This window comes from Actinophytocola xinjiangensis (genome assembly GCF_001921215.1).
Lineage (GTDB): Bacteria > Actinomycetota > Actinomycetes > Mycobacteriales > Pseudonocardiaceae > Actinophytocola > Actinophytocola xinjiangensis.
The window spans coordinates 1-57671 of record NZ_MSIF01000020.1; the positions used below are offsets into that span (position 1 = coordinate 1).

Here is a 57671-nt window from a genome sequence, read left to right on the forward strand (position 1 = left end):
CGCCCGGTGGCGACGGCGGCGTCGAGCAGGGCCAGCCCGTCGGCGGCGGTCAGCGGCACGAGGCCGCCCCGGGCGAGGCGGGTGCGGTCGGCGCGCCCGGTCAGCCTGCTCTCCCGCTCCCACAGGCCCCAGGCGATGGCGGTGGCCGAGCGGCCGGCGGCGACCCGGCGCCGGGCGAGGGCGTCGAGGTAGGCGTTGGCGGCGGCGTAGTTGGCCTGGCCGGGCGACCCGAGCACGGCGGCGGCCGAGGAGAACAGCACGAACGTGCCGGCGTCGGCGGCGAGCTCGTCGAGGTGGGCGGCGGCGTCGACCTTGGGGGCGAGGACGGTGTCGAGCCGGTCGGGGGTCAGCGAAGCGAGCAGCCCGTCGTCGAGCACCCCGGCGGCGTGGAAGACGGCGGTCACGTCGATCCCGGCCAGCAGGGCGGCGAGGTCGTCCCGGTCGGCGACGTCGCAGGCGGCGACGGTGACGGTGGCGCCAAGGGCGGTCAGCTCGGCGCGCAGGTCCTCGGCACCGCCGCGTCGGCTGACCAGCAGCAGCCGCCGCACTCCGTGCGCGGTGACCAGGTGGCGGGCGACGAGCCCACCGAGGGTGCCGGTGGCGCCGGTGACCAGGACGGTGCCGTCCCCGAACGCGGGCGCCGTTCCATGGGCGTCCACCTTTACGAGGGTCGGCACGTGGACGGTGCCGGCGCGGACGGCGAGCTGTGGTTGCCCGGTGGCCAGGGCGGCGGGCAGCGCGGCGACCGACGCGGGGTCCTCGTCCAGGTCGACCAGCACGTAGCGGTCGGGGTTCTCGGACTGGGCGGAGCGCAGCAGACCCCAGACGGCGGCGGCGGCGAGGTCGGTGGCGTCGACGGCTCCCCGGGTGACCACGACCAGTGTCGGCCACGAGTCGTCGAGCCAGGTGTGGGCCAGGTCGAGGGCCTGGCGGAGGGCGGCGCGCACGGCGGCCGGCGAGCTGTCGGTGGGGGCGAGGCCGAGCAGGACGGCCTGCGGGTTGTGGCCGGTGTCCAGTTGGGCGTCGAGGCCGAGCGCGTCGGCGTCGTCGACGGCCAGGCGGAGGGGTTCGCCGGTGGCGGGGTGTTCGGTCCAGCGGGGTTCGAGCAGCGGCGGCCGGCGGTCGGGGAACGCGGCCCGCAGCTGCTCGGTGGTGACCGGGCGGCCGGTGAGGGCGCCGATGGTGGCGACCGGGTGGCCGGCGGTGTCGGTGAGGTCGACGCGGGCGGTGTCGCCGGTGGTGGTGAGCCGCACGCGCAGCGCGGTGGCGGCGGTGGCGTGCGGGGTGACGTCGCGCCAGGAGAACGGCAGGCGCGGGTCGCCGGACCGGCCGGCGAGACCGGCGTGCAGGGCGGCGTCGAGCAGGGCCGGGTGCAGGGTGAACCGGTCGGCGTCGGTGGGGTCGGGGAGGTGGACGGTGGCGTAGGTGTGCTCGCCGTGGCGCCAGGCGGCCCGCAGGCCCTGGAACAGCGGGCCGTAGTGGTAGCCGGCGGCGGCGAGCCGGTCGTAGAGGTCGTCGACGGGGATGGGTTCGGCGTCGGGCGGCGGGGTGGTGTCGGCGGTGGGGGTGGCGGCGGTGTCGGTGAGGGTGCCGGTGGCGTGCCGGGTCCACGGCTGGTCGTCGCCGGCGCGGGAGTGGACGCGCAGCGCGCGGCGGCCGGTGTCGTCGGGTTGGTCGACGGTGACGTGCAGGTCGAGCGGGGTGTGGTCGGGCAGGACCAGCGGGGCTTCGAGGGTGAGTTCCTCGACGGTGCGACAGCCGACCCGGTCCCCGGCGTGCAGGGCGAGTTCCAGCAGGGCCGTGCCGGGGGCGAGGACGGTGTCCAGGACGGTGTGGTCGGCCAGCCACGGGTGGCTGTCGAGCCCGATCCTGCCGGTGATCAGCAGGCTTCCGGTGTCGGGCACGGTGGCGTCGGCGCCGAGGAACGGGTGCCCCGACCGGGTGGTGGGCGTGAGCCAGTACCGGTCTCGCTGGAACGGGTAGGTGGGCAGCGTTGTCGGGTGCCCGTCGATGCCCCACCGCACGGGGATCCCGTTGACGTACGCCTCCCCGAGGGAGGCCAGCAGTCGCCGCAACCCGCCCTCGTCACGCCGCAGCGTGCCGATACCGGTGGCGTCGATCGCGGGTACGAGCACGGGGTGCGGGCTGATCTCGATGAACACCGAATGCCCGTCCGCCACCAGCTTGTCCACCGTGGGCGCGAACTCGACGGTGTTGCGCAGGTTCCGGAACCAGTAGTCGGCGTCCGGTCGTCCACCACCGGGAACGGTGGAGTGGAACGGGATCCCACCTTCCAGCGGCGTCACCGGGGCGAGCAGCCGCAGCACCTCGTCGCGGATCGAGTCCACCTGGGACGAGTGGGAGGCGTAGTCGACCGGGATCTTCTTCGCCCGCTCACACCGGGACATCAACACGTCCAACGCAGCCACGTCACCGGACACCACTGTCGCGGCCGGCCCGTTCACCGCCGCGATCGACAGACCCTCGGTCAGCAGCTCCCGAACCTCGCTCTCGGGCATGGGAACCGACACCATGCCACCGCGACCGGCCAGCGCACGGATCGCCTGGGAGCGCAACGCCACCACCCGCGCGCCGTCTTCAAGGGACAGAGCACCCGAGACGCACGCGGCGGCGATCTCACCCTGCGAATGGCCGACCACCCCAGCGGGCTCGACACCGTAGGACCGCCACACGGCGGCCAGCGACACCATCACGGCCCACAACACCGGCTGGACGACGTCCACCCGGTCCAGGTCGTCCAGCACGTCGAACAGCGACCAGTCGACGTGCGGAGCCAGTGCCTTCGCGCACTCCTCCATGCGGGCCGCGAACACCGGGGACGACTCCAGCAGTTCGGCCGCCATGCCAACCCACTGGGAACCCTGGCCGGGGAACACGAACACCGGAGACGTCACCGGACCAGAACCGGTGACGACCTCAGCCGACCGCAGCTCGTCGAGCGTCGAACCCACCACGACCGCGCGGTGCTCGAACAGGGAACGGTTCGTGAGGGTGAACGCCACATCCGCCGGGTCCAGGTCCACCGCACGGACCCGGGACACCAACTCCCCCAACGCCTCCGGGGTCCGCGCCGAGAACGTCCACGGGACCACGCCGCCGGACGGGGACGACGGCTCGGCCGCCACCCCCTCCAGGATGACGTGGGCGTTCGTTCCGCTGACGCCGAAGGACGACACGCCGGCCCGGCGCGGCAGGTCCCAGGCGCTCGGCTCGGTGGCGAGGGACACCGAGCCGGCCGACCAGTCGACGTGCGGGGACGGCTCGCCGGCGTGCAGGGTCGCCGGTATCACGCCGTGCCGCAGCGCCTGGACCATCTTGATCACTCCGGCCACCCCGGCGGCGGCCTGGGCGTGGCCGATGTTCGACTTCACCGAACCCAACCACACCGGGCGGCCGACCTGACCGTAGGTGGCCAGCAGGGCCCGCGCCTCGATCGGATCACCGAGGCTGGTGCCGGTGCCGTGCGCCTCGATGACCCCGATGTCCGAGGTGGACAGTCCGGCGCTGGCGAGGGCCTGGCGGATGACCCGTTCCTGGGAGGGGCCGTTGGGGGCGGTCAGGCCGCTGGACGCGCCGTCGGAGTTCACCGCCGAGCCGCGCACCACCGCCAGCACCCGGTGGCCGTTGGCGCGGGCGTCGGACAGACGTTCCAGGACCAGCACGCCGGCGCCCTCGGCGAGCCCGAAACCGTTGGCCGACGCGGAGAACGCGCGGCAGCGGCCGTCCGGGGACAGCGCGCCCTGCCGGCCGAACTCGACGAACAGGCCCGGCGCCGACATGACGGCCACCCCGCCGGCCAGCGCCAGCGTCACCTCGCCCTGGCGCAGCGCCTGGCACGCCAGGTGCAGCGCCACCAGCGACGACGAGCACGCCGTGTCGACGGTGAACGTCGTGCCCTCCAGGCCGAGGGCGTAGGCGATCCGCCCGGACACGACGCTGGTCGCGATGCCGGTGACCAGGTAGCCGCCGACCTCGCCGGAGGCCTCGTGCATGCGCGGCCCGTACTCGGCGGCGACCGAGCCGACGAACACGCCGGTCCGGGTGCCGCGCAGGCTCTCGGCGCGCAGGCCGGCGGACTCCAGGGCCTCCCAGGACACCTCCAGGGCGAGCCGCTGCTGGGGGTCCATGGCCAGCGCCTCACGCGGGGAGATGCCGAAGAACCCGGCGTCGAAGTCCCCGACGCCGTCGACGAAACCGCCGTGGCGCACGCCGGTGGTGAACAGGCCCTGGTCCCAGCCCCGGTCGGTGGGGACCTCGCCGATGACGTCGCGGCCGGCGGCGACGACGTCCCACAGGTCATCGGGTGAGGTGACGCCGCCGGGGAAGCGGCAGCCCATGCCGACGATCGCGATCGGTTCGGCGCGGCGGTCCTCGACCTCGCGCAGGCGCTGGCGGGTCTCGCGCAGTTCGGCGGTGGCCCGCTTGAGGTAGTCGAGGTAGCGCTGGTCGTCGGTCACGTCCTCACCTGCCCAGTTCGTCGTCGAGCAGCGCGAACAGTTCGCTGGCCGTCGCCGATTCGAGGTCGTCGTGGGCCTGGTGGGTGTCCCAGGTCGCGAGCAGTTGGCGCAGGGTCGCGGCCACCCCGGACGCTTCGGCGACGTCGGCCGGCAGGTCGCGCAGGACGACGGCGAGCCGGTCGAGGTCGGCGGCCACGGCGGCGGCCGGGTCGGCGGGGCCGACCCCCAGCGCGGTGTGCAGGTGGGTGGCGACGGCGCTGGCGTTGGGGTGGTCGAACACCAGGGTGGTGGGCAGCCGCAGCCCGGTGGCGGCGGCGAGCCGGTTGCGCAGTTCGACGGCGGTCAGCGAGTCCAGGCCGAGGTCGAGGAACCCTCGCTCGGGCGGGACGGACGCGGCGCCGGCGTGGCCGAGGACGGCGGCGAGGTGGGTGCGGACCAGGTCGAGCAGCGCGGCCCGCTGGTCGGGTTCGGACAGGCCGGCGAGCCGGGTGGTCAGCGCGGCGCTGTCGGTGGCGGCCGGGCGGCGTGACCGGCCTCTGGCGAGGTCGCGCAGCAGGTCGGGCAGGGCGGGGGCGCCCAGGTCGAACCGGGCGGCGACGACGGCGGTGGCACCGGTGGCCTGGTCGAACAGGGCGAGCGCGTCGGCGGTGGGCAGCGGCCGGACGCCGGTGCGGTCCAGGCGGGCGCGGCTGGCGGTGTCCAGGTGGGTGGTGAGCCCGCTGTCCTGCTCCCACAGCCCCCAGGCGATCGACGTGGCGCCGCTGTGGACGGCGAACGCGTCGAGGAAGGCGTTGGCGGCGGCATAACTGGCCTGCCCGGGACTGCCGAGCACGCCGGCCAGCGAGGAGAACAGTACGAACGCCGACAGATCGGGCAACAGCTCACGCAGGTTCACCGCCGCGTCGACCTTGCAGGCCAACACGTTCGCGATCCGTTCCGGGGTGAGCGACTCCACCGGCCCGTCGTCCAGGACCCCGGCCGCGTGCACCACCGCGTCAACGTCCACACCGGACAACACGTGGGCCAACGCGGACCGGTCGGCCGCGTCACAGGCCACGACGGACACCGCCGCGCCCAGAGCCGTCAACTCATCGCACAACGCCGGCGCCGAACCGGTACGGCTCAGCAGGACCAGGTCGCGGACACCGTGGACGGTGACGAGATGACGGGCCACCAGCGAACCCAGGGTGCCGGTGCCGCCGGTGACCAGGACCGTCCAGTCGGGATCGATGGGGGTGGGGTCGGCGGTGGCTCTGGTGAGGCGGGGCACGTGGACGCGGCCCTCGCGCAGCACGAGCTGGGGTTCGCCGGTGGCCAGGGCGGCGGGCAGGTACTGCCAGGACGCGTCGTCGACGTCGGCCAGGACGAACCGGCCGGGGTGCTCGGACTGGGCGGAGCGCAGCAGGCCCCAGACGGTGGCGGCGGCCGGGTCGGTGATGTCGTCGCCGGCCGCGCCGGTGGTGACGACCACGAGCCGGGACGCGGCCAGTCGCTCGTCGGCGAGCCAGGACAGCACCAGGTCCAGGGCGGCGCCGGCCAGCTCGTGCGCGCGGCCGGCGATCGTGTCCGACGTGGACACGCAGCGGGCGAGGACGACCTCCGGGGCCGGCGCGTCCCAGGGAAGTGCCGCGAGGAACGCCTCGTTGTCCACGAAGGACTCACCGGGCAGGTCCGGGCCGATGGCCACGAGACCGCCGGGATCGGCCGGGGTGACCGGCGGCAGCGGGGTCCAGGCGAGGGTGTGCAGGGGGCCGCCGGGGCGGCGGAGCTGGTCGGCGGACACCGGCCGGGACGCCAGGGCCTCGACGGTGGCGACGGGCCGGCCGGTGGGGTCGGTGAGGTGCAGCCGGCCGTCGCGGACGTGCGCGTGCACGGTGGTGGCGCCGGTGGCGTGCAGGGTGACGCCGGCCCAGGAGAACGGCAGCAGCAGCGGCCCGTCGGGGTCGATCAGGGCGTGCAGGGCGGCGTCGAGCAGGGCGGGGTGCAGGCCGTAGCCGGTGGGGTCGACCGTGTCGGGCAGGGTGACCTCGGCGTACACGTCGTCGCCGTGGCGCCGGGCGGCGCGCAGCCCCTGGAAGGCGGGGCCGTAGTCGTAGCCGGCGGCGGCGAGCCGGTCGTAGTCGACGGTGACCGGTTCGGCCCCGGCCGGTGGTCGGGTGGCGGGGCCGGGGGGTTGGCCGGCGGGGGCGAGGGCGCCGGTGGCGTGCCGGGTCCAGGTGTCGTCGGTGCGCGAGTGGACGGTGACGGGCCGGTGACCGTCCTGTCCGGCCTCGCCGACGGCGACCTGGACGGTCACGCCGCGGTGGACCTGGTCGTCGGGCAGGACCAGCGGGGCTTCGAGGGTGAGCTCGTCGAGCAGGTCGCAGCCGGTGAGCCGGCCGGCGTGCAGGGCGAGTTCGACCAGGGCGGCGCCGGGGGCGAGGACGGTGTCCAGGACGGTGTGGTCGGCCAGCCACGGGTGACTGTCGAGCCCGATCCGTCCGGTGAGGACACAGCCCCCGTCGGCCAGTGCCACCGCGGTGTCGACCAGGGGGTGGTTCCCGTCGGACGCGGGGCGCCGGCGCTGCCAGTACAGTTCCCGCTGGAACGGGTAGGTCGGCAGCTGAACCACCCGACCGGCGTCCCACCGGACGGGGACCCCGTTGACGAACGCCTCCCCGAGCGAGGCCAGCAACCGCCGCAACCCGCCTTCGTCACGCCGCAGGGTGCCGACGGCGGTGGCGTCGATCGCGGGGATCAGCACGGGGTGCGGGCTGATCTCGATGAACACCGAATGCCCGTCCGCCACCAGCTTCTCGACCGTGGGTGCGAACTCGACGGTGTTGCGCAGGTTCCGGAACCAGTACTCGGCGTCCAGCCGACCGCCACCGGGAACGGTGGAGTGGAACGGGATCTCCCCCTCCCGGGGCTCCACGGGAGCGAGCAGCCGCAGAACCTCGTCCCGGATCGCGTCCACCTGCGACGAATGCGAGGCGTAGTCCACCGGGATCCGCTTCGCCCCCTCACAGGACCCCAGCAGCGCCTCAAGCTCCGCGACATCACCCGACACCACGGTGGCCGCCGGCCCGTTCACCGCCGCGATCGACAGACCCTCGGTCAGCAGCTCCCGAACCTCGCTCTCGGGCAACGGAACCGAAACCATGCCACCCCGACCAGCCAACGCACGGATCGCCTGCGACCGCAGCGCCACCACCCGCGCGCCATCCTCAAGAGACAGAGCGCCCGACACACACGCAGCGGCGATCTCACCCTGTGAATGGCCGACCACCCCAGCGGGCTCGACACCGTAGGACCGCCACACAGCGGCCAACGACACCATCACCGCCCACAACACCGGCTGAACCACATCGACCCGGTCCAGGTCGTCCAGCACCTCCAGCAGCGACCAGTCGACGTGCGGGGACAGTGCCTTCGCGCACTCCTCCATCCGGGCCGCGAACACCGGAGACGACTCCAACAACTCCGCCGCCATACCGACCCACTGCGAACCCTGACCCGGGAACACGAACACCGGAGACGTCACCGGACCCGAACCCGTGACGACCTCCGCCGACCGCAGCTCGTCAAGGGTCGACCCCACCACGACCGCGCGGTGCTCCATCACCGACCGGGTCGCGAGCGTGAACGCCACATCCGCCGGATCCAGATCCACGGCACGGACTCGGGACACCAACTCCCCCAACGCCTCCGGGGTCCGCGCCGAGAACAACCACGGGACAACGCCCCCGACCGGGGACGACGGCTCGGACTCGACCTGTTCGAGGATGACGTGGGCATTCGTTCCGCTGACACCGAAGGACGACACGGCCGCCCGGCGGGGCGCGTCCCACGGGTGCTGTTCGGTGGCCAGGGAGACCGAGCCGGCCGACCAGTCGACGTGCGGGGACGGCTCGTCCGCGTGCAGGGTCGCCGGCACGATCCCGTGCCGCATCGCGAGGATCGTCTTGATCACGCCGGCCACCCCGGCGGCGGCCTGGGCGTGGCCGATGTTCGACTTCACCGAACCCAACCACACCGGACGACCGGCCCGGCCGTAGGTGGCCAGCAGGGCCTGCGCCTCGATCGGGTCGCCGAGACTGGTACCGGTGCCGTGCGCCTCGATGACGTCGATGTCGGCGGGGGTGAGGCGGGCGTCGCGCAGGGCGGCCAGGATGACGCGTTCCTGGGCGGGGCCGTTCGGGGCGGTCAGGCCGTTGGACGCGCCGTCGGAGTTGACGGCCGAGCCGCGGACCACGGCCAGGACCTCGTGGCCGTTGGCGCGGGCGTCGGACAGGCGTTCCAGGACCAGCATGCCGACGCCCTCGCCGAGGCCGAAACCGTTGGCGGCGGCGGAGAACGCGCGGCAGCGGCCGTCCGGGGACAGCGCGCCCTGGCGGGTGAACTCGGTGACCAGCGCCGGGGTCGCCATGACCGTCACCCCACCGGCCAGGGCCAGTGAGCAGTCGCCGTCGCGCAGGGCGCGCGCCGCGAGGTGCACGGTCACCAGGGACGACGAGCAGGCCGTGTCGACGGTGACGGCCGGGCCCTCCAGGCCGAACGCGTACGCGACCCGGCCGGACACGACGCTGCCGGCCGAGCCGAGGCCGGTGTCGCCGTAGTCGGTGGTCATCACACCGGCGAACACGCCGGTTCCGGTGCCGCGCAGGCTGTCGGCGGCGATCCCGGCGGACTCGACGGCCTCCCAGGTCACCTCCAGCAGCAGGCGCTGCTGCGGGTCGGTGGTCAGCGCCTCACGCGGGGAGATGCCGAAGAAGCCGGCGTCGAAGTCGCCGGCGGCGTCCAGGAAACCGCCGGGGTGCTGGTCGGGCCAGCCCCGGTCGGCCGGCACCTGGCCGATGGCGTCGCGGCCGGCGGCGACCAGGTCCCACAGCTGCTCGGGGGAGGTGACGCCGCCGGGGAAGCGGCAGCCCATCCCGACGACGGCGATCGGCTCGACCCGCTCGTCCTCCACCTGCCGCAGCCGGGCGCGGGTCTGGTGCAGTTCGGCGCTGACCTTCTTCAGGTAGTCGAGGTACTTCTCTTCGTTCGTCATCTGGGTCACCCGTCAGGAGATTCCGAGTTCGTTCTCGATGAAGTCGAAGACCTCGTCGGAGCTGGTCGCCGCCAGGACGTCCGCGTCGCCGTGCTGGCGGGCGGTGGTCCACTTCCGCAGGATGTCCTGGAGGCGTTCGGTGACGCCGGCCCCGGCGGTGGGCGCCAGAGCGGCGAGGGTCTGGTCGAGCCGGTCGAGTTCGTCCAGGACGGTGGGTTCGGCCGCACCGGCCGGGGCGAGCCGGGCGAGCAGCAGGTCGGTGACCGCCTCCGGGGTGGGGTGGTCGAAGACCAGCGTGGCGGGCATCCGCACGGTGGTGGCGGCGCTGAGCCGGTTGCGCAGTTCCAGGGCGGTGATCGAGTCGAGGCCCAGGGCGGTGAACTCCTGGCGCGGGTCGACGGTGTCCGGGCCGGGGTGGCCGAGGACGGCGGCGACCTCGCGGCGGACGGCGTCCAGGACCAGCCGGCGGCGCTGGTCGGCCGGTTGGCCGGCGAGCCGGGCGGTCAGGGTGGCGCCGGCGGGCCGGGCGGGTGCCCTGACCAGGCCGCGCAGCAGGTCGGGGACGGTGCCGGCGGCGGCCATCGTCCGCAGGGCGGCCCGGTCGAACCGGGCGGCGACGACCGGCCGGCCCGCGCCGAGGGTGGCGTCGAACAGTCCGAGTCCCTCGTCGTGGCCCAGGGCCCGCACGCCGTGGCGGGCGACCCGGGAGCGGCCGGCGTCGCCGAGGTGCGCGGTCAGCCCGCTGTCCTGCTCCCACAGCCCCCAGGCGATCGATGTGACGCCCCGCTGAGCGGCGAACGCGTCGAGGAAGGCGTTGGCGGCGGCATAACTGGCCTGCCCCGGACTGCCCATGACCCCGGCCAGCGAGGAGAACAGCACGAACGCCGACAGATCGGGCAGCAACTCACGCAGGTTCACCACGGCGTCGACCTTGCTCGCCAGGACGGCCGAGAGCCGTTCGGGCGTCAGCGAGTCGACCGGCCCGTCGTCCAGGACCCCGGCGGCGTGGACGACCGCGTCAACGTCCACACCGGACAGTGCCTGGGCCAACGCGGACCGGTCGGCAGCGTCACAGGCCACGACGGACACCGACGCGCCCAGAGCCGTCAGCTCATCGCACAACGCGGGAGCTTCGCCGGTACGGCTCAACAGGACCAGGTCGCGGACACCGTGGACGGTGACGAGATGACGGGCCACCAGCGAACCCAGGGTGCCGGTGCCGCCGGTGATCAGGACCGTCCAGTGCGGATCCAGGGTGGCCGGGGTGGCGGTGGCGCGGACCAGGCGGGGCACGTGGACCTGGCCGGCGCGTACGGCGAGGTGGGGTTCGTCGGCGGGGAGGGTCGGGGTGTCGGTGTCGGTGTCGAGCAGGACGAACTGGTTCGGGTGCTCGGCCTGGGCGGCGCGCACCAGTCCCCGGGCGGCGGCGACCGCCGGGTCGCCGGGGTCCCGGGCGACCAGGACGAGCCGGGCGGTGGGCGGGTGGTCCCCGGCGAGCCAGTCCTGGAGGGTGCGCAGGACGTGGGCGGTGACCTGGTGGGTGCGGGTGACGAGGTCGCCGTCGCCGGGTCCCAGGTGGACGAACGTGGGGTCGAGGTGGTGTGGGGTCGGGGTGTGGGGCACCCAGTCCAGGTGGAACAGTGCGTCGGCGCCGGTGACCAGGTCGTCGGGGGCGACCGGCCGGGAGGCCAGGGAGCCGACGGTGGCGACCGGGGCGCCGGTGTCGTCGGTGATGACGGCCGACGCGGCGCCCTCCCCGGTGCGGGTCAGCCGGACCCGCAGCGCGGCGGCGCCGGGCGAGTGCAGGCGCACCCCGGCGAAGGCGAACGGCAGGCGCACCGGGGCACGCTCGGCGAAGAACCCGTCGGCCCGGGTGGCGTGGAAGGCGGCGTCCAGCAGTGCCGGGTGCAGGCCGAACCGTCCCGGTGGGACGTCGTCGGGCAGGCTGACCTCGGCGAACAGTTCGTCGTCGCGCCGCCAGGCCGCGCGCAGACCCTGGAACAGCTGGCCGTAGTCCAGGCCGGCGTCCGCCGCGTCCGCGTACAGGGCGGCCACGTCGACGGGTTGCGCGCCGGCCGGCGGCCACGGGAACGGTTCGGGCACGGGTGTGTCGGCTGTCGACAGGCGCCCGGTGGCGTGGCAGGTCCAGGTGTCGTCGGCGTCCCGGGTGTGGATCCGCAGGTCGCGGTGGCCGTGCTCGTCCGGCGCCCCAGCGATGGCCTGGACGGTCAGCGGGCCACGGACGACGACGGGGGCTTCGAGGGTGAGTTCGTCGAGCAGGTCGCAGCCGGTGTGCCGGCCGGCGTGCAGCGCCAGGTCGACCAGCGCGGTGCCGGGCAGCAGCGGCGTCGCGCCGAGGGTGTGGTCGGTCAGCCACGGGTGGGTGTCGACGGCGATCCGTCCGGTGAGGACACAGCCGCCGTCGGCCAGCGTCACGACGGTGTCGACCAGTGGGTGGTCGCCGCCGGCGGATGGCCGGTGGTGCAGCCAGTACCGTTCCCGCTGGAACGGGTAGGTCGGCAGCGGAACCAGGCTCCCGCCGACGTCCCACCGGACGGGGACCCCGTTGGCGAACGCCTCCCCGAGCGCGGTCAGCATTCGCCGCGACCCGCCTTCGTCGCGTCGCAGGGTGCCGATGGCGGTGGCGTCGATGCCTGGAGCCAACACCGGGTGCGGACTGATCTCGATGAACACCGAATGCCCGTCCGCCACCAACTTGTCCACCGTGGGTGCGAACTCGACGGTGTTGCGCAGGTTCCGGAACCAGTACTCGGCGTCCGGTCGCCCACCACCGGGAACGGTGGAGTGGAACGGGATCCCACCTTCCAACGGCGTCACCGGAGCGAGCAGCCGCAGCACCTCGTCCCGGATCGCGTCCACCTGCGACGAATGCGAGGCGTAGTCCACCGGGATCCGCTTCGCCCCCTCACAGGAGGCGAGCAGCGCCTCAAGCTCCGCGACATCACCCGACACCACGGTGGCCGCCGGCCCGTTCACCGCCGCGATCGACAAACCCTCGGTCAGAAGTTCCCGAACCTCGTTCTCGGGCAACGGAACCGACACCATCCCACCGCGACCGGCCAGCGCCCGGATCGCCTGTGACCGCAACGCCACCACCCGCGCGCCATCCTCAAGGGACAGTGCACCCGAGACACACGCGGCGGCGATCTCACCCTGGGAATGCCCGATCACCCCAGCGGGTTCGACACCGTAGGACCGCCACACAGCGGCCAGCGAGACCATCACGGCCCACAACACCGGCTGAACAACGTCCACCCGGTCAAGGTCATCGAGGACGTCGAGCAGTGACCAGTCGACGTGCGGGGCGAGCGCGGCGGAACAGTCCGCCATCCGGGCAGCGAACACCGGGGACGACTCCAACAACTCCGCCGCCATACCAACCCACTGCGAACCCTGACCCGGGAACACGAACACCGGAGACGTCACCGGACCAGAACCCGTGACGACCTCCGCCGACCGCAGCTCATCGAGCGTCGAACCCACCACGACCGCGCGGTGCTCCATCACCGACCGGGTCGCGAGCGTGAACGCCACATCCGCCGGATCCAGATCCACCGCACGAACCCGGGACACCAACTCCCCCAACGCCTCCGGGGTCCGCGCCGACAGCACCCACGGCACAACACCCCCGGACGGGGGCGACGGCTCGGACTCGACCTGTTCGAGGATGACGTGGGCATTCGTTCCGCTGACACCGAAGGACGACACGGCGGCGCGGCGCGGCCGGCCGGACGACGGCCAGGCGGTCGGTTCCGTCACCAGCCGCACCGCGCCCGACGACCACTCGACGTGCGGGGACGGCTCGTCGACGTGCAGGGTCGCCGGGACGAGCCCGCGACGCATCCCGTGCACCATCTTGATCACCCCGGCGACCCCGGCGGCGGCCTGGGTGTGGCCGATGTTCGACTTCACCGACCCCAGCAGCAGCGGCACCTCCCGGCCCTGACCGTAGGTCGCCAGCAGCGCCCCGGCCTCGATCGGGTCACCCAGCTTGGTTCCGGTGCCGTGCGCCTCCACCACGTCGACGTCCGCCGTGGACAGTCCGGCGACCGACAACGCCTGGTGGATCACGCGTTCCTGGGACGGGCCGTTCGGGGCGGTCAGGCCGTTGGACGCGCCGTCGGAGTTCACCGCCGAACCGCGCACGACCGCCAGCACCTCGTGCCCGTGGCGGCGCGCGTCCGACAGGCGCTCCAGGACCAGGACGCCGACGCCCTCGGACCACGCGACCCCGTCGGCCGAGGCGGCGAACGAACGGCACCGGCCGTCCGGGGACAGGCCGCGCTGGCGGCTGAACTCGACGAACGTCTGCGGTGTCGACATCACCGTCGCCCCGCCGGCCAGCGCCAGCGCGCACTCCCCCTGCCGCAGGGCCTGGCTGGCCAGGTGCAGGGCCACCAGCGACGACGAGCACGCCGTGTCGACGGTGACCGCCGGGCCCTCGAACCCGAACACGTAGGACACCCGCCCGGAGGCGACGCTGCCGGCGCTGCCGTTGCCCAGGTAGCCCTCGAACGCCGCCACCGACTCGGGCGAGTGCAGGAACCGGGCGCCGTAGTCGTGGTACATCACGCCGGTGAACACGCCCGTGCGGCTGCCGCGTACCGCGTCGGCGGGGATCCCGGCCGACTCCAGCGCCTCCCACGACACCTCCAGCAGCAGCCGCTGCTGCGGGTCCATGGCGGCGGCCTCACGCGGCGAGATCCCGAAGAACGCGGCGTCGAAGTCCCCGGCGCCGTCGAGGAAACCACCGTGGCGCACCGACGACTTCCCCGGCGCGTCCGGGTCCGGGTCGTACAGGTTCGCCAGGTCCCAGCCCCGGTCGGTGGGGAACTCGGTGATCGCGTCACCGCCGCCGGCGACCAGGTCCCACAGCAGCTCCGGGCTGGTCGCCCCGCCGGGGTAGCGGCAGGCCATGCCGACGATCACCACCGGGTCGTCGTCCACATCGTCCACCTCGGACCGGACGGGAGCGGCGGGCACGGCGGCGCGGGTGCCGGACACCAGGTACTCGGCGAGCGCCGCCGGGGTGGGGTGGTCGAACACGACGGTCGCCGGCAGGCGCAGGCCGGTGGCGGTGTTGAGCCGGTTGCGCAGTTCCACGGCGGTCAGCGAGTCGAACCCCAGCTCGCGGAACGCCCGCGCGTCCGGCACGGCCGAGGGGTTCGCGTGCCCGAGGACCCGCGCGGTCTCGGCCAGCACCAGGTCCAGCGCCGCGCGCGGCGAGGTCAGCTCAGCCGTGCGCGGCGAGGTCAGTGCCGCCGCGCCGGACGGGGACGGGCGCAGGGCCGGGGCGGCGAGGTCGAGCCGGGCGGGGACCAGCGCGGGCCGGTCTCCGTTGACGGCGGCGTCCATCATCGCCAGGGCCTCGCCGGCCGACAGCGGCAGGACGCCGGTGGTGCGGGCCAGCCGGGCGCGGGCGTCGGTGTCCAGGGCGCCGGCCATGCCGGTGTCGGTGTCCCACAGGCCCCACGCCAGCGACGTCGCCGGCAGGTCCCGGGCGCGCCGGTGGTGGGCGAGCGCGTCGAGGGCGGCGTTGGCGGCCGCGTAGGCGGCCTGGCCGGGGCCGCCGAGCACCCCGGACGCCGAGGAGAACAGCACGAACGCCGACAGGTCGCCGGCCAGCTCGTGCAGGTTCAGCGCGGCGGTCACCTTCGGTGCCAGCACCGCGTCGAGCTGCTCGGGGGTCACCGATTCCACCACCGCGTCGGCCAGCACCCCGGCGGCGTGCACGACCGCGCCGACCGGATGCCCGGCCAGCAACGCGGCCAGGGCCTCCCGGTCGGCGACGTCACAGGCCGCGGCCGTCACCGAGGCACCGAGCCCGGTCAGCTCGGCGCACAGGTCCTCGCCGGGGGCGCGCCGGCCCACCAGCAGCAGCTCGCGCACCCCGTGCGCGGTGACCAGGTGCCGCGCCACGAGCCGGCCCAGGGCGCCGCCGGCACCGGTGACCAGCACGGTTCCGGACCCGAACGGGGAGGGCTCGCCGCCGCCGGGGACGCGGCGCAGCCGGGGCGCGAACAGCTGCCCCGCGCGGATCGCGACCTGCCGCTCACCAGCGGACACCGCGGCGGACACCGCGCCGGCCGACGCCGGGTCGTCGTCCAGGTCCAGCAACACGAACCGGTCCGGGTGCTCGGCCTGGGCGGAGCGCACCAGCCCCCACACGGCCGCGCCGGCCAGGTCGGGGACGTCCGTGTGGACCGCGCCCCTGGTCAGCACGACCAGCCGGGACGTGGGCGGCTCGTCCCGCAGCCACGCCTGGACCAGGGCCAGCGCGCGGTGGGTGGCCGCGCGCACCGAGGCCGCGTCCGGCGCGGCCGGCCCGAACTCGGCGAACTCCACCGGGCCGGCGCTGCCCGCCCCAGGGTCGATGCCGACCCAGTCGAGCGCGTACAGGGTCCGGGCGCCGGTGTGTGGCCGCAGGGTCACGGCGTCGACGGTCGCCACCGGCGCGCCGGTGTCGTCGGCGAGGGTGAGGGCGACGGTGTCCTGGCGGGTGCGGGTGAGCCGGACCCGCAGGGCGGTCGCGCCGGGGACCGGGGCGGTGACGCCGCGCCAGGTGAACGGCAGGCCGACGCTGCCGTCCAGGGCCAGTGGGTGCAGGGCGGCGTCCAGCAGCGCCGGGTGCGGGCCGAACCGGCCGGCCGGGACGCCGTCGGGCAGGCGTACCTCGGCGAACAGCTCGCCGTCGCGTTCCCAGACCGCGCGGACGCCCCGGAACGCCGGGCCGTACTCCAGGCCCTGGGTGGCGAGCCGGTCGTAGAGGCCGGTGACGTCCACCGGGGTCGCGCCCGTCGGCGGCCAGGCGAGCGTGGCCGGGGGCGCGGGCGCCTGGTCGGTCAGGGTGGCGGTGGCGTGTTCGGTCCACCGGTCGCCGTCGGCCGGTCGCGAGTGGATGGTCGCGGTGTCGCCGGTGACGACCAGCTGGACGACGACGTCGGTGTCCACCCGCAGCGGCTCGTGCAGCACCAGTTCCTCAAGGTGGGAGCCGGTGGCGGTGAGCAGTTCGACGAACGCGGTGGCGGGCAGCAGCGCGGTGCCGGCGATGACGTGGTCGGCCAGCCACGGGTGGGTGGCGGTGGACAGGCGGCCTGTGTACAGGGCGCCGTCGGGCAGGCTGGTCCAGCTGTCCAGCAGCGGGTGGCCGGACGGGGTGAGGGTGGCGCCGGCGGTGGTGGCCGGCAGCCAGTAGCGCTCGCGCTGGAACGGGTAGGTCGGCAGCGGGGCCCGGCGGGCGCCCAGGCCGTCGAAGGTCGCCGCCCAGTCGACGGGGACGCCGTCCGTCCACAGTGTACCGAGAGCGGCGAGCAGGGTTTCCGGCTCGTCGCGGTCGCGGCGCAGGGCCGGGACGGCCAGCACCGGGTCCGGAGCGCACTCGCCGACCATGGCGGTGAGCACCGCGTCCGGACCCAGTTCCAGGAACCGGGTGACCCCGGCGGCCAGCAGCGTACCGACGCCGTCGGCGAACCGGACCGGGTCGCGCGCCTGGCGCACCCAGTGATCCGCCGTGTCCGATGTGGACAACTGGCCGGTGAGGGCGGAGACGACCGGCAGGGACGGTGGCGCGTAGGCCAGGTCGGCGGCGACGGCGGCGAACTCGTCGAGCATCGGGTCCATCAGCGGCGAGTGGAACGCGTGGCTGACGCGCAGCCAGGTGGTCTCGGTGAACGCCCCGGCGACCTCGGCCAGCGCCGCGCGGTCACCGGCGAGCACGACCGCGCGCGGCCCGTTGACCGCCGCGAGCGCGACCCGCGCGGACAGCAGCGGCGCCACCTCGTCCTCGGTGGCCCGCACGGCGAGCATCCCGCCGCCGGCCGGCAGGGCCTGCATCAACCGGCCGCGCGCGACCACCAGCCGGCACGCGTCGGCCAGCGACAGCACCCCGGCGACGTGCGCGGCGGCGATCTCACCGACCGAGTGCCCCAGCACGAGGTCGGGCCGCACGCCCCAGGACTCGACCAGCCGGAACAGCGCGACCTCCAGCGCGAACAGCGCCGGCTGGGCGTGCTCGGTACGGTCGAGGTCGCCGTCGGGGGCGGCGCCCAGGGCGGCCAGCACCTCGTCGTGGGCGTTCCGGAACACCGGGAACCGCGCGGCCAGCGCGCGGCCCATCCCGACGCGCTGCGAACCCTGGCCGGAGAACAGGACCGCCGTGCGTCCGGCGCCGGCCGCCACCCCGGACACCCGCTGCCCGGCGACCAGTACCGCCCGGTGCTCGTGCACGGCCCTGGTGGTGGCCAACGAGAACCCGACGTCCACCGGATGCTCCACAGTGGACTCGACGGCGGTGGTCAGTGCGTGCAGCGCCGCCGGTGACCTGGCCGACAGCGGCCACGCCACCACCGCGCCGGCCGGCTCCCCCGCCGGCTGGACCGGCGGCGGGGCCTGTTCGAGGATCGCGTGCGCGTTGGTGCCGCTGATCCCGAACGAGGACACCGCCGCGCGGCGCGGGCGGCCGGTGTCCGGCCACGGCCGCGCCTCGGTCAGCAGGGCGGCGGCGCCGGCCGACCAGTCGACGTGCGGGGTCGGCTCGTCGACGTGCAGGGTGCGCGGCGCGAGGCCGTGGCGCAGCGCCTGCACCAGCTTGATCACGCCACCGACCCCGGCCGCGGCCTGCGCGTGCCCCAGGTTGGACTTCAGCGAGCCGATCAGCAGCGGGACGTCCCGGTCCTGGCCGTAGGTCGCCAGCAGAGCCTGCGCCTCGATCGGGTCGCCGAGCGTGGTGCCGGTGCCGTGCGCCTCCACCACGTCGACGTCCTGTGTGGACAGCCGGGCATTGGCCAGTGCCTGGCGGATGACCCGTTGCTGGGACGGGCCGTTGGGCGCGGTCAGGCCGTTGGACGCGCCGTCGGAGTTGATGGCGCTGCCGCGCACCACCGCCAGCACCTGGTGACCGTCGCGCAGCGCGTCGGACAGCCGGGCCAGCAGCAGGACACCGACGCCCTCGGCGAAGCCGGTGCCGTTCGCGCCGGCCGCGAACGCCTTGCATCGCCCGTCGGGCGCCAGCCCGCGCTGGCGGCTGAACTCGACGAACAGGCCGGGGGTCGGCATGACGGCCGCGCCGCCGGCCAGCGCCAGCGTGCTCTCCCCCTGCCGCAGCGACTGGCAGGCCAGGTGCAACGCCACCAGCGACGACGAGCACGCCGTGTCGACGGTGACCGCCGGGCCCTCCAGGCCGAGCACGTGCGCGACCCGGCCGGACACGACGCTGGTGGTGCGGCCGGTGACCAGGTAGCCGCCGGTGTGCTCGGTGCCCTCGTGCATGCGCTGGCCGTAGTCGTCGGCGACCGCGCCGACGAACACGCCGGTCGTGCTGCCGCGCAACGACTCCGGCCGGATCCCGGCGCGTTCCAACGCCTCCCAGGACACCTCCAGCGACAGCCGCTGCTGCGGGTCCATGGCCAGCGCCTCCCTCGGCGAGATGCCGAAGAACGCGGCGTCGAAGTCGGCGACCCCGTCCAGGAAACCGCCTTCCCTGGCGGTCGACGTGCCGGGGGCGTCCCGGTCGGTGCCGGCCAGGCCGGCGAGGTCCCAGCCCCGGTCGGTGGGGAACGGCCCGACCGCGTCGACCTCGCCGGCCACCAGGTCCCACAGCGCCTCGGGGGTGGCGACGCCGCCGGGGAAGCGGCAGGCCATGCCGATGATCGCGATCGGTTCGGCGGCGGCGTCGGTCAGCGCGCGGTTGTGCTGGCGCAGCCGCTCGTTCTCCTTGAGCGAGGTCCGCAGCGCGGCGACGACCTTGTCCCTGGCGGTCATCCCTGCGCTCCCATGACCGCGCGCACGAGGGCGTCCTCGTCCATGTCGTCGATCGACTCGCCCGGATCGGACCGGGCATCGCCACCGGCGGCCAGGTCGAGCAGGCCCGGCAGCAGACCGGACTCGCGCAGCCGGTCGAGCGGGATGGCCGCGATGGCCGCCCGCAGTTCGGCGTCGGCGTCGTGTTCGACGGGCGGGAACAGGTCTGCGCGCAGGTGTTCGGCCAGTCGCGCTGGCGTGGGGTGGTCGAAGATCAGCGTCGGCGCAAGCCGCAGACCGGTGGCCCGGCCGAGCCGGTTGCGCAGCTCCACGGCGGTCAGCGAGTCGAACCCGAACTCCTTGAACGCCCGCGAGGCGTCCAGGTCGGCGGCCGAACCCCGACCGAGGATGGCCGCCGCGTGCCCGCGCACCAGGTCCAGCAGGGCGGCGTCGCGCTCGGGCTCGGCCAGCCCGGCGAGCCGGTCGGCGAACGAGCCGGCGTCGGCGGCCGGCTGGGCGGCGGCCACCCGGCGCGCCGGCGCCCGCACCAGCCCCCGGAACAGCGGCGGCACGTCACCGGCCAGGCCGGCCAGGTCCAGGCGGGCCGGCACCAGCTCGGCGCGTCCGAGCAGCAGGGCGGTGTCGAACAGGGCCAGGCCCTCGCCGGTGGGCATCGGGGCGATGCCGGCGCGGCGCATCCGCAGCCGGTCGGTGTCGCCGAGGTGACCGGTGAGTCCGCTGCGCTGGTCCCACAGCCCCCACGCCAGTGAGGTCGCCGGCAGGCCGGCGGCGCGGCGGTGGCGGGCCAGGCCGTCGAGGTAGGCGTTGGCGGCGGCGTAGTTGGCCTGCCCGCCGGTGCCGATGGTGGCCGCGACCGAGCCGAACAGCACGAACGCGGCCAGGTCGTGGCCGGCGGTCAGCTCGTGCAGGTGCCAGGCCGCGTCGGCCTTGGGCGCGAGGACGCGGTCGAGGTGGTCGGGGGTGAGCGCGGTGAGCACCGCGTCGTCGAGCGTCCCGGCGGCGTGCACGACGGCGGTCAGCGGGTGGTGCGCCGGGACGGCGGCGAGCAACGCGGCGAGCGCGTCGCGGTCGGCGACGTCGCAGGCCGGCAGGTCGACGGTGGCGCCGTGCGCGGCGAGTTCGGCCGCCAGCTCCGCCGCGCCGGGGGCTGCGGCACCGCGCCGGCCGGCCAGCACCAGGTGACGCACGCCGTGGGTGGTGACCAGGTGGCGGGCCAGTTCGGCGCCGAGGGTGCCGGTGCCGCCGGTGACCAGGACCGTGCCGTTCGGGTCGAGGCCGCCGGGGACGGTGAGCACGACCTTGCCGACGTGCCTGGCCTGGCTGACGAACCGGAACGCCTCCCTGGCCCGCCGCAGGTCGTAGGTGGTGACGGGGACGAACTCCAGCGCGTCCCGCTCGAACAGGTCGAGCAGCGCGCCGAGGATCTGGCCGACGCGCTCGGGGTCGACGACCGCCAGGTCGATCTCCCGGTAGTCCACGCCGGGGTGCGCGGCGGCGACCTCGGCCGGGTCCCGCAGGTCGGTCTTGCCCATCTCGACGAACCGGCCGCCCCGGGGCAGCAGCCGCAGCGACGCGTCGACGAACTCACCGGCCAGCGAGTTGAGCACGACGTCGACGCCGGCGCCGCCGGTGGTGTCGCGGACCCGGCCCTCGAAGTCGAGGGTGCGTGAGGAGCCGAGGTGCGCGGTGTCCAGACCCAACCGCACCAGGGTGTCCCACTTGCCCTCGCTGGCCGTGCCGAACACCTCGGCGCCGAGGTGGCGGGCCAGGTGCACGGCGGCGATGCCCACGCCCCCGGCGGCGGCGTGCACCAGCAGCGACTCGCCGGCGCGCAGCCCGGCCAGGTCGACCAGGGCGTGGTAGGCGGTGAGGTACACGGCCGGCACGGACGCGGCCTGGGTGAACGTCCAGTGCGCCGGCATCGGCGCGATCATCCGCCGGTCGGCGACCGCGACCGGCGCGAACGAGCCGGGCACGAGCCCGAAGACCCGATCGCCGGCCGCCAGCCCGGTCACGCCGGGCCCGACCTCCAGCACCACCCCGGCGCACTCCCGACCCAGCGGCCCGGCCTCGCCGGGGTAGAGGCCAAGGGCGTTGAGCACGTCGCGGAAGTTGAGTCCGGCGGCGCGGACGCCGACCCGGACCTGCCCGTCGGAAAGCGGCGCGCCCGCCTCGGGGCAGGGCAGCACGGCGAGGTTGTCGATGGAGCCCTTGGTGGTGATGCCGACGCGCCACGGGCCGGGGATCGGGGCGAGGTCGCCGTCGTCGCGGACCCGGGTGAGCCGGGGCGCGGTCAGCCGCCCGGCCCGCACGGCGACCTGTGGTTCGCCGCAGGCCGCGGCGGCCGGCAGGGCGGGCGGGGAGTCGTCGTGGTCGTCGAGGTCGACCAGCACGAACCGGCCGGGGTTCTCCGACTGGGCGGAGCGCACCAGCCCCCACACGGCGGCGGCGCCCAGGTCGGGTCGTGGTGCGGTGGCGCCCTGGGTGAGCACGACCAGCGGCGGCCCGTCCCCGGCGAGGGTGTCCTGGAGCAGGGCGAGGGTGTCGACGGTGAGGGCGCGGATCGCGGCGGGGTCGCCGGGTCCGCGCAGGACGCGGGTGAACCGGTGGCCGGGGGTGGTGGGGGCGGGGGTGTCGACGGGGACCCAGGTCAGCTCGTGGAGCGCGTCGGTGGGGGTGGCGCGCAGCTGGCCGGGGTCGACCGGGCGGGTGGCCAGGGCGCTGACGGTGGCGACGGGCTGGCCGGTGGTGTCGGTCAGGTGCAGGGTGTCGCCGGTGACGTGGACGCGCAGCGCGGTGGCTCCGGTGGCGTACAGGGTGACGCCGCTCCACGCGAAGGGCAGGGCGAGCGGGTCGCCGGGGGTGATGGTGGCGTGCAGGGCGGCGTCGAGCAGGGCAGGGTGCAGGCCGAACCCGCCCGCCGGCAGGCCGTCGGGGAGGCGGACCTCGGCGTAGGTGGCGGTGTCGCCGGCCCACAGCGCGCGTAGGCCCTGGAAGGCGGGGCCGTACTCGTAGCCGGTGGCGGCCAGGTCGGCGTAGCGGTGCTCGACCGGAACGGGTCGGGCGCCGGGCGGTGGCCACGGTGTCAGGCCGGGCGGCGGGACGGCGGTGGCGGTGAGCGCGCCGGTGGCGTGCCGGGTCCAGGGCTGGTCGTCGCCGGTGCGGGAGTGGAGGCGCAGGAGGCGGCGGCCGGTGTCGTCGGGCGCCTCGACGGTGACGGTGACGGTGGTGTCGGTGTTCTCGGGCAGGGTCAGCGGGGCTTCGAGGGTGAGTTCGTCGACGGTGGGGCAGCCGGCCTGGTCTCCGGCGTGCAGGGCGAGGTCGAGCAGCGCGGCGCCGGGCAGCAGGACGGTGCCGGTGACGGCGTGGTCGGCCAGCCACGGGTGGGTGCGCGGCGAGATGGTGCCGGTGAGCACGAGGCCGCCGGTGTCGGGCAGGGCGGCGACCCCGGTGAGGAACGGGTGTCCGGCGGTGGCGGTCTGGGGGGCCGGCCGCAGCCAGAAGTGCTCGCGCTGGAAGGGATACGTGGGCAGCGGGACCGTCCGGGCCCCGTCGAACGCCGTGTCCCACCGGACGGGGACGCCGTTGACGAACGCCTCCCCGAGGGAGGCCAGCAGTCGCCGCAGCCCGCCCTCGTCACGCCGCAGCGTACCGATACCGATGGCGTCGATCGCGGGCACGAGCACCGGGTGCGGGCTGATCTCGATGAACACCGAATGCCCGTCCGCCACCAGTTTCTCGACCGTCGGCGCGAACTCGACGGTGTTACGCAGATTCCGGAACCAGTACTCGGCATCCTGCCGCCCACCCCCGGGAACCGTGGAGTGGAAAGGAATCTCGCCCTTCAACGGCGTCACCGGGGCGAGTAGCCGCAGCACCTCATCGCGGATCGCATCCACCTGAGACGAATGAGAGGCGTAGTCCACCGGGATCTTCTTCGCCCGCTCACACCGGGACATCAACACGTCCAAGGCAGCCACGTCACCGGACACCACCGTCGCCGCCGGACCATTCACCGCCGCGACCGACAAACCCTCGGTCAGCAGCCCCCGAACCTCACTCTCCGGCAACGGAACCGACACCATGCCACCGCGACCGGCCAACGCCCGGATCGCCTGCGACCTCAGCGCCACCACCCGCGCACCATCCTCAAGAGACAAAGCACCAGCGACACACGCAGCGGCGATCTCACCCTGCGAATGCCCGACCACACCAGCGGGTTCCACACCGTAGGACCGCCACACAGCGGCCAACGACACCATCACCGCCCACAACACCGGCTGAACCACATCGACCCGGTCCAGATCGTCCAGCACGTCGAACAGCCACCAGTCGACATGCGGCGCCAACGCCGCCGCACAGTCGGCCATCCGGGCCGCGAACACCGGGGACGACTCCAACAACTCCGCCGCCATACCAACCCACTGCGAACCCTGACCCGGGAACACGAACACCGGAGACGTCACCGGACCCGAACCCGTGACGACCTCCGCCGACCGCAGCTCGTCGAGCGTCGAACCCACCACGACCGCGCGGTGCTCGAACACCGAACGCGTGGTCGCCAGCGAGAAACCGACGTCGGCCGGATCCTCCACAGTGGACATGACGCGGTCGGTCAGTGCGCGCAGGGCGGGCTCCGAGCGGGCCGACAGCACCCACGGCACCACCGGTGCGCCCGTCGACCGTTCGGCCGGCTCGGCGGCCGGCGGCTGCTCCAGGATGACGTGCGCGTTCGTCCCGGAGACCCCGAAACCGGAGACGCCGGCCCGTCGGGGGCGGCCCAGCTCCGGCCACGGCACGGTCTCGGTCGCCACCCGGACCGCGCCGGCCGACCAGTCGACGTGCGGCGACGGCTCGTCCACGTGCAGGGTCATCGGCACCACGCCGTGACGCAGGCCGTACACCATCTTGATCACCCCGGCGACCCCGGCGGCGGCCTGCGCGTGCCCGATGTTCGACTTCACCGACCCCAGCAGCAGCGGCACCTCCCGGCCCTGGCCGTAGGTCGCCAGCAACGCGCCGGCCTCGATCGGGTCACCCAGCTTGGTTCCGGTGCCGTGCGCCTCCACCACGTCGACGTCCGCCGTGGACAGTCCGGCGACCGACAACGCCTGGCGGACGACCTTCTCCTGGGACGGGCCGTGCGGTGCGGTCAGCCAGGAGCTCGGGCCGTCCTGGTTCACCGCCGAGCCCCGCACCAGCGCCAGCACCTCGTGCCCGTGGCGGCGCGCGTCCGACAGCCGCTCCAGGGTCAGCACGCCGACGCCCTCGCCGATGCCGAAACCGTTGGCGTCGGCCGAGAACGCCTTGCACCGGCCGTCCGGCGCGAGCCCGCGCAGCCGACTGAACTCGACGAACATGCCCAGGCTCGCCAGCACGGTCGCCCCGCCGGCCAGCGCCAGCGAGCACTCGCCCTGCCGCAGCGCCTGCACCGCCAGGTGCAGCGCCACCAGCGACGACGAGCACGCCGTGTCGACGGTGACCGCCGGCCCGTCGAACCCGAAGGTGAACGACACCCGCCCGGCCGCGACGCTGCCGGTGCTGCCGGTGAACAGGTAGCCCTCGTACTCGGCCGGCCCGCCGTCGATCCCCGGGCCGTAGTCCTGGGTCATCAGTCCCAGGTAGACACCGGTTTCGCTGCCGCGCACCGCGTCGGCCGGGATCCCGGCCGACTCCAGCGCCTCCCACGACACCTCCAGCAGCAGCCGCTGCTGCGGGTCCATGGCGGCGGCCTCACGCGGCGAGATCCCGAAGAACGCGGCGTCGAACGCGGTCGCGCCGGTCAGCAGCCCGGCCTCCCGCTGGTAGTAGTGGCCGGCCTGGTCGACGTCGGGGTGGTAGCGGCCCTCGACGTCCCAGCCCCGGTCGGTGGGGAACGCGCCGACCACGTCCCGCCCGGCCGCCACCACCTCCCACAGCTGGTCGGGGGTCTCCACCCCGCCGGGGAACCGGCAGGCCATGCCGACGATCGCCACCGGGTCCTGTTCCGCCGGGCGGGCGGTCACCTCGGCCCTGGCCACCCGCCGGCCGCCGGCGAGCGCGTCGAGCACGGCGGCCAGGTCGGCCGGGGACGGGGAGTCGAAGATCGCCGTGACCGGCACCCGCAGGCCGGTCGCCGCCGCCAGCCGCTCCCGCAGCTCGACCACCAGCAGCGAGGTGAGGCCCAGGTCGCGGAACAGTCCCTTCGGCGTGACCTGGCCGAGCGGGCGGCCGAGCACGGCGGCGACCTGCTCGCGCACCACCCCCAGCAGCGACTCGGCCGGCCGGCCGCCGAGGATCTCCGGCCAGCGCACCGGCACCCCGCGCACGTGCAGTTCGGCGGCCACGGTCACACACCGGTCGAGGCCGCCGTCGTCGCGGCGCAGGGTGCCGGTGACGAACACGTCCGCGCCGGCCGCCTCGGCGGTCTCCCCGATGCCCAGGGTGAGCACCGGGTTCAGGCTGACCTCCAGGAACGTGCCGTGGCCGGCGTCGAGCGCGGCCGCGACGGCGGCGTCGAACCGCATCGGGTCGCGCAGGGTCGACACCCAGAACGCCGGGTCGAGCCCGGTGGTGTCCAGCCGCCCGCCGGTGGCCGTCGAGTAGTAGGGCACGGTCGACGCGCGCGGGCGGACCGGCGCGAAGTCGGCGAGCATCCGCTCCCGCAGGGCGTCGATCCGGTGGGAGTGGGCGGGCAGCGGCACGGCGATCACCTGCGCCCAGCCGCCGCCGGCCCGCACCGAGGCGACCACCTCGGCCACCGCGCCCGGGTCGCCGGAGACCACGGTCTGGGCCGGCGCGAGCGTACCGGCGACCTCGACCCCGAACCGGCCGGCGACCTCCTCGGCGCGCGGGCCGGACAGGGCGAGCACCGCCATCGAGCCCGGGGCGAACACCGCGCACTCGGCCTGGCTCATCGTGGCCATCACCCTGGCGGCGTCGGACAGGGACAGCGCGCCGGCCACACAGGCGGCGGAGATCTCGCCGATGCTGTGCCCGACGACGGCCGCCGGGGTCACCCCCCAGGACTCCCACAGCGCCGCCAGCGACACCTGCAGGGCGAACATCACCGGCTGCACCACGTCCAGGCGGTCCAGCCAGGACTCGTCGTCGCCGGCGACGACCTCGGTCAGCGACCAGTCGGTGAACGGCGCCAGCGCGCTGGCGCACGCGTCCATCCTGGCGCGGAACACCGGCGAGGAGGCGAGCAGCTCGCGGCCCATGCCGGCCCACTGCGTGCCGTGGCCGGCGAAGACGAACACCGGGCCGTGCTCCGGCGTGGCGGCCCCGGTCCGCACCTGCTGGCTGAACTCGCCGCCGGCCAGCGACGCGAGCCCGGCGGCCAGCCCGTCGCGGTCACCGGCCAGCACGGCCGCCCGGTGCGCGCCGCCGGCCCCGGCGACCAGGTCCGCCGGTGCCAGGTCGTCCACGATGGACAGCAGGTGGGCGGCGCGGGCGCGTAGTTCGGCGTCCGTGCCGGCCGACAGCAACCAGGGCACGATCGACTCGGTCATCTTCAACCCTCTCCACCGAGCAGCCCGGCGACGCCGGCGACGGTCGTGGTCTCGAACAGGGTCGTCACCGGGACGGTCACGCCGAACTCCTCGTCCAGGCGCACACACAGCCGGGCCACGCCCAGCGAGTTGCCGCCGAGGGCGAAGAAGGACGCGGCGCGCGGCACCTCGGGCAGGCCGAGCAGCTCGGCGAAGATCCCGGCGACGCGTTTCTCGGTCACGGTGCGCGGCAGGTCGGCCCGCCCCGCCAGGTCCCCGGCGACCAGCGCCGCCAGCTCCCGCCGGTCGACCTTGCGGTCCTCGGCCACCGGCAGCCGGTCCAGGCGGCGGACGTGGTCGGGCACCAGGTGGCCGGGCAGCCGCCGCTCCAGCTCGGCGCGCAGCCCGTCGGGGTCGGCGCCGCCGGGCAGGCTCACGTAGAACAGGCACAGCGCCTCGCACGCGCCGTCGTCCTCGCCGACCGGGACCACGGCCGCGCTGCCGACCCCCGCGACCTCCTGGGCGGCGCGCTCGATCTCCTCCGGCTCGACGCGGTACCCGCGCACCTTCACCTGCCGGTCGAGCCGGCCGTCGAAGTGCAGCAGGCCGTCGGCCGACCAGTGGCCGGCGTCGCCGGTGCGGTAGACCACCGTCGGCTCACCGTCCACGGTGACCGTCACGAACCGGCGGGCGGTCAGCTCCGCGTCGCCGAGGTAGCCCAGCGCCAGGCCCGCGCCGGACAGGCAGATCTCCCCGGTCTCGGCCACCGCGCACGGCCGCTCGCCGTCGAGCACGTGCACCCCGGTGTCGGGCAGCGGCCGGCCGATCGGCACCCCCGCCCGGCCGGTGCTGTCGGCGGGGCGCACCACGTGGTCGGTGGCCGCGATCGTCGACTCCACCGGGCCGTACATGTTGACCAGCGGCAGCTCCGGGTGGCGGGCCAGGAACAGGTCGGCGTGCCGGGGTGAGAGCCGCTCACCGCCGGTGCCCACGACCCGCAGGCCGGCGAACGCGTCCAGGTCGGTCTCCACCACCAGTTGGAAAACCGCGGTGGGCAGGAACACCGTGTTCACGCCCTCGGCGACCAGCTCCCGCAGCCGCGAGGCCAGCTCCAGGGTGCCGCCGTCGAGCAGGACCACGGTCCCGCCGCCGAGCAGCACACCCCACGAGTCCAGCCCGAACGCGTCCCAGCTGGCCGCCAGTGACTGCGGCATCACGGTGCCCGACCCGACCGGCGCGAACGCCCAGTCGTCGAACAGCCGCACGGTGCCCCGGTGCGCGCACACCACCGCCTTGGGCCGCCCGGAGGACCCCGAGGTGAAGAACACCGCGCTCGGGTCGTCGCCGCTGACCGGGACGTGGGTGGGGACGCGGCGGTCGCCCCGGGGGTTGGTCGGGCGCCACACCGGGCGCGGCGAGCCGGTGTCCGAGGTGGTGACCACCACCGGGGCGGGCAGCGCGTCGACCATGTCGTGCAGCCGGGCCGCCGGCCAGCGCAGGTCCAGCGCGGCGTAGGCGGCGCCGCGCTTGAGCACGGCCAGCAGCACGGCCAGGAACTCCGGGGAGCGCGCCAGCAGCACCGGCACGACGTGCCCCGGGCCGACGCCCAGCGCCTCCAGCTCGGCGGCGTAGGCGTCGGACATCGCGTCCAGCTCGGCGTAGTCGACGTCGCGGCCGTTGTGCCGCACCGCGATCGCCGACGGCCAGCGGTCGACGCACCAGCGGAACAGGCCGTGCACGGTGTTGGCCCGGCGGCCGGTCTGCCGGGGGGCCATCACGCGCCCCGCAGGTGGGCGGCCAGCGCACGCGGCGTCGGGTGGGCGAAGAACTCGGCGAGGGTGAGCGGCACGCCGGTGGCGCCCTCGGCGAGCTGGGCGAGTTTGGCGGCCAGCAGCGAGTGGCCGCCGCTGTCGAAGAAGTTGGCGTCCGGCCCGAGGTCGGTGCGGCCAAGCACCTCGTGCCACAGCCCGACGAGCCGCTCGACCAGCGCCTCGTCGACCGGGCCGCTCCCGGCGACGGCCACGGCCGGGGCCGCCGGGGCGACCGTCCCCCAGGACGGCAGGTCGCCGATCGGCAGGTCGGGGTCGGTGTCGACGGCCAGCAGCAGGTGCTCGTAGCGCTCCAGCAGGGCCACGACGTCGGCCTCGTCGTGCACCTCGGTGGCGTACACCGCGCGCAGCGCCAGCCGCTCGGGGGAGGCGAGCAGGAAGAACTCCAGGTCGAACTTGCTGTAGGCGGCGTCCAGCTGGACCACTTCGGCCGGGGCGCCGCCGAACTCGAACGTGGTCGCCGCGCCGACCGGGACGTAGTTGAACACGTGCCGGAACACCGGGTTGCGCCACACCGCCGGCCGATCGGCCGGGACCTCGACCTGCTCGGCGCGGTGCTCCAGCCCCGCCAGGAACACCTCCCGCACCCGGCGGGTCAGGTCGCGGAAGCTCGCCCGCTCGTCGACCGACACCCGCAGCGGCGCGACGTTGACGTGGAAGCCGACCGCCTTCGCCGTTGACTCGTCGCGGGTGGTGAACGGGGCGCCGACGACCAGGTCAGGGCCGGCGCCGTGGCGGGCCAGCAGCAGGTAGTAGGCGGCGAGCAGCAGCACCCCGTCGGGGGCGCGCAGCGACTTGCGCAGCCGGGTGATGACGTTGGCGATCTCCGGGGTCAGCTCGTGGGTGACCTGCGCGCCGGCCAGCGTCCAGGTGGTGGCCTCGCGGGTCGCGATGCCCAGTGCCAGTCCGGCCGGGTCGAACCCGTCGAGGTGCCGGCGCCAGAACTCGCCACCCGAGGCGGCCGTCCTGGCCGGCGCCGGCGCGGGCGCGGGCAGCGGGGTGCCGGCGAGGACCGCGTCGTAGGCGGCGGCCAGGTCCGCGCCGAACAGGAACGCCGACAGGGCGTCGAACACCAGGTGGTGGGCCACCACGCACACCAGCTCGCCGGCGACACCGACCCGCAGCAACGACCCACCGTCCACGGTGAACGGGCGGGTGGCGAACTCGGTGACCTCGCCGGTGATGTCCTCCAGGTCGACCGTGTCCGGCTGGCCGGCCGAGATGACCAGCCGGGCGTCCTCGACCAGGAAACGCCTGCGCAGCACCGGATGCCGATCGAGGACGTGGCCCAGTGCCGTCGCCAGGACGTCACGGCGCAGGCCGCCGGCGACGCGGAACGCGAAGGGGACGTTGTTGACCCCCGTCCCGGGAACGCATCTTTCCAGCAGCCACAGGGATTGTTCGTTGTTCGTGGCCAGGTTGTCGTGTTCCACGGCGGTCTCCTTCGCCGGACGGTGCCCTCAGCCGTTGGGCACCGGGCTGAGTAAGCCGGACAGGACGCCGGCCACGGCGTCGGCCCGCAACAGGTCGACGTGCTCGACGTCGACACGCAGCTCCCGGCCACCGAGGTCGGTGCCGCCCCTGGTCGCCGAGCCGACCACGGTCGCCCGCGCCCACGCCGGGGTGGGGTCGAGCTGGTCGGCCGCCACGACCCAGTTCACGAACGAGGTGAACGTGGCCGACAGCTCGGCGCGCCGCACCGGGTCGAGCCCGACCCGTTCGAACGCGGTGTCACCGGCCGACACGTACAGCTCGCTGAGCGCGGGCCCGAAGACCTGCACGTCGTCGTTGGCGTGCAACAGTTCCTGTCCCCGGCGCAACACGTCGGCGACCTCCTGCGGGGAGAGCACCGAGCCGAACAGCTCGGCGCCCCGGTGGTACTGGGCGTACAGCGCGCCGGCGGTCGGGCGTTCCGGGTCGAACAGCACCAGCTCGGGGGCGTCGGCCTGCCACCGGGCGACCCGGTCGGCGACGGCGGCCGCGAACACACTCCCGGCACAGAACCCGAGCACCGCGCTGATCCGTGCTCCCGTCGCCGGCAGCCCGTCCAGCCACCCGGCCAGGTAGTCCCGCGCGGACCAGCCGCGTTCGGCGCCGGCCGGGGGTGGCAGCGCCTCCCACACCGTACGGGCCGGACGCAGCCGCGAGGCGAGGTCGGCGAACGTGGCCTCGGGTCGGATGGGCGTGGGGAAGTCGCATGCCAGTACAACCTCTTCCTGGTCTCCGGTGCTCAGAACCCGCCAGGACCCGGGCGCGGCCGGGGCGCTCACCTCGGCCGCCGGGGGGTCACGACGATCAGGCTGCCCTTGGCCGGGATCTGGGTGACGTGCCGCGAGGTCGGCCGCTCCGGGGCCGGCCGGGTGACGTGGATGTCGTAGCGGCGCAACGCCTCGCCGAGCACCACCGCCGACTCCTGCAACGAGAACCCCGCGCCGATGCAGCGGTGCACCCCGCCGCCGAACGGGATCCAGGTACTGGCCGCCGGGTTGCGTCCGACGAACCGCTCCGGGCGGAACTCCTCCGGGTCGTCGTGCACGCCGGGATTGCGGTGCACCTCGGAGATGATCGGCGCGACGATCGTGCCGGCGGGCAGCTGGTAGCCGGCGACGTCGGCGTCGCGCTGCAACCGGCGGCCCACGTTCTGCACCACCGGCCGCAGCCGCATGACCTCCTTGTGCACGCCCAGCAGGTACTCCTCGTCGCCGCTGTCGGCGGCGTGCTGGGCGGCGCGCTGGACGTCGGGGCGGCGCGCCAGCTCGTGGAAGGTCCAGGCCAGCGCGGTGGAGGTGGTGTCGTGGCCGGCGATCAACAGGGTGATCATGTGGTCGCGCAGCTCAACGTCGGACACCTCGGTCTCGTCCGAGTCGATCAGCCGGGACAGCACGTCACCCCGGCCGGACAGGTCCGTGGCCGCCCGCCGCTCGGCGATCTCGGCGTAGAGCAGCCGGTCGGCGGCCAGCAGGTTCTCCCGGTTGCGCTTCCACGGCCAGTAGCGCTCCAGGTTCGGGTAGGCCCAGCCGAGGAAGGTCAGCGGGCCGACGTTGGAGATCTTGGCGATCAGGTCCCGCAGCTGGGTCAGCCGGGCGCCGTCGACCATGCCGAACACGACCTTGAGGATGACCTCCAGGGTCACCGCCGCCAGCCGGCGGTGCACCGGGAACGTCGTGCCGATCGGCCAGCTCGCCACCTCGGCGACGGCCAATTCGGTCATCATGTCGCCGTAGCCGCGCAGCGCGGCGCCGTTGAACGCCGGCATGAGCTGCTTGCGGGCCCTCAGGTGCGGGTCGCCGTCGAGCAGCAGCAGCGAGTTCTCGCCGGCCACCGAGAGCAGGATCTTGTTGGCGTCGCTGGCGTGGAACACGTCCGACGGCCCGGTGAACACCTCCCGGATGTGCTCGGGCCTGGTGACCGCGACGACGTTGCGCCCGCCGGTGATCCGCATGGTGAAGGTGTCGCCGTAGCGGCGCTGGAGGTTGGCGTAGAAGGTGCTGCGGGCCACCGTGTACAGGAACGTCTGGACGACTCTCGACGTCGTCGGCCCCGGGGGGAGGGAGCCGGCCGTGGCGGCCGGGTTCACGTCAAGCGTTGCCATGATGCACTGCCTCCTACCAGGCGGGGAACCAGTCCACCGCGGGCTCGGTGCGCTTGGGCTGCCAGCCGGTCAGGTCGCTGAACCTGGCCGAGCTCAGCCGCTGGGACCTGGCCAGGATCGCCAGGAAGCCCCTGGTGAGCACGCCGGGCAGGGTCCGGGCCTTGGCGGCCCCGGCGACCTCGGCGATCACCGCGCCGAACTCGCGCTTGCGGATCGGGGTGGCGCCGAGGTTGTAGACGCCGCTGGGCGCGGTGAGCGCGGCGACGATCCCGGACGCGGCGTCGGCGGGGTGGATGGCGGTGAGCCAGCCGTCCGGGTCGCCGAAGTAGGCGGGGCCACGGCCCTTGGCGCCGTTGATCATCCAGCGGCTGATCGGGTCGTCGCCGTGCACGGTGGCGATCCGCAGCCGGACGGCGGATCGGCCCTCGCCGGCGAAGGTCTCGGCGTTGACGTGCGCGGCGACCGACGCGCGGGTCGGGCCGACCGGGTCCAGCGGCGCGCGCTCGTCGAGCACGGTGTCCCCGCCCTCGGCGTAGGCCAGCGACACGCCCTCCTGGACGAGCACGCCGACGCCGGCGGCCAGCGCGGCGCGGGCGAGCGCGCGGCTGCCCTCGGCGCGGAGCCGGTCGTTGTCGGCCCAGTTGCGGTTGCGCATCAGCCGCCGGCCGACCGGGACCCTGGTCGCCACGTTGACGACCGCGTCGTACTCGCGCAACACCGGCACCAGCGAGTCGGCGTCGAACACGTCGGCGGCCACCGGGTCGATGCCCAGGGCACCGATCGCCGGTAGCCGGTGACGGCCGCTGGCCATTCCGCCCACGTGGTGGCCGTCGGCCAGCAGCGCGGGTACCACCTCGCGGCCGAGTACCCCGGTCGCTCCGATCACCAGCACACGCACGGACCTCACCCTTTCTCGTCTACAGTGGACGGCCTCAGGCCGCGGGGCGGCGAGCACCGCCGGCGGCCAGGCGGCCGTGGTCGAGCACGCCGACCCGGTCGCACACCGCCCGCACGTCCTCGGCGGCGCGGCCGGCGTAGAGCACCGACCGGCCCTGGGCGCCGATCCGGCGCACGATGCCCAGCAGCCGCTCGGCGTCGGGCCGGTCGACCCCGGCGGTCAGCTCGTCGACCACCAGCAGCCGGGGGTCGGCCAGCAGTGCGACGGCCAGGCCCAGCGCGCGGCGCACGCCCAGCGGGGCGCGGTCGACCGGCGCGTCGGCGTTGTCGATCAGCCCGGTGACCGCCAGGGCCTCACCGGCCAGCTCGCTGCCGTGGATCCTGGCCCAGAACTCCAGGTTCTCCAGTACGGTCGCGCAGGGCAGCACGGCCGCCTCCTGCAACGTGTGTCCCACCAGGCCGGTGCGCACCGGCGACATCACCGAGTCGAGCCGGTGCCCGTCGAGCAGCACCATGCCGGCGTCAGTGGGCAGCAACCCGCACACGGCGTGCAGCACAGTGCTCTTGCCGCTGCCCTCGGCACCGGTCAGACCGAAGATCTCCCCCGCCCGCACCTCGAACCAGACGTCGTCGACCAGAACCGTGCCGTCGACCGACACCCGCATTCCCTGGCAGGAGAGCAGGACGGCCGTCTCGCGGGGGTCCGGTCGGGACCTCGCCGCCGTCGCGGCCACATCGACCACCGCGTGTGGTGTCATCCGGACACCTCCCGTGTTCCGCGCTGTCAGTGTCTGTGCTGTCGAAACCCTTTGCTGCGCACAGAATCACAGGTCGGCGAAGGCCAAACCAGGGAACAGGACACGGTCGGCGATGTGAAATCCTCATGCGGTGACGGCGGCCAGCAGCAACCCGTCGCCGGCCAGCCAGCGACCGGTGAAACCACCCGGTCCGCCGGGCGCGCGCACCACCGCGCGGAAAGCGCCGGTGGAGTCGAACTCCACCGTGGCGTCACGGAAACCCAACCAGGTTCCGGTAATCGGGAACCATGCCTTGTAGACAGCTTCCTTGGCACAGAACAACAACCGGTCCCAGTGCACGCCCGGGGCGAGCGCGGCCAGCGCCGCGCGCTCACCGGGCGAGGTCACCAACCCGAGAACGCCGTCGGGCAACGGAATCGCCGGCTCGGCGTCGATCCCGAGCACGCGCACCCGCTCGCACCGCGCGACGACAGCGGCACGATAGCCGGCGCAGTGAGTGAGGCTGCCCAGCACCCCCGGCGGCCAGGCCGGCGCGCCACCCGGCCCGCGCAACAGCGGTGCCGGCGCGATTCCCAGCTCCCCCAACGCATCGCGCGCACAGCGGCGCGCGGTCGCGAACTCCCCCCGGCGTTTGGCCTTCGCCCCGGTCAGCAGCCGCTCCTCCGCCGGGAACAACGGCGCCGGCACCGCGTCGTCGAACGCCTCGGCGTACCGCACCCCGACCGGCAGGATGCTGGCGATCAGTGCGGTCACCGTGGCCCTCCTACACCGCGCCGTAGGCGATCAGCGCCCAGCACAGGGCACCGAACGCGCCGACGTGCAACCAGCCGCGGACGTTGTTCAGCCGCGTCCACGGGCGTTCGTACCGCTGACGCGCCACCGCCGGGTCGGTGGCCGCGCCGGCCTCGTCGAGCTGCCGGTTGAGCGGCACGTTGCCGCCGCCGGTGACCATGAACGCCACCAGGTTGAGCCCGAAACCGATCGCGGCCGGCAGCAGCACCGAACCCCGGTCGCCGCCGAACATCAGCACCATCGCCGCCGCGCTGAACACCACCGAGCCCAGGAACGACAGGAAGAACTTCGGGTTCTGGATCACCCGGTTGATCCGCTGGTTGACGTCCACATAGGTCCGGTCGTCGACCTCGCGCAGCGCGATCAGTACCGATACCTGAAACCCGTAGAACACTCCTGTCACCAGTCCTGTGGTGACAGTCGCCGCGACCAGCGCGGCGATCCGCACGATGTCCATTCCCACTCCCCTGACCGATGCGTTGACCATCCCAAGTGGAGACCTCCGCCGAGGATCGGCGGAGGTCTCCTTACCCACTGGGTGCCTGACAGCCTGCCATGAGGCGGCATCGGTGACCGGGCGTGCCGTGGCGGCTACCCGGTGACGAGGCTGGCGATGGCCTTGGCGACGGCGTCGGGGGCCTCCAGCGGGAGCATGTGGCCCTTGTCGGCCAGCTGCTCGTACCGGGCGTTGGGCAGCTCGGCGGCCACCACCCTGCCCAGCTCGGGGTCGATCACGGTGTCGGCGGTACCGGCCAGCACGACCGCCGGCACCTCGACCGAACGCAGACCCTCCCGCAGGTCCATCCCGCGCGAGGACCGGAAGCAGTCCGCGCGCACCTGGCGGGGGGTGGCCGCGAACAGCCGGCGGTTGGCCTCCAGCGCGGCGGGCTCCGGCTTGGGGCCCATCGTCTGGCCCAGCATCCGGCGCCCGAGCGGGCCCCGGGCCACCGCCCAGCTGAAGACCGGGTTGCCCATCAGGCGGACCTCGCCGTCCGGGGTGTCCTGGTCGTGCGCGGCCGTGGCGACCAGGGCCAGCGCGCCGAGCCGCGTCGCCGCGTCCGCCGCGTGGTTGATCGCGTAGGACATCGCCGCGAAGCCCCCGCCGGAGTGCCCGGCGACGACCGCGTCCCGTGCGTCCACCGCGGCCAGCACGGTGGCCAGGTCGTCACCGAGCCGCTCGATGGAGATCGGCTCGCTGCCCAGGGTGGAGTCGCCGTGGCCGCGCTGGTCGTAGGCGTAGACGGTGACGCCCTGGCCGGCCAGCCGCCCGGCGACCCCCAGCCACGCCTTGCGCCCGGCCGCCCAGCCGTGCGACAGCACGACCGTCCCGGTGCCCTCGCCGGCCGGCGGACCGAACACCGACACCGCGAGCTGGGCTCCGTCGCTGGTCCGCACGGTGCGCACGGCACCGTCCTCGCCGACCGGGTCACCGGCGCCGACGAGCTGGTTGAGCCGGATGAACGCCGCCCTGGTGGCCTGCGAGTGCTCCAGGCCGACGTCGGCGACCTTGCCCAGGACCTTCGCTATGCCCTTGGGCTCGGCCTTGAAGTGCATGGACAGCCGGGTGCGGCGGCCACCGGCGGCGGGTTCCAGCAGGAACTCGCAGGTGCCGAGGAACGCGCCGGACACGTAGTCCGCCTTGAGCCGCCGGCCCGGCTCGACCTCGGTGGTGCGGGCCAGGAAGCGCAGCTTCGGGCCGCCCGTTCCCACACCCCGGGGGTGCACCGTGACCAGCGTCTCCCCGCCGACCTCGTCGGGGGAGACCGGTCCGGGTTCGAAGGTGTTCTTCGGGACCCACCAGCCGGCGCCGCCGCTCAGCTCGGCGACCAGTTCCTTCCACACGACGTCCGGCGAGGTGTCGACGAACGCGGTGTCGATGATGTCGAAGCCACTCAATCTGGCCACTCCTCTCAAGGTCGAGCTAGCCGAAGAAACCCTGGCCGGGGGTGAGCACGTGGTCGGGGTCGTAGGCGCGCTTGGCGGCGACCAGCCGGAACCAGTCACCTCCGAAGTGCCCGCGCCACTCGCGGGGTGTCATGTCGGGGATGGCCCCGATCAGGTACCGCGTGCCGCCCAGGGAGACCGCCAGGTCGTAGAACCGGCGGTTCTGGGCGAGCATGCCGGCCACTCCCGGGTCGTCCGGGAAGGGCAGCCGCAGCAGGTCGAACAGGTAGACCACCGGCTCGTCGGGCACCTTGAACAGCGGCTTGGTCAGCTTCGAGGTCAGGAACGGGTACAGGAACGAGAACCCGACCCCCAGGTCGGCCGAGGTCAGCTCGGCCATCACCTGCCGGGTGAACTCGGCGACCGTCGAGCGGGGCAGCACCAGCGACAGCCACGGGTGCGGCTGGTCCCAGAACCCGCCCTCCTTGGCGGCCTGCTCGATGGCGTCCAGGCGGAACACCCAGTCGCGGAAGGGCAGGTCGTCGAAGGTCGCCGAGGCGCGGTCGTCACGCAGCCCGGCGAGCAGCGCGGCCCGGTCGGGCGGCGTGCCGTCGTGGTAGGCCACCACGTCGATCAGGTACCGCCACGCGGTGTCCTCGGCGTTGCGCACCGGGCCACCGGCCTGGTAGTCGAACCGGCCGTCGCGCAGCAGCTTCTCCTGGTCGGCGAAGTACACCGCCGGGTCGTCGTAGTACAGGCTGAACAGCGCGGCCCGCGCCGGCGCCGCCACCAGCCGAACCCTGGCCTTGGTGATGATGCCGACCTGGCCGCCGCCGGCGAGCGCGGCGTTGAACAGGTCGGCGTTCTCCCTGGCCGAGGCGCGCACGACGTAGCCCCGGCCGGTGACGATCTCGATCTCGCTGACCGTGTCGACCTGCAGGCCGTACTTCTGCACCTGGCCGCCGACCCCGCCGACACTGAGCGTGCCGCCGATCGACAGGTGCTGGTAGTCGGTGTGCGACGGGGGCATCAGACCGCGGGGCAGCGTGGCGTCGATCAGCTGCGCCCAGGTCACCCCGGTGTCCACCCACGCGGAGTTCGCGCCGATGCTGTGGATCGTGGACAGGCTCTTGGCGTCGATCGAGATCCCGCCGGGCACCGCGGCCTGACCGTAGTTGGAGTGCGACTCCAGGTCGTCGGCGCCGTTGCCGCCCTGCCCGTTCACCGCGATGGTGAGCCCGTTGATCCGCGCGTAGCGGACCATCTCGACGATGTCGCCGACCGAGCCGGGCCGCAGGACCGCCCAGGGGCTCTCGGTGACCAGGTGGCCGAAGTCGTGGCTGAACCGGGTCAGCACGGCCGGGTCGGTGACCAGGGTGCCGTCCAGCCTCGGCAGGCGCGCCACACCGGTGGTGTCGGCGCCGGCCACGGCCCATTCGCCGCTGGCGGTGCTCCAGCCGACCACCGCCGCGCCGACGGTGATCCGCTTGAGGACGTTGCGTCTGGTGAACGTGACGTTCTTGTTCATGTCGCGTGCCCCGTTCAGCGCTGCGCGGCGGTGACGTACTCGGCGCCGGACAGCGTCGTCACCTGGTAGGCGGACAGGTCGAACTTCTTGAGCTGCTTGCGGAACTTCCAGGTGAACGACGGCCAGATCGACGGGTTGTTGCCGTTGTCGTCGAGGTACCAGCTGGCGCACTGGCCGGAGTTCCAGACCGTGGTCTTGAGCTGCTCCTGGACCGACTCGTTGTAGGCGATCTGCGCGTCCTGGTGGACCGACACACTGGACAGTCCACGCTTGCCCATGCTCGCCAGGGCGTCGGCGACGTAACGCACCTGCGCCTCGATCATCACCGTCTGCGACGAGTGGCCCAGGGTCGTGTTCGGACCGAGCAGCATGAACAGGTTGGGGAACCCGGCGACCGTGGTGCCCCGGTAGGCGGCCATCCCGCCGGCCTCCCAGGTCTGGGCCAGCGACACGCCCCGGTCGTTGATCACCCGGCGGGCGATCGGCCGCTCGGTGGCCGCGAAGCCGGTGCCCAGGATGATCGCGTCGATCTCCCGCTCCTGGCCGTCGGCGGTCACGATGGAGTTGGCCCGCACCTCGCTGATCCCGTCGGTGACCAGCTCCACGTTGGGCTGCTGGATCGCCGGGTAGTAGGTGTTGGAGAACAGCATCCGCTTGCAGCCGATGGTGAAGTCCGGGGTGAGCTTCGCGCGCAGCTCCGGGTCGGGCACGCTCTTGTTGAGGTGTTTGACGAACATGCCCTGCACGGTCTTGGCCGCGATCTGCGGCTTGCCGAGCAGGAACGCGAGCACCTCACGGCCCCACTGGTTGAACCCGCGGCGGAAGCCCTGCACGCCCGGCACGTTGCGGAACAGCCACTGCCGGAACTTCCCGTTGGGCTTGTCGCTCTTGGGGCCGATCCACGCGGCCGTGCGCTGGTAGATGTCCAGCTGACCGACCTTCGGCTGGATCTTGGGCACGAACTGCAGCGCCGAGGCACCGGTGCCGATGACCGCGACCCGCTTGCCGTCGAGGTCGTAGTCGTGGTCCCAGGTGGACGAGTGGAAGATCTTGCCCTGGAAACCGCTGATGCCCTTGATGTCGGGCACGACCGGGTCGGACAGGTAGCCGCTGCCGGTGACCAGGACCTGGGCGGTGTAGGAGCCCTGGCTGGTCTCGATCTCCCAGCGCCGGACGTTCTCGTCCCAGCGCGCGGAGACCAACTCGTGGTTGAACCGGATGTAGGGCCGCACCCCGAACCTGTCGGCGCAGTCGTTGAGGTAGGCGTAGAGCTCGGGCTGCTTGCCGTAGGTGCTCTGCCAGTCGGTGCGCTGGGCGTAGCTGTAGGAGTAGAGCAGGGCGGCCACGTCGCACTCGGCGCCGGGGTAGGTGTTGTCCCGCCAGGTTCCGCCGACCTGGCCGGCCCGCTCGAAGATCAGGAAGTCGTCCTCTTCGGACTTGAGGAGGCGGATGGCCATCCCGAGGCCGGAGAACCCGGCGCCGATGATGGCCACCCGGACGTGCGGGACACGGTTCCCGCCACCGCCGGCCTGGCGCACGTCGCCCAGTGTTGGATCGGTGATCGTCATGGGAGCCTCCTCAGGCGTTGCGCGACAGCACGATGCGGAAGTTGTTGAAGATCTTGTCCTCGAGGGTGTACGCGAAGATGTCCAGGTAGCGCTCGAACCGCTGCACGACCTCCTCGCCCTGCATGGCGACGGCCTCGTCCCGGCGGTCGGCCAGGTTGGCCAGCCACGCCCGGCAGGCCCGGCTGAAGGTCTCCCGCTCGTTGCGGATCTCGATGATCTCGAACAGGCTCTCGGCGGCCTGGACGAGCTCGTTGGTGTGCGGGATGTAGCAGCCCTGGAACTCCTCGCGCTGCAGGAACTTCAGGTCGTCGATGAGCCGGCGGCTGAGCTTGGGCTGCTCGATGGTCATCATGTGCAGCACCAGGCGGCCGTCGACCTTGATCAGCGAGTGGCACTGCTTGAAGAAGGCGCGGAACCGGCCGACGCGCTCCTTGGGCGGCAGCGACGCGAGCACGAAGTGCTCCAGCGCGTTGACGCAGAAGGCGGCGTCGTAGGGCTCGTCGGTGCGGTGGTCCTCCCAGCTCTCCACCTTGATCTCGATCTTGTCGTTGCCCAGGGAGTCGACGAACTCCTTCTGGGTGCGGCTGAGCGTGACACCGACGGCCTTCTTGACGCCGTGCGTGGTGGTGGCGCGGTCGAGCATCGTGCCCCAGCCGCTGCCGATGTCGAGGACCTTGTCGGCGCCGACGGCGTTGGCGTTGGTGATGAACGCGTCCAGCTTGCGGTACTGGGCCTCGTCGTGGGCGGCCCGCAGGTCCTCGCCCTCGTTCCAGTAGCCGCCGGAGTACATCATGGCCGGCCCCAGCAGGAGGCGGTAGAAGTCGTTGCCCACCTCGTAGTGGTGACGGATGGCGTCGACCTCGGGGTTCACCGGCTTGTGATCGAGCGTGGTCATTCTCGCCTCATTTCTCCTCATGCTCCGCGGGGCCTGCAAAACACCTCACCTGTCGCGGACGAGGTAATCGTGTCGACCGCAACAGTCCCGCAAGAACGAGCGCGGGCCGCCGGCGATTGCGCTCCCGTTGCGCTGGTGGCGATTACCTGTCAACCACGACATGCGGACCCCACAGTCGAGAGGAGCCACGCTCATGGAACTGCCCACCGTCGAGGAACTGGCGACCCAGTTGCAGGATGTATCGGGGGCGGAGTCGATCGATGTCGACGCGGCGCTGCAGAAGATCTCCGACGTCGATTCGCTCGACCTGATGGAGTGGCTGTACAGCTTCCAGTCCAACTACCCGCACATCCCCGCGGACGAGTCGCTGTTCAGTGACATGGACGACACCACGACCCTGCGGGTCGTGCACGGTCGGATCCAGGCGCTGGTCTCCCAGACCTCGGCTCAGAACTAGAGAACGGCCGTGACTGGCTTCCAGATCACCGGTTGGGGCAAGGCACTGCCCGAGCGCGTGGTGACCAGTATCGAGATCGCCGAGCGGTTCGGCGTGGACGAGGACTGGATCGTCAGCAGGTGCGGGATCCGTGAGCGGCGGTTCGTCTCCCCGGGGGAGACGACCGCCAGCCTCGCGGTGGAAGCCGGCCGCCGCGCGCTCGAGAAGGCCGGGCTGACCGGTGAGGACATCGCTCACCTGATCGTCGCGTCGGCCACTCCCGAGCAGCTCTCCCCGGCGACGTCGGCGTTCGTGCAACACGACCTCGGCGTCGCCGGGAGCGCGCACGACGTCAACGCGGAGTGCTCGGGTTTCGTGTACGGGCTCATCACGGCCGCCGGCCTGATGACCCTGGACCCGAGGCCGATCCTGCTGATCGGCTCGGACACCCACTCGCTGACGATCAATCCGCAGGACAGGGATCTCGGGATCCTGGCCGGTGACGGGGCGGGCGCGGTCGTGCTCACCCCGACACCGGACAAGTGGTTGCAGGCCTGGAACCTGGGTGCCGACGGCAAGTGCACCGGCAGCCTCAAGATCCAGGCCGGCGGCAGCCGGATGCCCACGACCGAGGAGACGGTCCGCCAGGGCCTGCACTACTCGGAGATCAAGGGCAACGAGATCTACCTGAACGCGGTGCGGTTCACCGTGCGTTCGGTGCGGGCGACGCTCGAGCAGGCCAAGATCGACCCTGACGAGATCGACCACATCCTGCCGCACCAGGCGAACATCCGAATCATCAACTCGATCCTCAACCACACCGGTCTCGACCCGGACAAGCTGATCACCAACCTCGAGAAGTACGGCAACACCGCGTCGGCGTCGATGCCGATCGCACTGACCGAGGCGTTGGAGGCCGACCGGATCAACGACGGTGACCTGCTGCTGCTCGCGGGCTTCGGCGCGGGCATGACCTGGGGGTCCGTACTCCTGAAATGGGGAGGCGAACAGTCGTGAGCGGAGCTTGCGGAGCGAACCATCGAACACAGGGCGACCGCGAGCGGCGCCACCGAGCCTGCGAGGGGGCGTCGTGAGTAAAAAGGCGGCTGGTGTTCGGCCCGATCAGCCGGTCGCGCTCGTCACGGGCGCGTCCGGCGGGTTGGGCCAGGCGCTGGCGATGGAGCTGGACGGGCTGGGTTGCCGGGTGGCGGTGCACTACAACCGCTCGAAGGACGCGGCGCTGGCCGTGGCGGACAAGCTGGAGAACGAGTCCGTCGTGGTCACCGGCGACGTCGGTGACTGGGAGGCCGTTGTCGCCCTCAACGCCGAGATCGCGGAGAAACTGGGCCCGATCGACGTCCTGGTGAACAACGGTGGTATCCGCAAGGACGCCCTGATGGCCATGCAGTCCCCCGAGGACTGGCACGAGGTCATCCGGACGAACCTGCTCGGCACGTTCCACACGTCGAGGGCCGCGGTCGGGGGCATGCTGCGCAAGCGGTGGGGCCGCATCATCAACATCGTGTCCCCGTCCGGTCTGATCGCCTCGTCCGGCCAGACCGCGTACTCGGCGTCCAAGGCGGGCATCATCGGCTTCACCAGGTCACTGGCGGCGGAGGTCGGCCGCCGGGGTGTCACGGTCAACGCGCTGTCGCCGGGTTTCATGGAAACGGCCATGACCAGCGGCCTGTCCGACGCGGTGACCGCGAACATCCTGGAGAAGTCCCCGATTCCCCGGTTCCCGACGACCGAGGAAGTGGCCGCCAGCCTGCGTCTGTTCCTGGACGGCGACTGCATCACCGGCCAGGTGGTAAGCGTCGACGGCGGCGTGGCCATAACCTGAGCCGCAGTCGAACCCCAGGGCGGGCCCGCGTGCACCGGCATGCGAGCCCGCCCTGTTCGTTTCCCCAGGAAACAGCGACACGACCATGAAAAATTCATACCGGACGACGTGAACAATTCCCTGGGGCCAGACAAATCCGACTGCGACCCTGGACAAGCCGCCCAGCCACCGCCAGAGGAGCCGATCGTGTCGAACACCCTGGACCACCGGCAGACACCGGTGACCGCGCCTCGGCCACAACGCCGCCCCAAACGCCCCAAGGGCCTCATCGCCCTGGTCGTCCTGGTGGTGGCGTTCCTCGCCGCCTCCCTGCCGCCGTACGTGACCCTCGACCCGAGCACCTCGATCATCCCGATCAACGCCCAGATCGCGCTGCACTACCCGATCCTGCTGGGCCACATCCTGTTCGGCACGATCACGCTGTTCACGGTCTGTCTGCAGCTGTGGCCGAGGATCCGCCGGAACCGCCCGAAGATCCACCGCATCAGCGGCCGGACCTACGTGTTCGCCGGCATGATCCCGACCTGTGTGCTGGCCCTGGTCGTCGTCCCGATGGGTGAGCTGAACCTGATCGGCGCTTCCGGTGCCACGGTCTGGGCCTCGCTCGGCCTGTTCTTCACGATCCGCGGCTATCTGGCCGGCCGGGCGCGCGACACCCGGGAGCACCGCCGCTGGATGATCTACAGCTTCGCGACCGCCATGGGTCTGGCCACCGGCCGCGTCATCGCGGTGGGTGTGCCGGCGATCCCTGGCGTGCCGGACTCGCCGGACGTGTTCTTCCCGCTGGGTGGTTTCTGGCTCGGCTGGATGGTGAACCTGGCGATCGCCTACTGGTGGCTGAACATCAAGCCGGCACGCGCCAGGGCCAAGGCGAAGGCGAGTCGCGTACCGGCCTGAACCTACAGTCCACATCGGACTTCAGCCTGGGGAAGGATCGACATGTTCACTGGAGCCAGGTCGAAACCGGCGCTCGTCGCCGTGTTCGCCAGCTTCGACCGGCGCGGCAATCGCTACGTCCGGGAGATCTCCCACGCCGGCCTGTTCACCGGAGATCTCACCGGCGCGCTGATCAAGGTCGGCCGCGACGGGAAACACCAGATCGTTACCACCGATCTCACCGGGCCGGCCGGCCTGCTGATCAGCGGCGACAACGCCTATGTCAGCGACTGCGGCGTCTGCCCGGGAACCGGACGTGTTCTGCGTATCCCCCTTCGCTGACAGGGTGGGAACATGACACGGGAAATCCTGGTACTCCAGCCGAACGGCAGAACCGGACGGCGAATTGTCCCGCGCCTGCTCGCCCACGACGTCGCCGTGCGCGGCGCCTCCCGCACCACCACCCCGCCGTTCGACTGGCGGGAACCGCGCACCTGGCACGCGGCTCTGGCCGGCGCGGACGCCGCCTACGTCGTCTACTCCCCCGACATCGCCTTCCCCGGGGCCGCCGACGCCATCGGCGCGTTCACCGAACTGGCGGTGCGCTGCGGGGTCGGGCGGCTGGTCCTGCTCTCCGGCCGCGGTGAGCACGAGGCCGAACGCGCCGAGGACCTGCTGCGCGACAGCGGCGCGGACTGGACCATCGTCCGGGCGGCCTGGTTCACGCAGAACTTCAGTGAGGGTTTCCTGCTCGACGCGGTCCGGTCGGGGGTGATCGCCCTGCCTGCCGGCGACATCCCCGAGCCGTTCGTCGACGTCGACGACATCGCCGACGTGGTGGTCGCCGCGCTCACCGACGACCGGCACACCGGCCAGCTCTACGAGGTGACCGGACCGCGGCTGCTCACCTTCGCCGACACCGCGCTGGAGATCGCGCGGGCCACCGGGCGCGATGTCCGGTACCTGCCGGTCACCATGGACGCCTACCGCGAGGGGGCGGTGGCCGCCGGGGTGCCGCCGGCCTCGGCCGACCTGCTGATCGGGCTGTTCACCGAAACCCTCGACGGGCACAACGCCCGGCTCACCGACGGAATCGAACGGGCGCTCGGGCGGGCGCCCCGGGATTTCTCCGACTACGTGAAGGCGACCGCCCAGACCGACGTCTGGACCCCCGCCTGAGAAACCGGCCGGGCGGCGAAACGCACAACCCGCCCGGCCGGAACTCAGGCGACGTCCAGATGGTTGTTGTTGGTCATTCTGGCGACGATCTGGTTGCGCATTCTCGCCGGAATGGTGTCGGCGAACCGCGTCAGATAGCGCTCCAGGTGCGGCTCGGACTCCAGGAAAGGCAGGTCGAACACCAGCAGCTGACGCACGGCCAGCAACGGGATCGGCGAACGCAACGGCCGGAACGTCCTGCTCCACAGGCCCGGTTCCGGGCACACCGGGTGGAACTGGCCGATCATCAGGCCCTCGGCGACGAACTCGTCCTTGGCCTTGCGCTGCAACTCGTCCAGCTCGGTGGAGTCCGTGTGGTCCAGGTGCGGCAGCACCACCAGCAACGCCACCAGCTCGCGGTCGGCCTCGCTCAGCTCGGCGGTGAGCCGCGCGTGCCAGGTCCGCAGCTGGGCGATCACGGCGGGCATGTCCAGTCCGCCGCCGTCGTCGACCGCCACGCCCAGGTAGTACAGGTCCTTGCGCAGCGACGGCGCGGTGTACGGGCAGACCGGGCCGGTGCGGCCCAGTGCCGGGTTGGAGGTGACCAGGAACTCCTCGCTCCAGTCCAGGATCTCGTTCAGCGGGCCACGATGCTCCGCCGGCACGGCACCGCTCCTGACCTGGCTCGCCGGCCAGAGCAGGAGCTGGTCGTCGCCAAGCGCGGCACTCATCGTGGCTCCCTCCACAGGGGACGAAGGGAGGGGCCGCCCGGCAGCACGATCTCGGTCCCGACCGGCGTGAACCCCTGACGCAGGCACAGCGCGGCGCCGGCCACCGAGCTGGCCTCGGTGTACACGCCGACGTGCTCGCGGTCCGCGCGCGCCAGCAGCTCACCGCTGAGCGTGACCATGGTGCCGGCGCGACGCGCGTCGGGCAGCACGGCGCCGAAGGACGGGTAGTAGTGCTCGCCGGCCGGGTGGTGGTGGGCCTGGAGACCCATGATCGTCAGCAGCGCCTGCCGGTACTCGCCGGCCAGCTCACCGAAGCGTTCGGTCAGCTCCTCGTCGCGCGCCTCCAGCTTGTCCCACGCGCCCGGTGGCAGGAACAGCAGCGCGGCCTGGCGTCGCTCGTCGGTGAGCACGCCGTCGTAGTCGAGCGAGATCTCCAGCTGCGCCAGGAAGAACTGGGGCAGGATCTGCGCGCGCCGGGTCTCGTCGGGGAACGCCCAGAGCATGAGCGGGTCCGTGAAGAACGAGTTGACGAGTACGTCGACGAGCCGGTCGGTGTCGGCCTCGGTCCCCCGCACGATTCCGGTCGGGGTCGCCCGGTGAATACCCTCGGATCGCAATGCCTCTCCATCCGCCGTGTGTTCGCTGCGGTGTCCCGCCGGCAGGTCGGCTCCGGCGGCGAGTTCGTGCACCCGGTCGTGCAGGTGATCCAGGTAGGCCTCCGCCTCGGGCTTGATCAGCACGCTGCGCAGGACGTGCGCCGTGGGCGCGTCGGGCACCAGGTCGGGGTGGCGGTGGCCGAAGGCCTCGGCGTCGGCGCGCACGACGCTGAGGAACACCGGTTCCTCGGCAGCGCCCATCCCGTCGCGCAGCAGCCGGTTCGACGCGGCGTCCACGGCGCTCAGGGCCGGGTTCGCGGTGGCGGGGAAGTAGGTCACGATGTCCAGCTCGGGGCGCTGGTAGAGCCGCAGGGCCGGGGAGGCGTCGATCAGGTCGGCCCAGCGCAGCGCGGCCCGGCGGCTGGCCGACAGGGTCGCGCCGAAGCCCTGGGCGGTCAGCGGGACCAGTTGCAGCGTCAGCCACAGCGCGGCGGCCGAGGCACCGGGGCGCGAGCACTCCAGGCTGATCTCGCCCAGGTGCAGCTCGGCGTCGGTGAAGTAGGTGTAGGGCGAGTCGTGGGCGAAGTGCCGCCCGTCGCTGGGGTCGTTGAACAGCACCGCACCGCAGCCGTAGGGCTGGAGGCCGTGCTTGTGCGGGTCCACGACCACCGAGTCGCAGCCGGCGATCGCCTGCCAGGGCCGGGGGTCGATCGGCTCCGGCGCGTCTGGCCGGGCCAGCAGGGTGAAGAACCCGCCGTAGGCGGCGTCCACGTGCACCCGCGCGCCGTACCGGCGGGCCAGCGGCAGCACCTCGTGCACCGGGTCGACCGCGCCGAGACCGGTGGTGCCGGCGGTCACCACGACCGTGCCGACCCGCCCGGTCGCCAGCTCCCGCTCCAGGGCGTCGACGTCGAGCCGGCCGGCGGCGTCGACCGGCACCGGGTGGCCGTCGACGCCCAGTACGTCACACATCCGCTGGTGGGTGTAGTGCGCCTCGGTGCTGAACGCGACGCCCCGCCCCGGATGGGTCTGGCGGGCGACGTAGAGGGCCTCCAGGTTGGCCATGGTGCCGCTGGTGGTCAGGTGTCCCAGCGCCGAGCGCAGGCCGAACATGCCGGCCAGGGCGTCCACGCACTCGCGTTCCATCTCGGTGGTCGCCGGGCCGCCCTCGGCCGCGTGGTTGTTGGGGTTGTACAACATCGCGGTGAGGTAGCCGACCACGGCCGCGGGGTGCGGCGGCTTGACCATCTGGCCGGCGTAGCGCGGGTGGAAGAACGGGTAGTTGTTCGTCATCCGCGCGGCGAACAGGTCGAACACCGGCGCGAACTCGGCGTCGGGCAGCAGTTGGGACGGGTGGCGTGGGTAGGGACCGAACCGCTCGCCCCATCGTTCGACGACGTCGACCGCGCGGGCGAGCCAGTGCCGCAGGTCCATCGCGTGCCCCCTTTGTCTGGTTCACCTCAGGTATACGGCCGGCTACGCAACAACCGCGCAAACCCGGTGCGCCAGCCCCGCCTCCACCAGGGCCGTGTTCGCCTCGGTGAGCAGCGTCCGCGCGCTGCCCCGGTCCCCCGCCCGCGCCCGGCCGGCCAGCGCCCGCGCCAGCGACTGCTTGGCCAACGCCACCCACGGCCGCGCCCCCCGCACGGTCAGCCAGGCCACCGCGTCGGTCAGCTGGCTCTCCGCCTCGTCCCAGTCGCCGGTCACCACGGCGAGCTGGCCCAGGTGGAAGGACACCTGACCGGCGAAGGTGCGGTAGCCGACCCCGCAGACCAGGCCGCCGTAGGGGGCGAGCCGGGCGCGCAGCGCCTCGGCGGTGGTCGGGTCCCCCAACTCCACCGCGCCCAGCGCCAGCACGCCCATCAGGTGCGCCCACTCGTCGCCCGAGGGCAGCGGCTCGGCGCCGGTGGCGAACGCCCGCACGGTCAGGTGCGGCCGGCCGCGCACCCCGCCGGCCAGCTCCCGCAGCGACCGCTCGGCGGCCTCCGGCCCGGTCCTCGGCGCCGCTCCCGGCTCGGGCCACAGCCCGGTGCGCAGCAGCCCGGCGACCAGGAGTTGGCGCTGGGCAAGGGTTCCCGGCGGCGGGGACACCGCGGCCCAGCCGGGACCGGAGCCGGTGACGTTACCGGCAAGGCGGGCGACGACGGCGGCGTCGGTGAACCGGCCCCGGGTGACCGCCTCGGCCACGGCGTGTTCGAGCAGCAGCGCGTCACCCAGCGGGTTGGCGTGCGCGGCGGCGGCCAGCGTGGTCAGCGCGGCCTGCCGGCCGGCGAGGTCACCGCGCAGCTCGGCGGCCATCGCCTGGTGGTGCGCGGCGACGATCCGCCCGTCGGCGTCGTCGACCGCGGTGGCCACGGTGAGCAGCTCCCCGGCCAGGGTGTGCCGGCGGGCGACCATCCCCGGGCCCTCCAGCAGGCCCAGCTCCCTGGTCAGCTCGGCCAGCGCGGTGTCGGTCACCGGGCCGGCCCCCAGCGGCGAGCCCAGCCGGACCTGCCGGGCCAGCATCCGGCCGAGGGTCACCCCGTCGATCCGGTCGTTGCCGCCGCGCTGGCCCCAGCGCGCGGAGTCCTCGGCCACCAGCAGCTCGATCAGCGCGGCGGCCTCGGCCCGCAGCTCCGGGCGGCTGCCGACCGCGTCGGCCAGTCCCAGCGCCGCCCGCGCGGCGACCGGCAGCCGTTCGCTGTGCATGGCGTGCAGCGCGCCGTCGAGCAGGGTCTGCCCGCACTCGCGGTGCCCGGCGGCCAGTTGGGCCAGGCCAAGGTTGGTGACGGCCTCGGCGCGCAGCCCGTCGTCCTCGCCTGGCACGTGCCGCAGCGCCTCGCGGTGCAGCCGCACCGCCTCCTCCAGCGCGCCGTCCCCGCCCGCCTGCGCGGCCGCCCGCCACACCCAGCGCACCGCGTGCTGGTCGCCGCCCTCGGTGGCGCCGGCGGTGCGGTGGTGGGCCAGTGCCCTGGTGTAGCGGCCGAGGTCCCCGGCCCGGCGGCGCTCGACGACCTCGGCGTACCGGGCGTGCAGGCCTCGGCGGCGGGCGGCGGAGAGCTGGGTGTAGGTCGCCCGGCGCAGCACGTCGTGGGTGAACCGGTAGCGGCCCCGGCCGGCCTCGGACACGATCCCGGCCGCCAGCAACAGGTCCAGCGCGTCCATCGCCCGGTCCAGGTCGAGCCCGGCGGCCTCGGCGACCAGGTCCAGCTCGAAGATCCGGCCGGCGACCACCGCGCCGCGCAGCAGCCGCCGGGGGACGGCGTCCAGGCTGGTGAGCTGGACGGTGGCGTACTCGTGGATGGCCGGCGACAGCTCGGCCCGGGAGCCGACGCTGCCACGCTCACAGGGCCACTGGAGCATCTCCAGCAGCAGGTAGACGTTGCCGCCGGTGTCGGCGACCAGCCGACGCGGCGCGGGCACCTCGTCCAGGAACGGCTCCGGCACGACCTCGTCGGCCAGCTCCCGAACGTCCTGTTCGGACAGTCCGGGCAGGGTCAGCCGGTAGAGCCAGCCGTCCTGGTCGAGCTGCTGGACCAGCGTGGTCAGCCGCTCCTCGCGGCGGGCCGGTAACCCGGCGGTGGCCACCACCAGCAGCGCGCTGTCGGCGCGGCGGCGGAACACCTGGCGCAGCACGGCGAGCGTGTCGTCGGCGGCCTGGTCGAGGTCGTCGAGGATCAGCAGCAGCGGGTGCTCGCGGGAGATCCTGGCGAACAGGTCGGCCGCCTGCTCGACCGCGCGGGTGTGGTCCGGCTGGTCGGTGCCCAGCGTGTCGCGCAGCGCGGTCGCCCGGCGGGCCAGCCGCTCGTCGAGCCCGGCGGCCAGCAGCGCGCCGACGGCCTCCACCACCGGCTGGAACGGCGCGGCCGGGGCCAGGTCGCAGCGCGCGTGCGCCACCACCCCGCCGGCCAGGCTGATCTGGTGGGCGGCCTCGGTCACCAGCCGGGTCTTGCCGACCCCCGGCTCGCCGGTGACCAGGACCATGTGGCTGGTGCCGCGCTCGGCCCGCGACCACGCCTGGGCCAGGGCACCGCGCTCGCCACGCCGGCCGACGAACGGCGCCGGGGCGCGCGGGCCGGAGCGGGACGCCTCCTGGGGCTGCGGGACCTGCTCGGCCGGGGCGCCCAGCAGCTCGACGTAGGCGGCCTGGCTCTCCGGTGACGGGTCGATGCCCAGCTCGTCGGCCAGCGTCGCGCGCAGTTCGTGGTAGCAGCGCATCGCCTCGGCGCGGTTGCCGGCGGCCACGTGGGCGGTCATCCGCGCGCGGTGGGTGCTCTCCCGCAGCGGCGCGCGGCGCACGGCCTCGTCGGCGAAGCGCAGCGCGCCCGGCCCGTCGCCCAGCGCGGACGCGGCCAGGCTCGCCGTCTCCAAACCGGTCACCAGCGTCTCGGCCAGCCGTGCGCGCACCTCCCCCACCCACTCACCGTCGTGGTTGGGCAGCAGCGGTCGGCGCAGGCAGGCCACCGCCGACTCGGCCAGCCGCAGCGCGTCGTCGAACTCGCGGGCGGCGTGCGCGGCGACCGCGTCGACCACCTCCGCCTCGGCGCGTTCCAGGTCGATCACGGCGCCGGCCGGCAGTCGCAGCAGGTAGCGCCCGCCCCGGGAGACCACCGCGTCCTCGGTGCCGGCCACGAACGACCGCACGCGGCTCACCACGCTGCGCAGCGCCGAGGCCCAGGTGTCGGGCAGCCCGTCCGGCCAGACCGTGTCAGCCAGCTGGTCACGGCTGGTGCCGCCGGCACGTTCCATGGCCAGCCGCGCGAACGCGACCTGGGCCTGGGCGCTCGACAGATAGCGGGCCGCCTCGCCGTTCCCCTCGCCGGCGTCCTCGATCGAGACGAGGCCCGCCAGCCGGATCAGCACGCCGGCAGCCGCCTGGGGGTCGGTAATCCGGACAGCATCTTCCCCTCCTCTCGACATAAACCCTGCGAGCAGCCGTTTGTGCTGTGGTCGCGTATGGCTTGAGCAACCGGTGGCGGAGTTGACGCCGATGATGTTGCGCCCCGCTTGCGCGCGCCCCCGTAGAAATCGGAACTGCCGTGACCGTGGTACTTGGGTGAGGAGACGCATGTGAACGCTTCAGCTGCCTGGCAACACCTTGAGCCGAAGGTTGTGGCGATCAACCGGCGAATCGCGGAACTCGAATGGGAACCCAGTCGCCGCAACAACTTCGTCGCCTACAAACCCGAGCGGGACAGTTCCTATGTGGAGGTCGACGGCGACCGTCTCCTGATGATGTCCGGCTACGGCTACATCGGCCTCAACGGAGACCAGCGCGTGGTCGAGGCCGCCAAGGCCGCGGTCGACGAGTACGGCACCGGGACCCCCGGCGTGCGGGCCCTGGCCGGCACCATCCCGCTGCACGAGGAGCTGGAGGCCGAGGTCGCGAAGTTCACCGGGCGGGAGAGCTCGCTGGTGTTCAGCTCCGGCTACGCCGCCAACGTCGGCACGGTCGGCGCGCTGTGCGGGGCCGGGGACACGATCCTGCTCGACAAGCTCGACCACGCCAGCATCGTCGACGGCGCGCAGCTGTCCGGCGCGACGGTGACCCGCTTCCGCCACAACGATCCCCGCCACCTCGACCGGCGGCTGGCCGGCACCGACCCGGACACCACCCGGCTGGTCGTCGTGGACAGCGTGTACTCGATGGACGGCGACATCGCGCCGCTGCCGGAGCTGCGTGAGGTGTGCGACAGGCACGGCGCGCTGCTGATGGTCGACGAGGCGCACTCGCTCGGCGTCATCGGCGCCACCGGCCGGGGCATCGAGGAGCACTTCAACAACGAGGTCAGGGCCGACATCAAGGTCGGCACGCTGTCCAAGGCGGTGCCGTCCAACGGCGGCTGGATCGTGGGCAACGAGCAGTTCCTGCAGTGGCTCAAGCGCCTGGCCCGCCCGTTCCTGTTCTCCGCGGCGCTGGCCCCGGCGCAGGTCGGCGCGGCCCTGGAGTCGCTGCGGATCCTCGACCGCGAGCCGGAGCGGGTGACCCGCGCGCAGGCGGAGTCCGCGCGGTTCCGCCAGATCATGTCCGAGGCCGGGATGAACACCGGCGACTCGCAGACCGCGGTCGTGCCGCTGATCGTCGGCTCGGACGAGAACGCCTGGGACTACGCGACGGCCTGCCGCAAGGCCGGCGTGATCGGCCTGCCGGTGATGACCCCGGCCGTGCCGCCTGGCCTGGCCAGGCTGCGGATCGCGATCACCGCCAAGCACACCCGCGAGGAGATCGACTTCGCGATCGACGCCTTCCTCACCGCCGCCCGCCAGTGCCGGCTGATCGGGGAGTGACGACATGGCAGGGAAAACCGAGATCGCGATCACCGGTGCCGGGGTCGTCACCCCGGCCGGGTCGACGATAACCGACTTCTGGTCGACGCTGCTGGCCGGCAAGTCCATGGCCGCCACCCTCGACACCGATGTGGACATGAGCAACCACGGGACCCGGTTCGGCTGTGCGGTGCGTGGCCTGGAGGACGTCGGTCTGCTCACGCCCAAGGAGTCCCGGCGAATGGACCCGTTCGCCAGGTTCGGCGTCACCGCGGCGCTGAGCGCGTTCCGCGACGCCGGTGAGCCGGTCGCCGACCCGCACCGCACGGCGATCGTCGTCGGCAACGCGGTGGGCGGGCGGCAGACCACCGACGCCGAGGTCGGCAACTACTTCCTGCACGGGCCGCACCGGGTGAACCCGCTGCTGCCGCTGGTGAGCATGCCCAACGCGGCCGCCGCGCTGCTGGCGATGCGCCTTGGCTGGCACGGGCCGGCGCTGACCATCGCCACCACCTGCGCCAGCGGCGTTGACGCCATCGGGCACGCGCTGCTGATGCTGCGCGACCACCGCGCGGACATCGTGATCGCCGGTGGCGCGGAGTCGACGCTGAGCCCGGTGACCCTGGCGGCGTTCAACAACCTCAACGCGGTGTCCTCGCGCAACGACGCGCCGGAGCTGGCGAGCCGGCCCTTCGACGTGGACCGGGACGGCTTCGTGATGGGCGAGGGCGCCGGGTTCGTCGTGCTGGAGCGCAAGGCCGACGCCGACGCGCGCGGTGCCCGCACCTACGGCCTGGTCGCCGGCTACGGCAGCACGGCCGACGCCTACCACCTGGCGATGCCGCTGCCCGACGGGTCGGCGGCGGTCAACGCCATGGAGGCGGCGATCGCCGACGCCGGGCTCGGACCGTCGGACATCGCGCACATCAACGCGCACGGCACGTCGACCCAGCAGAACGACCGGGCCGAGGCCAACGGGCTGGCCAAGGTGTTCGGGCCGGGCGGGCCGCCGGTCACCTCGACCAAGAGCGTGATCGGTCACCTGATCGGCGCGGCCGGCGCGGTGGAGGCCATCGCGACCGTGCTGTCCAACCAGCACGCGGTGATCCCGCCGACGGCCAACCACGAGCGGCTGGAGCCCGGGATGGAGATCGACGTCGTGGCCGGCGCGCCGCGCACCATCACGCCCGGTCCCGCGCTGTCGAACTCCTTCGGGTTCGGCGGCCACAACGCCTGTCTGGTGGTGACCCCATGACCCCGGTCGCGACGCTGGTCCGCACGATCACCGTCGGCGAACTGGCCGCCTACCGCGACGCCGTGCGGTCGGTGGTCGGCTCGCCGGCGCCGGACGGGGCCAGCCCCAAGGCCTCGCCGGTGCACACCTTCGTCCTCGCCCACCAGGCGTTCGACCTGGCGTTCGGCAAGATCGACGCCGCCGGCCCGAACGGCGAGGAGCCGACGCGGGTCCACCTCAGCCAGGAGATCCGCGCCGACCGGCTGCTCACGCCGGGCGAGACGGTGACCATCGAGGTCGACCTGCTCGGTGCCCGCAAGGAGGCCGGCGGGGTGCGGGTGGCCATGCGTGCGGTGCTGGTCGGCGCCGACGGCGCGACCTTCGCCGAGCTGGTCACCGGGGCCCTGTTGGGCGGCGCGGTCACGCCGGAGCCCTTCGGTGAGCTGCCGCCCTTCCCGGCCCACCGCACGAAGAACCCGCCAACCGTCCACAACCGACAGATCGCGGTCGAGGACGTGCGGCGCTACGCGGCGGCCTCCGGGGACACCAACCCCATCCACCTGGAGGACGCCGCCGCGCGGGCCGCCGGGTTCGACGGGGTCATCGCGCACGGGATGAGCCTGCTGGCGGTGGTGTGTGAGGAGGTCGTCGACCACCACGCCGGCGGGGACGCGTCGCTGGTGCGTGAGGTCGGTGTCCGGTTCTCCTCACCGGTGCGTCCCGGCGAGCCGATCGACATCACGCTGGCGCCCGACGGCGGCGACACCGTCTGCTTCAGCTGCCGGACCCCGCAGGGCCTGGCCTTGAAGGGCGGCTGGGTGACCCTTGGTCAGGCGCCCGCATTACCCGTGACCGAAGGCACGATTGCGAGTATGTGATGGCAGAGGTCCCCGGTTTCCAGGAAGCGTTTCTCGCTCAGGTCGACACCCAGCCCAACGCCCCGGCGCTGCTCTGGCACGGCGAGCAGACCTCCTACCGCGAGCTGTACGAGATGGCCAGCAAGGCCGGAGCACAGTTGGTGGGGCTCGACCTCGGGCCGGACGAACCCGTTGGCGTGCTGGCCAAGAAGTCCCCGTCGGCGGTCGCCCTGGTGCTGGCCTGTGTGCTGGCCGGCCGGCGGTTCCTGCTGCCCTCCCCCGCGTTCGCCGAGCGGACGCTGACCGCCCTGTTCGCCAGGGGCGGCTGCCGGTACGCGCTGGTGCCCGACGCCGACCCGCTCTCGATCCCCCCGGCCGACGGTCCGCCGGCGCTGCGGGTGGTCGACCAGACCGACGTCTCGTTCATGCTCACCACCTCCGGTTCCACCGGCCTGCCCAAGGTCGTGCCGCTCCCCCAGTCCGGTGTGGACCGTTTCTCCGGCTGGGCGGCGGACTCGTTCGGCATCGGGCCGGGGCGATCGGTGCTCAACTACGCACCGCTGAACTTCGACCTGTGCCTGCTGGACATCTGGACGACGCTGGCCAGGGGCGGGCGGGTGGTGCTGGTCGACCCTGCGTTGGCGGCCAACGGTTTCCACCTGCTGAACCTGCTGGCCCGCGAGGAGGTGCACGTTCTCCAGGCGGTGCCGATGTTCTACGGCCTGCTGCTGTACGCGGTGATGGCCAAGGAGCCGGAGCGCACGTTCAACTCGGTGGAGCACGTGATGTTCACCGGCGACGCCATGCCGGACTGCACCCTGGAGCAGCTGCCGGCGGTGTTCCCGTCGGCGCGGCTGTACAACATCTACGGCTGTACCGAGACCAACGACAGCTTCATCCACGAGGTCGAGCGGGAGACGGCCGGCACGACCGGCCCGCTGCCGATCGGCACCCCGCTGCCGGGGGTGAGCTCGGCGATCGTCGGCGCGGACGGTGAGGCGCTGACCGGGTCGGGGCTGGGTGAGCTGTACGTGTCGACCCCGTTCCAGACCGGCGGCTACCTCAACCGGGCCGACCAGGACCACCGGTTCACCGGCCACCCCAACGGCTGGGACGAGCGGCGGTACTTCCGCACCGGCGACCTGGTCCGCCGCGACGAGTCCGGTCAGGTGTTCCTGGTGGGGCGCAGCGACTTCCAGGTGAAGGTGCGCGGCGTGGCGATCAACACGGCCGAGGTGGAGCGGGTGCTGATCGAGCACCAGGACGTGCTGGAGGTCGCGGTGGTCACCCGGCACGACGACCTGACGGGCAGCGAACTGCTGTGCGCGGTGCGGCGGGCACCGGACAGCGGTCTGAACAACCTCGGGCTGCGCAAGCACTGTGCGCGGCGGCTGCCCCGGGCCGCGATCCCCACGGTGATCCGGATCGTCGACGAGCCACTGCCGAAGACCTCCACCGGCAAGGTCGACCGCAACGCCATCAGTTTTCCGGATGTATCGCCGAACGCTCGAGGAAGGGTGTCATGAGCAATATTGAGGCAATCAAGAGGTTTCTGATCGAGGAGTTCCTGCCGGACGTGAACTCCAGCGAGCTGGACGTGGACCACGACCTGCTCGGTGACGGGCTCATCGACAGCCTCGGCGTGCTGAAGCTGATCACCTGGCTGGAGGAGAAGTTCAGCCTCACGATCGGCGACGCCGAGCTGGACCCGGACAACTTCCGCAGTGTCGCGGCGATCGAGCAGTTCATCGCGGTCTCCGGAGCGACGACAACCAGGAGCTGAGGTCATGGGCGCGGTACTCGAAGGACTGGTGAACCAGCGCGCCGGGGTCGGTCTCGACGACTGGCGGTCCTTCTGGGACCGGTTGGAGTCCGGTGAGGTCGAGCGCGGCGAGGCGGTCGCCGTGCTCTCCTCGCTGGCCACCCGGCTCCCGGACCACGACACGCTGTGCGGCCTGCTGGCCTCGTTCGACGAACGGCGCGAGCAGGCGCCGTCACACTGGGCGGGAGCGGTCAACATCGTCGGCACCGGCGGGGGTCCACGCACGTTCAACATCTCCACCGCGTCGGCGTTCGTGGCCGCCGCGATGGGGGTGCCGGTGGTGAAGACCGGGTCGCGCGCCTACACCAGCAAGCTGGGGTCGATAGACCTGTTGGAACGACTGGGGATCGGACTCACCAAGTCCCACATGGACACCGAGGACTCGTTGGACCGCTTCGGTCTGGCCTTCGCCGGGCAGTTCGTCTACCCCCGGGTGCTGACCAGGCTGGCCAGGGTGATCGTGCCGACCAGCATGCGCTGGTTCGGCCGGTTCCTGAACACCGTCGGGCCGTTCATCGCGGGGCTGCCGGTGGCCGCCCAGCTGACCGGGGTGTCGGCGGCCGCGCCGCTGCCCCGGCTGCGCCAGCTCGCCGGCGCGGTGTCCGACCGGACGATCTGGCTGTGCACCAACGACGCCGGCGCCGACGAGCTGCTCGGCTTCGCCGAGAACATCATCTACACGCCCGGTGGCGAGCAGGCGTTGCCGCGCGGGAAGTACACCTCCGGCGCGGGGACGCTGGACTCGGTGGCGCCGGCCGATGACCTGGAGTCCACGCTGACCCAGTTCCTCGACGTGCTCTCGGGGTTGGCCGGGGACATCCCCACCGAGACGATCAGCATCAACGCCGCGGCGATGGCGGTGGCCAGTGGCCGGTTCGAGGACTGGCCGCCGGCGGTCGCCGCGGCACGGCTGGCCATCCGCGACGGTCTGGCCCGCGACCTGGCCGAACGCATGCGCTCGACCGCCAGCGGCCGCCGGGCGGTGGCGAATGGCTGAGTTCTTCCCGAACCGGGGTGGCGACGGGTACGGCCTGGCGTTGTTCCTCAACGCCGGCGACCCGCCGCTGCCCGTGCTGGCCGATCTGGTCCAGATGCTCGACGAGTCCGGGGTGGACTGTCTGGAGCTGGCGGTGCCGTTCCCCAACTCGGTCACCGACGGCCCGACGATCCGCCGCTCGGCCGACCGGGCGCTGGCCCAGGGTGTCGGTCTGGCCGAGGTGCTGGCGTTCGTGGCCAGGGTCCGGCCGACGCTGCGCCGGTTGCGGATCGCGCTGCTGGCCGACTGGGCGTACTCGATCCGGGGACGTTCGCTGGCCTCGGCCACCGGCGAGATCCTGGAGTCCGGTGTGGACGGACTGCTGCTGCAC

General features: G+C 73.3%; 31 protein-coding genes and 1 pseudogene (1 of these 32 running past the window's edge). 13 read left to right on the forward strand and 19 right to left on the reverse strand.

The window, feature by feature from the left end; all coding sequences use genetic code 11:
- The 16 genes and pseudogenes from BLA60_RS30460 to BLA60_RS30570 form a co-directional block, all read right to left on the reverse strand.
- Positions 1-4478 (reverse strand): type I polyketide synthase (locus BLA60_RS30460; RefSeq protein ID WP_154814739.1); only part of this gene is annotated, 4478 nt, incomplete at its 3' end.
- Between the two features lie 4 nt (positions 4479-4482).
- Positions 4483-9486: pseudogene (locus BLA60_RS30465) on the reverse strand (SDR family NAD(P)-dependent oxidoreductase); the annotation flags it as partial.
- A 36-nt stretch (positions 9487-9522) separates the two neighbouring features.
- On the reverse strand, positions 9523-19260 hold the full coding sequence (locus BLA60_RS42500) for an SDR family NAD(P)-dependent oxidoreductase (protein ID WP_425427106.1): 9738 nt from the start codon (positions 19258-19260) through the stop codon (positions 9523-9525).
- Between the two features lie 26 nt (positions 19261-19286).
- The gene (locus BLA60_RS44965) at positions 19287-26783 is read right to left on the reverse strand and encodes a type I polyketide synthase (protein WP_075136488.1); all 7497 of its coding nucleotides are present in this window, start codon (positions 26781-26783) and stop codon (positions 19287-19289) included.
- Positions 26784-26785: 2 nt separating this feature from the next.
- The gene (locus BLA60_RS30515; protein ID WP_154814740.1) at positions 26786-28537 is read right to left on the reverse strand and encodes a non-ribosomal peptide synthetase; all 1752 of its coding nucleotides are present in this window, start codon (positions 28535-28537) and stop codon (positions 26786-26788) included.
- Positions 28537-30024 carry a condensation domain-containing protein gene (locus BLA60_RS30520; RefSeq protein ID WP_075136490.1) on the reverse strand — a complete coding sequence of 496 codons (1488 nt, stop codon included), beginning with the start codon at positions 30022-30024 and terminating at the stop codon, positions 28537-28539. Before BLA60_RS30520 ends, BLA60_RS30515 begins: the two co-directional genes overlap by 1 nt.
- Before the next feature lie 27 nt (positions 30025-30051).
- On the reverse strand, positions 30052-30861 hold the full coding sequence (locus BLA60_RS30525) for a hypothetical protein (RefSeq protein ID WP_075136491.1): 810 nt from the start codon (positions 30859-30861) through the stop codon (positions 30052-30054).
- Positions 30858-32183 carry a cytochrome P450 gene (locus BLA60_RS30530; RefSeq protein ID WP_075136492.1) on the reverse strand — a complete coding sequence of 442 codons (1326 nt, stop codon included), beginning with the start codon at positions 32181-32183 and terminating at the stop codon, positions 30858-30860. The genes BLA60_RS30525 and BLA60_RS30530 overlap by 4 nt, the downstream gene beginning before the upstream one ends.
- A 13-nt stretch (positions 32184-32196) precedes the next feature.
- A complete protein-coding gene (locus BLA60_RS30535; RefSeq protein ID WP_245812243.1) occupies positions 32197-33090 on the reverse strand; it encodes an NAD-dependent epimerase/dehydratase family protein in 894 nt (297 codons plus the stop codon).
- Between the two features lie 25 nt (positions 33091-33115).
- Complete coding sequence (locus BLA60_RS30540) at positions 33116-33838, reverse strand: ATP-binding cassette domain-containing protein (RefSeq protein WP_075136493.1); 723 nt, start codon at positions 33836-33838, stop codon at positions 33116-33118.
- 123 nt (positions 33839-33961) lie between these two features.
- Positions 33962-34591, reverse strand: coding sequence for a 4'-phosphopantetheinyl transferase family protein (locus BLA60_RS30545; protein WP_342744789.1), 630 nt, complete (start codon positions 34589-34591; stop codon positions 33962-33964).
- Positions 34592-34601: 10 nt separating this feature from the next.
- Positions 34602-35087, reverse strand: coding sequence for an anthrone oxygenase family protein (locus BLA60_RS30550; RefSeq protein WP_075136494.1), 486 nt, complete (start codon positions 35085-35087; stop codon positions 34602-34604).
- Between the two features lie 134 nt (positions 35088-35221).
- Positions 35222-36526: an alpha/beta fold hydrolase gene (locus BLA60_RS30555; protein ID WP_211288906.1), complete on the reverse strand. Its 1305-nt coding sequence runs from the start codon at positions 36524-36526 to the stop codon at positions 35222-35224.
- Between the two features lie 25 nt (positions 36527-36551).
- Positions 36552-38042 (reverse strand): FAD-binding protein, encoded by a 1491-nt coding sequence (locus BLA60_RS30560; RefSeq protein WP_075136495.1) that lies wholly within the window; start codon positions 38040-38042, stop codon positions 36552-36554.
- Between the two features lie 14 nt (positions 38043-38056).
- Complete coding sequence (locus BLA60_RS30565) at positions 38057-39610, reverse strand: flavin-containing monooxygenase (protein ID WP_075136496.1); 1554 nt, start codon at positions 39608-39610, stop codon at positions 38057-38059.
- Between the two features lie 10 nt (positions 39611-39620).
- A complete protein-coding gene (locus BLA60_RS30570; RefSeq protein WP_075136497.1) occupies positions 39621-40505 on the reverse strand; it encodes a class I SAM-dependent methyltransferase in 885 nt (294 codons plus the stop codon).
- Positions 40506-40698: 193 nt separating this feature from the next.
- Between BLA60_RS30570 and BLA60_RS30575 the strand changes: the two genes are divergently transcribed.
- The 6 genes from BLA60_RS30575 (at position 40699) to BLA60_RS30600 (ending at position 44839) form a co-directional block, all read left to right on the forward strand.
- Entirely contained in the window at positions 40699-40962 is a 264-nt protein-coding gene (locus BLA60_RS30575) for a hypothetical protein (protein WP_075136498.1), read from the forward strand.
- Positions 40963-40971: 9 nt separating this feature from the next.
- On the forward strand, positions 40972-41958 hold the full coding sequence (locus tag BLA60_RS30580; protein ID WP_075136499.1) for a 3-oxoacyl-ACP synthase III family protein: 987 nt from the start codon (positions 40972-40974) through the stop codon (positions 41956-41958).
- Positions 41959-42031: 73 nt separating this feature from the next.
- The gene (locus tag BLA60_RS30585) at positions 42032-42784 is read left to right on the forward strand and encodes a 3-oxoacyl-ACP reductase family protein (protein ID WP_084735434.1); all 753 of its coding nucleotides are present in this window, start codon (positions 42032-42034) and stop codon (positions 42782-42784) included.
- A 186-nt stretch (positions 42785-42970) separates the two neighbouring features.
- Positions 42971-43681: a DUF2306 domain-containing protein gene (locus BLA60_RS30590; RefSeq protein ID WP_162293032.1), complete on the forward strand. Its 711-nt coding sequence runs from the start codon at positions 42971-42973 to the stop codon at positions 43679-43681.
- A gap of 42 nt (positions 43682-43723) precedes the next feature.
- Positions 43724-44002 (forward strand): hypothetical protein, encoded by a 279-nt coding sequence (locus BLA60_RS30595; RefSeq protein ID WP_075136500.1) that lies wholly within the window; start codon positions 43724-43726, stop codon positions 44000-44002.
- Between the two features lie 12 nt (positions 44003-44014).
- Entirely contained in the window at positions 44015-44839 is an 825-nt protein-coding gene (locus tag BLA60_RS30600; RefSeq protein WP_075136501.1) for an NAD(P)H-binding protein, read from the forward strand.
- Between the two features lie 44 nt (positions 44840-44883).
- Here BLA60_RS30600 and BLA60_RS30605 read toward each other — a convergent pair whose 3' ends face one another.
- Genes BLA60_RS30605 through BLA60_RS46310 form a run of 3 tightly spaced genes read right to left on the reverse strand, consistent with a single transcriptional unit; the run spans position 44884 to position 50987 of the window.
- A complete protein-coding gene (locus BLA60_RS30605) occupies positions 44884-45549 on the reverse strand; it encodes a DUF6875 domain-containing protein (RefSeq protein ID WP_075136502.1) in 666 nt (221 codons plus the stop codon).
- Positions 45546-47579, reverse strand: coding sequence for a pyridoxal phosphate-dependent decarboxylase family protein (locus tag BLA60_RS30610; protein ID WP_211288907.1), 2034 nt, complete (start codon positions 47577-47579; stop codon positions 45546-45548). Before BLA60_RS30610 ends, BLA60_RS30605 begins: the two co-directional genes overlap by 4 nt.
- 42 nt (positions 47580-47621) lie before the next feature.
- On the reverse strand, positions 47622-50987 hold the full coding sequence (locus BLA60_RS46310) for an ATP-binding protein (RefSeq protein WP_075136503.1): 3366 nt from the start codon (positions 50985-50987) through the stop codon (positions 47622-47624).
- Between the two features lie 207 nt (positions 50988-51194).
- Between BLA60_RS46310 and BLA60_RS30620 the strand changes: the two genes are divergently transcribed.
- The 7 genes in view from BLA60_RS30620 to trpA are tightly spaced (at most 4 nt apart) and all read left to right on the forward strand, a layout consistent with a single transcriptional unit that may run on beyond the window.
- On the forward strand, positions 51195-52412 hold the full coding sequence (locus BLA60_RS30620) for an aminotransferase class I/II-fold pyridoxal phosphate-dependent enzyme (protein WP_075136504.1): 1218 nt from the start codon (positions 51195-51197) through the stop codon (positions 52410-52412).
- Between the two features lie 4 nt (positions 52413-52416).
- Positions 52417-53646 carry a beta-ketoacyl-[acyl-carrier-protein] synthase family protein gene (locus BLA60_RS30625; protein WP_075136505.1) on the forward strand — a complete coding sequence of 410 codons (1230 nt, stop codon included), beginning with the start codon at positions 52417-52419 and terminating at the stop codon, positions 53644-53646.
- A complete protein-coding gene (locus tag BLA60_RS46315; protein WP_084735438.1) occupies positions 53643-54503 on the forward strand; it encodes a MaoC/PaaZ C-terminal domain-containing protein in 861 nt (286 codons plus the stop codon). The genes BLA60_RS30625 and BLA60_RS46315 overlap by 4 nt, the downstream gene beginning before the upstream one ends.
- Positions 54503-56008, forward strand: a complete 1506-nt coding sequence (locus BLA60_RS30635) for an AMP-binding protein (protein ID WP_075136507.1) — start codon at positions 54503-54505, stop codon at positions 56006-56008. The genes BLA60_RS46315 and BLA60_RS30635 overlap by 1 nt, the downstream gene beginning before the upstream one ends.
- Positions 56005-56265 carry an acyl carrier protein gene (locus BLA60_RS30640; protein WP_075136508.1) on the forward strand — a complete coding sequence of 87 codons (261 nt, stop codon included), beginning with the start codon at positions 56005-56007 and terminating at the stop codon, positions 56263-56265. The genes BLA60_RS30635 and BLA60_RS30640 overlap by 4 nt, the downstream gene beginning before the upstream one ends.
- 4 nt (positions 56266-56269) lie before the next feature.
- Entirely contained in the window at positions 56270-57301 is a 1032-nt protein-coding gene (locus BLA60_RS30645; RefSeq protein WP_075136509.1) for an anthranilate phosphoribosyltransferase, read from the forward strand.
- Positions 57294-57671 carry the beginning of a tryptophan synthase subunit alpha gene (gene trpA, locus BLA60_RS30650; protein WP_075136510.1) on the forward strand. The gene runs 450 nt beyond the window's last position, so 378 of the gene's 828 nt are visible here — the first part of the coding sequence; it begins with the start codon at positions 57294-57296; its stop codon lies beyond the right edge, outside the window. The genes BLA60_RS30645 and trpA overlap by 8 nt, the downstream gene beginning before the upstream one ends.

Coding starts and splice junctions, on each gene's coding strand:
- BLA60_RS44965 (WP_075136488.1), bottom strand. CDS start 26,783: ATGACCGAGTCGATCGTGCCCTGGTTGCTGTCGGCCGGCACGGACGCC.
- BLA60_RS30515 (WP_154814740.1), bottom strand. CDS start 28,537: ATGGCCCCCCGGCAGACCGGCCGCCGGGCCAACACCGTGCACGGCCTG.
- BLA60_RS30530 (WP_075136492.1), bottom strand. CDS start 32,183: ATGGCAACGCTTGACGTGAACCCGGCCGCCACGGCCGGCTCCCTCCCC.
- BLA60_RS30540 (WP_075136493.1), bottom strand. CDS start 33,838: ATGACACCACACGCGGTGGTCGATGTGGCCGCGACGGCGGCGAGGTCC.
- BLA60_RS30550 (WP_075136494.1), bottom strand. CDS start 35,087: ATGGACATCGTGCGGATCGCCGCGCTGGTCGCGGCGACTGTCACCACA.
- BLA60_RS30560 (WP_075136495.1), bottom strand. CDS start 38,042: ATGAACAAGAACGTCACGTTCACCAGACGCAACGTCCTCAAGCGGATC.
- BLA60_RS30565 (WP_075136496.1), bottom strand. CDS start 39,610: ATGACGATCACCGATCCAACACTGGGCGACGTGCGCCAGGCCGGCGGT.
- BLA60_RS30570 (WP_075136497.1), bottom strand. CDS start 40,505: ATGACCACGCTCGATCACAAGCCGGTGAACCCCGAGGTCGACGCCATC.
- BLA60_RS30575 (WP_075136498.1), top strand. CDS start 40,699: ATGGAACTGCCCACCGTCGAGGAACTGGCGACCCAGTTGCAGGATGTA.
- BLA60_RS30595 (WP_075136500.1), top strand. CDS start 43,724: ATGTTCACTGGAGCCAGGTCGAAACCGGCGCTCGTCGCCGTGTTCGCC.
- BLA60_RS30600 (WP_075136501.1), top strand. CDS start 44,015: ATGACACGGGAAATCCTGGTACTCCAGCCGAACGGCAGAACCGGACGG.
- BLA60_RS30605 (WP_075136502.1), bottom strand. CDS start 45,549: ATGAGTGCCGCGCTTGGCGACGACCAGCTCCTGCTCTGGCCGGCGAGC.
- BLA60_RS30610 (WP_211288907.1), bottom strand. CDS start 47,579: ATGGACCTGCGGCACTGGCTCGCCCGCGCGGTCGACGTCGTCGAACGA.
- BLA60_RS30625 (WP_075136505.1), top strand. CDS start 52,417: ATGGCAGGGAAAACCGAGATCGCGATCACCGGTGCCGGGGTCGTCACC.
- BLA60_RS46315 (WP_084735438.1), top strand. CDS start 53,643: ATGACCCCGGTCGCGACGCTGGTCCGCACGATCACCGTCGGCGAACTG.
- BLA60_RS30635 (WP_075136507.1), top strand. CDS start 54,503: ATGGCAGAGGTCCCCGGTTTCCAGGAAGCGTTTCTCGCTCAGGTCGAC.
- BLA60_RS30640 (WP_075136508.1), top strand. CDS start 56,005: ATGAGCAATATTGAGGCAATCAAGAGGTTTCTGATCGAGGAGTTCCTG.
- BLA60_RS30645 (WP_075136509.1), top strand. CDS start 56,270: ATGGGCGCGGTACTCGAAGGACTGGTGAACCAGCGCGCCGGGGTCGGT.